The following is a 57671-nucleotide window of genomic DNA, read 5'->3' on the forward strand; positions in this document are numbered from 1 at the left end:
TCCCCACATTCGCTTTCACTCTTCCAGTCACTGACGACGGAGACTGCATCGCAGCTCGGGCACAGAACGTGATATCCCGGTTCGTCAGCATACCGTTCCTTGGCAATCCTGTAGTCTTTAAATAGGGGGACAGTGTGGCCACAGGAAACGCAGTCGAGCTCCTTGACCCAGAAGTTGTATACCACTTCAGATTCGTGGTTACCGTTCGGGCACGGCGTTTGATAGTACTGGAGAATTTCGCCGGCTACATCCTCTTTTACCTGTTCAAAGGCTGCTTCAAGTTCCGAGACACTAGTTTGTCCAGCTTCTAATTCTTTTTTAGTGACAAACCATGCTACTGGATTCAGATCCATCCCGACTGTTTCGACCCCAAAGCGTGAGGCTTCCACAAGCGACGTCCCACCACCCATGAAGGGATCCAGGATCTTCTTATTCTTCACCCGAACGTCTTTTGGGTAGAATTCCCAGAGCGATTCGGGATCTTCCATATCCACTTGCTCAATCTTCTTTCTAAGGTCCTCTCGGCTACTGCCGCTTCCGTTGAGTGTTTGGTTCTGCCCGGGTTCGTATACTTCGAAGTCCCCTCCATCCATATCCTCGTTTAAAAGTGAATAGAGTGAAATCGCACGGAAAAGACTCCCCGGGCGGCGCGCCCACCACTTATGCATCGTGTATATTGGTCGATACCACTGCTTCGCTCGACCTTCTTTCTCAGCGATTTCATTTACTCGTTCGATAGGGAATCCACGTTCAATGGGGAGTTCGGTTCGGTCGCCAGATTGGCGGCCTTCCTGTTCCTGAGACATCTTAGATGTATACCCGAAAACAAGAGAGGCACATAAAGGTACTCGAACTCACGTCCACTACACTCGGCTCTGGAGAGTCAGAACCGTATCAATTATGTATTCTGTCTCTCTTTTCTAATCTTAGTTACGTTAGCCTGAGATACGTCCAAAGCGGAACCTGGATGATCGGCTTCGAGCCGTCAGTATTGACCGTAACTCCTTCATCCAACGCTGACCGCGCATTTGTAAGCACAATCCCGAATGCTGGTTCGGCGTCGAACGCAGCCTTGCCGTCACCATTGAGCTCACCCCCGTACTCGTCTTGCTGTACGTATGCTCGCCTCTGCTTGGTGAACGTGTCCGTAACAGGACTGTACATCTGCTCATCGACTCGGTCTCGTTCGGTCTCGTAGGCATCGTTCTCGAGGAACTCCTGTAACGCATCGAAATCAGGTGTATCTCGACTCATCTGGAGTTCGTCGAGAGCTTGGTTGTGAGACCACAGTATCGGAACGGGACTACCGCGTATTTTGGGCACGAAGTCGACTGCACCCTTTGATCCCACCCAGAACTTGACTACTCCACGCTTCGGATCGTGTTGATGGTTGAGGGTGTTCGACAACCGGATCGTGTGATCGAACGCGACTGCCTTCGCTAACGCCTCGTCTAGGCCGGGCTCACGCCGGAGGACGTCATTGAGATCGTTCCGACAGAACGCGTTCGTGATTCCTGGATCCCGCAGGTAAAATCGGAGCTTCCGTGGTCGCTGATTGTCGTATTCCTGTGCTGCCGATAGCAGGTGGAGTCGTGAGAGGGCGCTGAGATACTTATCTCGGAGAGTCCGGCGGTCGACATCGAGCACCTCGGTCAGCTCATCGAAGCGCACGTCCCCGGTCGGGTGTTCGTGAGCAGCGAGGCCACAAAACCGCTCCAAGCCGAGCGCGTCCTTTACCCCTCCGAGGCTCGTCGCTGCATGGAGGAGATCGTCTCTGAAGTCGTCGAGTAGCTCCCGTTGGTGGGCTTCGAGGTCGACATCGTCACGTCCACGAAGCACGTCGACAAATCGCTCCTCGTCAATCGAGATGCCGTCACCGGCGACTCTGAGTGTCAGCATCCCCCCGCTCGTACAGTAATTCGCGATCTCCCGGCGGACCGTCGACGGGTCAGCAATTGCGTCGCTGTTCTGGGCTTCGATCTCGGCTACGAATCGGTCAGCGTCTCCCACATCGACAGCCTCCAGTAACGCCTTTCGAACCGCGCCCTCATCGAACCGCTCGGCCGCTGGTGCGAGTTCGATATCTCGGTATCGCATCTTGAGGAAATCGGCGAAGCCCATGGGATACAGCTCACGCGTCTCGCCGCGGATCCCTTCATTCACTTCTGCAAGGTCGGTCTCCTCAAATCGCTCCCGTACGGCACCTCTCGAAAGCGCCGTGAACACGATCCGGCGGTCATCGTGTTCGGCGATCAAGTCTGTAAGGAGGCGCTCCCAGCGACCGACATCTTGATTCCCGCGTTTGTTTGGTCGCTCAACCGTATGGAGATCATCTAACAGGATGTAGTGCGGGGATGACTGGGAGTGCCGCAAGACGTGCGTCTCGAAGTGATCCACGGCTGCTCGGAGCTGGGCTTCCGGCTGAAGTTGGAAGACCGGATCGTCTCGAAGGGGGATGTACAGCACGCTCGATGGGGATACGAGGTGCTCTTGAGCCTGCTCACGCCTGTCCGCATCTCGAACGAACTTCTCTACGAAATCCGGGTCAATATGCGCGGAGGCCAGTTGCTCGAGAAGGGCGGTTTTTCCAGTCCCGTCAGGGCCGGTTATGGGAATCAACCGCCGTTGCTGCTGATGCAGCTCGTCGTATGTTTGATAGAAGATGTCCTGGAGCGAGGAATAGTCGCCAGTTAGACTCGCCTCTTGACCGCGCTCCCACCACGGATTGTATTCCTCAAGCCGCTGAATGAGGGTGTGCCCAGAAGAGAATGACTCCGAGTCGAATGCCATGGGATCTGTCTCAATTCCACAATTAATCTACATAGGTATGTTTCTTTGTATCCCCCTAGCTCACGTTCTTCCATCTATACACGTTGTTTTATGGTAGCCCCCCGATATTTCCCAATTAATGAGTAGCGGGAAGCCGAGTTTCGAGAACTACGACCGCGAGGAGGCGGAGGAATTCAGCGGTATTATTCGAAATAATGCGACCTACGCCACCGATTTCATCAATCGCACCTCTGACCCGGATGCAGTTCGATATCTGGTAAACGAATTGGAGATCGACGGCCGGCGGTCCGGTAATCGGGAACAGGTCAAGCAGGCAGTCCTAACGTCCACCGTCACACCGTTCGAGGTCAAACAGACCGTCGCCCAACGGAATTACAATCTGGGCGAGACGCTCGTCCCAGACACAGTCAAGAAGAACGCCCTCACCGCCATCAAAGTCGGGAAGCCGATCGTTCTCTACGGGCCGACCGGCACCGGAAAGACCTATTTCGCAAAGCAGCTCGCACTGGAGGCGTGTATCGACTACTCGATCCATACCGCGACGCCAACATGGACACCTGCGGACATCACCGGTAGTATCCAGCCGGAGACGAAAGACGGCGAGATTGAGTATCATCGGCGAGCAGGCTGCGTCTCACAGGGCATCCAGAAGGCAAACGAGTATCAGGACAACTGGGGCGTCATTATCGACGAAATCACCCGGGCAGACATCTCTCAGGTATTCGGGCCACTATACACCGCTATCGAGGACGAAGACCAGGTTATCTTTCGCAATGACGACGGGGATCCGCTCACGCTCAACGACAACGTCAAGATCATCTGTACGATGAATATGTCGGACCGGACAGTGAACGAACTCGACAATGCGATCACTCGTCGCTTCGCGATGATAGAACTCAGTCGCTACGGTGATGAGGAGCGGGCCTCGCTGTTCGACCGCTGGATCGGAGAACTCGGCTCTGATGTAGATATCGACCGCGACAAGCTTCAGGAACTCCTCGAGAGCCACCACCAGGGGATCAACGAGGGGACAACTACCAGCGGTGAGGATGGAATAATGGAGTTCGGGCCGATGCACTACGAGGACGTCACCCAGTTCCTCAAGCACGCCTGTGGAGACGGCGGTCAGTACAGAGGTGAGGAAGATGTCGCAGTCGGGCAGGCCTTCGCCACGTACATTGCGCCTCGTATCCTGAACACAGCGGCACTGCCCCAAATCAATCGCCTCGCGAGTCACTACGAGACGCTCGACAATCAGTTCGAAGCGTTCGACCTTAGCCCCGCTATGGACCTCGCGAACCAGCAGGCGGAGGCTGAGGAACGTGAGATGGGCGTCAGCGCCTATGAGTAACGCAGTCCGCTACGACTACGGTACATCCCTCTGCTCCGTCCAGGAGAATCGAAAGCTCATCATCGAGGACTGCGATCCGGATACGATCAATAACGAACTTCGGGCGGCGAACTTCGTTCGAGAGGGGAGCAAATTTGTCAAGAAGCGACCCCGACTACGGACTCGATCCGGGCGAAATCCCGAGTCTGATGCGCTACAGGTCCTTTCAGTACGCCTCGTGGATGACACACTCCACGTCGAGCCCTCAGACGTCGTCGGCATTGTGAGGCTCGTCCCGGGGATGAGTGTTCAGGTCGAACCCAAGGTCGACTGGGAGCACGTCATCCAGATGCTCCTTACGGTCTACGACATCGACAGGACGCAGTCTCATTACGGAGTACCGCTCGACGAGCTGGTGTCAAGCGGCGTTGAATCCGCTCGCATTATCGCCATCCTGGCGATCAACTACGTTCATGGTGTCCGAACGATCCGCCGCAAGGGATTCATTCGGGATCTCAATATTCGTCGCCGGGACGGGTTCGAAGGACTAGGTTCAATCGACGTCGAGCAGACGCTGATGAATCACGCAACGGGGAACCTGGCTCCGACCTGGATTGAAACACAGGTCGAGTACGCTAACCCTGTGAATTCGGCAGTTCATATGGCTGGAAAGCTGCTCCTCAGGCTACTCCAGCAGGATCAGAACGGCCATCAGCACCCCCGCCAGGATGTGCTCCTCTCCATGGTTCATCAGGAGGTTGAACGAATGGAGGAGCTGGGTATCCAGAGTAGTCAGAAGGAAATCGGAGGATATCGTCGACTCTCTCTCCAGGATCTCCCCCGACAACGTCATTACTACCGTCGAGCGTTCCACACTAGTCAATCGATTCTCTCGTCGACATTGCTCGGACAGGCTGGGGGTGGCCCGGAGGAACTCCTCGTCGACTATGCGCTGAGCATGAATAAACTGTTTCAGGATTACTCCAATCGGGTCCTTAACCGGAAAGTGGAATCCCTACGCCAGATTGACTACCTGGAGCAGCTATCGGAGGTAAAATGTAAGCCTGAGCCGCCGATTTATCCTTTCGCTGGGAACTCTGAAGCTCGCCACCAACCTGATCACCTCCTCACAGACGGAGACCAAACGCTCGCGGTGCTTGACTCCAAGTACTATCAAGCGGGCAAGAATCCAGCTAACGAGTCTGCATCCCGGTCAAGGATGTTCGCGTACGCCTATCTCACGGAGACCGACCGGATGGCTTTCCTCTGCCCCCAGTATCGCAATGTTCGACTTCCCGTACAACACACTGGGGCAGAAATAGAGGTCGTCTCACCTGACGGGGACTTCACTTGCGAGGACTACGAGGAGGTCATCCGAAAGTACATTTTGGAGACGCTCGCGATTACCTATCCTGAACTCCACGTTTTCGAGGCGACTGCCGATGCACACCTCAGCCTCAGTGGTGTCTCAGAGGAAGCCCTCTCGGAGGTTCACGATACGAACGGTCCCTTCAGCATCAGTAATCCCGCTACGTTCGCTGACCGGGTCATCGCGGCGATTGCATTCGCGTCCTACGGACCAAACAAACCGGAACTAGAAAACCAGGGTCAGTGGACGAAGTCCCGAATTAAAGAGGCATGTACAAAGACGGATGAGGAAGACCATCCAAAATACCCACAACACGAGACGACGTGCATCCCAATATACGATCCCGAGGGAAATGACGACCATGGGACTGTGACCCTGCACTTCCTCAGATCGGACCAAGAGGGGACTTCGGTAAGCACGGAAGGGCCATTTCCCCTGATGTGAACCGCTGACGGGTGCTACACGCGAAACGGCGCAACGAGCCACCCTGAATCCCGCTTCTTGATTTTCCGGCCAAAGATTGGCTCCAAGGAGTGGAACTCATCATCGATTTCTACGTCGAACGAGTCACCGGCACCTTGGATATCACCATCGACGACAAACTGAATCGCTGGTAACGGTCGCTGGCTGTTGAGATAATCCATCTCTTGCCGCATCGCAGAAACCAGCTGGTCGCGGAGGTCCTCATCTTCGGTAAGGACTTCTTCGAGACCTGCTACGCAGATTTCGTCGGGGAGATCTCGATTCTCGAGCTTCGTCATGAACTCCTCCACGGGAACTCGATACTCGGCGGAATCTCGCTCACCACTCACGATGATGTTGTACATGCCCGCCACTGCGTCGATATCACTCATGTCATCACGAACGTCTCACAGGAGTGTGAAATACGTTAGTCCCTGAGGATCTGACGGAACGTCTCGTCCCCAGTGATGTCCGCAAGTTCAGATGCTACGTCCATCATTGCTCCTGTGATCTCCAGTTCACGGCTCTCTTCCCTGGGTTTGGTCTCCTCATCAGCAGCATACCGGAGGAGCTGCACCCGTTCAAGAGCAGAAAGTTCGTCGGGGGCTTTCGCTTGGAGGTAAGCCATCCGCTGCTCATCGTGCCACCGCAATAACGTGAAGCCATCTGTGGTGTCGAAAAACGCCCGTTCCTGGAGGTCCTTTGGGCTGACTCCAGTTCCACGACACAAACGGTTCACATCGTTAAACGTGGGCTCTCCCATCGACAGGAGGCTCAGATAGATTTCGTCGGGGGAGACACCATCATCACCAGCGATGATGTCGTACATCCCGGCGACAACGTCAGTCGCGGACATAACGGACCCCTCACGATGGACCTTGCCGTGGTGTTTGGAATATTCTCGGAAACACCGTCCGAGTTTGACGACGCTGATATCGCCTTCGGAGATGGTTTGTCCCTCCTGAATCTCCTCCTCCGTTCGCTGCGCGGTCCTGTACATCTGTCGTCGAAGCGCAGCCCAGCTGATCGGGTCGCGATCCGTCATCGGTCGTGCGACCACGATCACGCTGAAGGAGAGTTCGTCGCCCATTACGAACTCGCTGAGATTGGCTGAGATCGGATACGTCGCAGTCACGTCAAATCCTTCGTCGCACAGAGTCTCGAGGAGCGCCCCCCAGGACTCGATTCCACTGTGCCGATACGTGAACGTGAGTACGCCGTCGTCCTTCAGTACGTCCCGCATCCGGGAGAACGATTGCTTGAGCTCCCTCTCGAAGGTAGCTCCGTCTTTGTCGATAGCCGGGTTCGCGACGATGCTCTCTTCGCGAGGCGTCGTTTCGGGGGTAAAGCAGGAGTATTCATCCGAGAGAAGCAGCCGTTGCCAGACGTAGAAGAAGTCTGAGACCTCCGAATAGACGACGTTGTCGTAGTACGGGGGATCAGTGATGATGGCATCATACTCCGATTCAAGCTCAACGTCTCGGAAATCGCCCTGGTGGAGTGTGTATTCGCCACCGACCGGGTTCTCAAACGAATCCGTCTGTTTGAGTTCTCCATCTTCGAGGTACCGCTCCGTGGGCTGATGGGCGAACTCGACGCCGTTGACAATTTTCTCCCACGTATTCTTGAACGTGCCTCGCCCAGCTCTCGTTCCCCAGACGTTGTTTTCCGCATATTCGACCTGGGGTTGGTAGGAGTTCTGTCTGAAGATCCCCTCTATTTTCGTCCCGGAGATATTGTAGAGGGCGAAGTTATTCTGGAACATCAGAGAGTCGCTGAAAGCGAGGAGGAGATACTCCTTGACGGTCTGGTCTTCGACGTCATCGATGGCAGAGAGCAGCGTCGAAAGACAGTAGAGCTGGCGATCGTTGAACATGTCCGACCACGTCTCGTAGCCGTGGCGGAAGACATCGTTTCCATTGATGCCGGACGCTGCCGTGATCGCACCTTCAGGGATTTCACTCTGAGGGATATACGCATCTAACTCCTCTGCAGAGTGCCACTCCTCGCTAGCGCGATCGAACTGAGTACGATCTTTGTCAGTTGCCGCAGTGAAGCCCTTGAACGTCGCTCGATCCTTGCCTTCGTCCTCACACTCCGTACAGTAGTATTCGATCGCGTAGAGGTCCTCGGCGTATGACTGTCCGTCGGCGATCGCATCGACGATTGGATACTGCAGACCGCACGACGGGCATCCGTAGTTACCGCCTCGAGAGACTGGACCATTCGCCGGGATGTACTCGTAGCCACATTCCGTACAAACGGACTCGGTTTGGTAGTCGTCAGTTAGAAAGACGGATTCACAGTCCGGGCAGTAGACGTTGTATTTGTCATCGTCCTCGTAGCGACCGTTCGCGACGCGGTAATCTTTGAACAGTGGAACCGTCTCGCCACAGGAAGTGCAGTCTAGCTTCCGTACCCAGAGCGCATACACGACGTCAGCAACGTGGTTCTCGTCGTGAGGACAGGTAGTCTCATAGTGAGACTGGAGTTCGTCTGCGACGGTCGCTCGGACATCGTCGAAGGCCTGTTGCAGCTCGTCGGCATCGACCTCGTGAGCTTCAAGGCTCTTTTTTGAAATGAACCACGCGACAGGATTCAAGTCGACACCGGTTACGGCTGCCCCGAATCGGATGGCCTCCATGAGACTCGTTCCACCACCCATGAACGGGTCAAGGACGGTCTTCCCGTCAACGCGAACGTCTTTCGGATACAGCTCCCAGAGCGCGTCGGGCTCGGTGAGACTGACCGACTCGATGAGTTGAGCGAGGTCCTCAGTGGTGGTGTCTTCTGTATCGCCGTCGCCGAAATCGGAAAGGTTCAGATTTTCCTGGTCTGCATTATGGATTTCGACAGCGCTAGGATCGTCAACTAACGAGTACAGCGAGATCGCCCTGAACACGCTCCCGAGCCGTCTAGCCCACCACTTGTGCATCGTGGACAGCGGTCGGTAGTACATCTTAGCGCGGCCCTCGCGGTCAGCAAGGTCGTTCACCTGCTCGATGGGGAACCCCCGCTCGATAGGGAGCGTATCCCGCGAGTTCGCGTCCGGGTCAGACATGATAGCTGGTGGTTCCGTCTTCGTATTTGAAGCTGCGCGTCATTCGAACTGGATGGTGATGTCGATGCTTGTGGCAGACTCAGGGATATTCTCCAGAATGTCGGCGACGATCTCGTGAGATTGCCCGAGTTCGAGTTGCAGATCCGTGTGTGCCTGCTGGAACTCAGCGACCCCTTGGAGACCGCCAGGCACTGCGCCCTCACCATCGGTATTGAATGAAATCGAGCCGTACGAGACGGAGCCAGATTCGTGTGATTCGTTCCACTCCTGGCGCATCTCTGCCGGGCTGTCGCCTTGGTATTCGAAAGTCCAGCCCTCCTCCGGCGGGATGCGGAACCCAGCGCCGGGGAACCAGTCTGCAGGATCCTCTGAGCCAGTCGCGCCGACAACGTAGTGTGGGTCCTCCTTTCCGAGGTTTGCGAGCAGGAAGTGTTTGACCGCCGCCTCGGGCTGTCCCGCAGCGCATTCACTCTGAATCGACTGCACCTGGAAGGTGGCTTCCTCATCGAGGTCGCCAATATAGTTCAGAATCCGGTCGCCGATGTCCTCGGGAACCATCGGCGCGAGGACGACGGACGTGGGGTCACGATCACCGAGGGTGCTGACGTAGTCGCCTCCAGTTTTGAGCTTGTATCCATCCGCCAGGAGCGCACTTACCGCGCTTCGGAATGCAGACTCGGTATCGTCTTGTGGGAGGTAGACCTCAGCGTCATTCCGGATGGTCGTAAGAACCTGACTGGTATCGGCTTCGCCGGCGGCATCAACCGTCTCCTCGATACGGTCACGAATCTCGTTTGCGCCGAGCGTCTCAGCGTCCGAGACGTCTCGGAGCGTCGCGTCAGAGCGAACTTTGTCGAGGATTTCACTGCCGCTGACGAGGACGTAGTGATCCTCGTTTGCCAGCCGCCCGGCAGCCATCTTGACGGCGTCTTCCGGGTCTTGGTCGTGAATCCACACGTCGGTCCGCTGGCGAAGATCGAGTTCGAACGATCCCAGGTCGACTTCCTTCGTTCCGGCGCCGAAGCGCCCCCGAAGTTCGGATTCGACCTCCTCAGTCGACCACTTCTCGACGTCGCTCTCCAGAACGAGCACCGTGTCCTGATTCAGCCCGCGGAGTTCGTCCTTGAACCCGCTACCATCGTGGGCGAGGATCGGCTTGTCTCCGAGCCCGTCCTCGACGGCGTTGACGACCGCCTGCGCGCTCCCCGGGATGGGATACGTCGGGTCCATCAGGAACTGCTCGTAGATATCGTCGATGGTCGTCTCGGAGCGGTTGTCGAGGCGATCGCGGACGATGTCCCAGACGTGACGCTGGAGGTCGAAGGGATCTGCCTCCGCTGCTGCGGCGATGTTGCTGGCGTTCAGGACGGGTTCGGTGGCGACGAAGTTCTCCAGCGACATCTCGGCCGCGTAGTCGAACTCGTTAAGGAGATCGTCGCCGTCGATGATTTCCCCGTAGGCGCTCTCCAAGCGTTCGAGGAGGTCGTCTTCGTACTCATCGTGGAGCTTTGCGATCTCTTCACGAATCTCCTCTGCAAGGTTCTCGTCCGCCTTGCGGATCTCTGCGCCGATGACCTCCTTGGCCTTCCCGAGGAACTTCTCCTGCTGCGAGGTGGGCGAGATGGTCTTGCCGTTCTTGGGCTGGACGAACACGAGCGTGTTCCGCCACTGTCGACCGGCAGGCTGATTCTTGATGATCTCACCAACGCTGTCCGCACCCCAGGGGCCGTTTTTCACGACGGTTTTGATGTTCTGACTATCGGGGACGTTCTCGAGTTCTCCGTCGACGTTGAAGCCGACCGCGTGTGCACCCGAACCGAATAGCGTTTCGACGGTATCGCCGACGAGCTCGATCGCGTCTTCATCGTCGACGTCGCGAGCGGCGTTCTTCACGAGCGAGCGTGGGTTCTCGTCCTCACGGATGACATAGCGGTCGTCGGAACGCCAGAGGTGGTAGACTTCGCCTTGGAGACGTTCGAGGTCGACGATGATGTCGTTGATGCGGTCGCCGGCGTGGTAGGTCCCGATGACGATGTCGGAGGTGGTCGCGCCCTCAGCGAGCCCCGGCGTGAGCGAGTAGATGAGAACAGTGCTGAGGATGGGTCGGCCGTAGGTGATATCGGCGTCGGCGAGGCGTTCCCGGATGTCGTCGTAACACCGGTCAGGCCGGGAGTGTTCGACGTTGATGCGAGTGAGTTCGTCGTTGTACTCGACGGCGTCGACCTCGCCGTGCGTGAGAAGGTCAGTATCTTGGTACTGATCGACGAGTACCTTCGCGAAGAGATACAGCATCCCCCGAGTCGCCCCCGACTCGGTCTCCGCGAAGTAGCGGGTTTTCAGCGAGTCGATGAGGATCGGGTGGAACGGGTAGGTATCGTACATCTCCTCGCGGAGGCCATCCGGAAGGTCGACGTAATCAGTGTCCGCGTAGGCTTCGATGTACTGGTCGACGAGCGTGCGCATCGCCGAGCGGTCGTGGATAGAGTCGACGAGACGATGACGGAGAACGTCCCGAATGTCGACCTGGTTGGACATATTGACCTGCACGCGCTCGGGCTCGCGAGACAGGATATCGTGGACGTCAGACCCCTCACGAAGCACGGAGACGAATGCGAACAGTTCCGTGTTGGGACGGGACGTCGTCTCGAAGAGCGCTTGCAGGAACCCGCGGTTCGCGTCTTTCCGGCGACCGCTGAGCGAGCCGAACCAGTCCTCGAGTTCGTCCATAAAGAACGCGACGGTGCGGTCGCCGACCGCGTCCTGGATGACGTCGATGCTTGGGTAGCCACCTTCCTCGTCGTATTCTTCCTCATCCGGTTCGTAATCCAGCTGTTCGAACAGTGGCTCCCAGAGGTATTCATACTGCTCCTTCTGGAGGGAGACGACGACCGGGAGTGCGTCGTCAGGGAGCGCTTCCCCAAGCCCCTCGATACGGCCATCGGCCCAGTCGCCCACTACGTCGGGCGAGTTGAAGCAATGATACAGCGCGACCATCTGGTGGGACTTCCCGGTCCCGTACGGACCGTACATCTCGTGGAGACGGTTGTTGTCCTCGCCCCGACGGGTGTCTCGGAGTCGCTTCAGGGAGTCCTCCAGCCCACCGGTCAGCAGCGTCCGGTTGAAGAATCGCTCTGCGTCGGATTCCAGCGTATCGGCCTTGCTGTCGACATCGTAGAGGCGGATCTGGCCCTTGATGAGACTATCCCCCTCAGTGAGCTCCGGACTGAGCGTCAGCACGTCGTCGATTGTGGTATCGAGAGTTCCTTCCGCGCTCATGTATACCCGACACGATGGACGACCATCTTATTAAAGTATGTATCATAAAATTCTACTTGATTCTACTATCTCATATTAGGTGAGAAGAAATTGATTATGTAGTTATAAAGAACAAAGTAATGTTTTTTGCTCTACTAAGCCTGAGTATTGGACCTCGATCTAATGAAGCAGCTGACCAAGAAAGGAACTCTACAGAAGATCTATTCGTTGGTGAATTCGTCCCAGTTGGTGTTGTGGACACCAAGCATCTTCAGGTAAGTTTCGTCCCCCGTCGCCTCAGCGAGGCCTTCACAGAGTTCCTGAAGGTCGTCGGAGTTCCAGCGCTTCAGATACTCCTTGGTAGACTTGTCCTCTTCGTAACGATAGCGCAGGAAGTGAGCCTTGTCCAGAACGCTGAGTTCGCTGCTCGCCTCAGAGACCTTGCTTCGGACGTAGGCTTGTCGCTTTTCATCGTTCCAGTCTCCAAGGATAAAGTTGTCACCATCCATACGGAACAGGGCCTTGTCGCGCATCTCTTCCTCGGAAGCCTCACTCCTACGGAGGAGCTTATTGAAGTCGTTGTAGCTGGGCGACGTACTCCGACGGAGTGAGAGGAAGAGGTCCTGCTCGCCGAGCGCGTTGTCCTGGATGATGCCGTAGATCTCTTGCACGGCTTCTTTGGCGGTCATAATGTTGCCTCCGCGACGGACCTCGCCGTGATGCTTCGAATACTCGGAGAAGCAAGCGCCCATTTCGATCACACCGATGTCACCCTCGGCGAGATCACGGTTTTCTTCGAGCTCCGCTTGGATTTCATCTAGCCGGTTCATAATGTCGATACGGAGGCGCCGCCATGAGATTGGTGTCCGTTCTTCTGTCGGACGGGCGACGATGACGATATCGAACGAAACAGACTCACCACCGATAAACTTGTGAAGATCTGAATTTATCGGATAAGTTGCGGTCACCTCGAACTCGTTCTCACATAGCGATTCGAGCAGTTCTCCCCATGACTCTTCATCACTATGATGATAGGTGAAGACAAGCGTCCCGTTGTCTTTTAATGCTCTGTTGATAACCGCCAGAGCTTGCCCCATCTCGTGCTCGAAATCTTCTGCAGTCTTGCCAAGATATGGGTTTGTAACTATTGACTCAACCCTTGGTGTTTTTTCCTTGTCAAAACCAGAATATACATCACCTAGAAGGATTTTCTGCCAGACATAAAAGTAGTCTGCGACCTCTGAATAGATGATATTATCGTAGTATGGCGGATCAGTGATGACCGCATCATATTCATCTTCCTCGGAGAGTTCACGCATATCAGCCATTTGCACCTGCGAATTTGAGCCGATGTTTTGTGCAAATTGAGCGGTCTCCTTTGTTTTTCCATCTACAATATATCGTTCTGTTGGGGAATGAGCATACTCAACTCCCTTTTTGACCATATCCCACATCGCTTTGAAATTCCCGGCCCCGAACTCTGTCCCCCAAGGGTTGTTTTCTATCGGCCTTGCAGGGGGGTCGAACGAGTTTGATTTGAAAATATTAATCCCCTTATTAGTAGATGGCTGGTAGATACTCATCATATTTACATAGTTTAGGGTCTCTGAAAATGCCAACAAAAGATATTCCTTTGCGTCACCCGCTGGTACGTCATCTATCGCTTTCAGCAGGGTCGAAAGAGCGAGAAGTTGACGCTCGTTAAACATATCTGTCCAATTCCGAAGGCCATGCTGAAATACATCGTTCCCACTTATCGATGAAGCAGCAGTAATCGCCCCTTCAGGAATCTCCTCGTCAGGAACGTATTGGTGGAGGTCTGTCCGAGTGTTCCAATCTCGTTTTGCCTGTTCGAAGAGGTTCTTATCTGCTGCGGACGCTTTCTTGTATCCTTTATATTCACTCTTTTCACGCCCTTCTTGATCACAGGTACTACAGTAATATTCGACCGCACATAGACGCATCTCCGCTTTCCCCTGTTCTTTAATAGCGTCAGTAATCGACTCCTTTTGCCCACACTCAGGACAGCTGTAGTATCCACCACGAGTTACATTACCCTCTTTGGGGACGAAACTGTGACTACACTCCGTACACTGGCTTTCCTCCTGCCAGTCATCGACTAGGGTTACGGTTCCGCAATCTGGGCAGATGACGTTGTATTTATCATCGTTCTCGTAGCGTCCAGCAGCGATTCGGTAATCTTTGAACAGAGGGACAGTGAATCCACAGGAAACACAATCTAGCTCTTTCACCCAGAAATTGTACATCACGTCGGCATCGTGATTTCCATTGGGGCAAGGGGTCCGATAATATTCAAGAATCTCCTCAGAGACATCACTCTCTACTTTGGCGAATGCTTTCTCAAGCTCGCTGATATCGGCCTTCCCGGCCTCTAACTGTTTCTTTGTAACAAACCATGCAACAGGATTTAAATCTACACCCTTAGATTCAATTCCGAAACGAGAGGCCTCCACGAGCGAAGTTCCACCACCCATAAACGGGTCCAGGATTTTCTTATTTTTGACCCGGACATCTTTAGAATAGAAGTCCCAAAGTGGTTCGGGATCTTCCATTGAGACATCACTAATGGCGTTGATGAGATCGTTCTTGGTTAGACCGTTAGTACCGAGTGTTTGATTCTCCCCCGGCTCGTATATCTCAATATCGTCAACCTCTGTACTTCCGTCTAAAAGAGAATAGAGTGTGATAGCTCGAAAGAGGCAACCTGGACGCCGTGCCCACCACTTGTGCATCGTGTAAACTGGGCGGTAGTGCTGCTTCGCACGACCTTCTTTTTGCGCGATCTCGTTCACCCGCTCGATCGGGAAGCCACGCTCGATAGGGAGTTCGGAACGAGCCTTCGAGTCCTCGGAATGCTCCTGCTTAGACATTAGTCGACCTTACCGAGTCTTTTTGCAGGAGTCATATAAAAATACGCAACCACTGTCAGACCGTCTCATTCAGAGAATCGGCGTCAAGTATCAGTCCGATCAAGCGCCAGGATTGCTGCCACACACTTATTCCACGCCAGATTATTTACTGAGGTATAACAGATGCCCGGGAAGGAGCTCTCAAAACAGCAACTCCATAAATTACTCATCGAGTCGCTTGATGATGCTGTCAAGAAACACAGTAAGCCGGGTCAAGTTCCACTTGAGTTGCAATTAACGTCTCCACTCCCTTCGAAACTGCGTTTATATCTGTACAATGTATCATCTTTCCGTGAAGGGGATTGCAAAATTAATGTTCGTCTTCCGGATCACCGAGAGGGGAATAAATACGCACCTCCAGACCGTGGCGAGGATTTTTTAGTAGTTTTGGGGGGTTACGATGAGAAGTATGATGTCTTCGCGTTTTGGGACGATACTCTCTACGATGAATATCGGGAAGTCCAACTACTAACGCTGAAGGAGACGACCCTGAAAAGGGGGTCTGTAGAAGGAATTGCAACACAATTTCGGGACGGAGGAAAAGGTGGAGAGACGGTGATCGTGGCCGATAATTCGCATCTCTCAGAAGCGCTTCGAATGCGAGAACGGTTGGTTCAAATCCGAGAGCTACTCAATGACTTTCTTCCCCCAGAGTGGCGTGATAATTCGAAACAAGGACAAATAATAGAACACGTCGTGTATGCATTTCTTGAAAAAACCGATCCCGACCAACCCACGCACGAGCGTCGGGAGTCGGCACAAGAATTCATCGCTGCCGAACAGGCCGTTGAAATTCAGGCCATACAGGAAATGACTGGTAGTCAGTTGTGGAAAGAACCAGGGAAGGAAGGCTATCATCGGGAGTACTTCGATCCGGTCCTAAATGCAATCGAATCTGTCTGGAAAAGTGCAGGCGATCAACTCAAACCAACTCTTGACGACATTTTAGCGGAGACAACTGTCCCAGAATTACTCGATAATCTCGGCACCGACAGCCCAGAACGACGAACCACGGTACAAGACCAAATCCAACGAAATCAACAGCTCGTTGACGCACTCAAGGCGCTCTATGATCATCAATGTCAAGTTTGTAACCGGCGACTTCAACAGAGAAACGGAGACGGTTACTCAGAGGTTCACCACGTTCGACCACTCGGAGACCCGCACACCGGACCTGATAAACAATCAAATATGCTCGTCTTGTGTCCAAATCACCACGCCGATTTTGATAACGGGATGATAATTATTGAGCCAAGCACACACGAAATCACACATCTATATGATGAAAGGTATACTGGTAAACAATTAGAAACTACTGGATGGCACGAACTCGACAACGAGCACTTAGAGTACCACAACACCGAGATATGTGGATTTGGTTAATTCGAGCTGAGTATTAGTAGTTTGAGTATAGATAGACACGTCTACTACCACCATCGCCAAGACAAACAGTTCTCTCTTGACTTCGAACATCCAGACCCGGCTAAAATAGTTTCGTAGATCTTTGGATATGACGAAGACTTGGCAGATAAAGTCTATACGTGCGAAATTGGCGAAGAGTTCTATACATATGAGTCAATCGTGTGGCAGTCCTGCGAGGCACTGTTCAGATAAGATCGAAAAGTGAGGCGGTCGTAGTTCGTTGGTGCCTATGCAAGAACCAGACCTCCTCATCGGATGTAGCGACTTTCCGGAGTTAGAGTTTGTGGAGCGAGAGGCGACACCCGAGTTTGCGATGAAGCTGGGTATCCAACTCCATTTAGCGGGATTATCGCTGTCGGATACCGTCTCAGTCCTTGCAAGCCTGGGTGTCGAGCGATGTCGTTCCACCGTTCACAACTGGATTCAGAAGGCCGATCTACAGCCTACAGAGGGACAGAATCCGAATTACGTTGCGGTTGATGAGACCGTAATTCGAGTGAATATCCAGCGCTACTGGCTGTTTGCGACGGTCGATCCCGACACAAGTCGCCTGCTGCACGTGCGACTCTTCCCGACCAGAACCCAAGCGCTGACCGAGATGTTCCTCACGGAACTCCGCGAAAAACATCTCGTCGACGACGCGATCTTCCTGGTCGATGGCGCACCCTGGCTGCAGGCGGCCTGCCATCGTCACTCGCTCCGATTCCAACATGTCACCCACGGGAATCGGAATGCCGTCGAACGCGTGTTTAAGGAGCTAAAACGCCGAACTGAGGCGTTTGCAAATCACTTCAGACACGCTGATCCGAACATCGCAGAAACGTGGCTGCAAGCATTTGCCGTCTGCTTCAATCAGCTAATCTGAACAATGCCGTCCTGCGAGGGGAGAACTTGTAATAGACTGGTACTGAAATGAAGAGTATGAATCTCCCTCTAGATCCGACGCAAAACGACGCGTCACCACAAGAACTCATTCGAAATCTCCCCTCGCAGGCTGCCCGTCGTCGCGTCCTTCAAGCGGCTGATATCTCCCTCGATGTCGACGACAGGAGCTTCGCCGACACACTCAACGAACTTTCCCAGATCGAACTCCGACGGGCGGCGTCACAGCTCCGCTTTGCAGGAGACCGGACAGTCTACTACTACCAGGTCGACGGTCTGCGCCAGGTTTCACCCGACGGAGCGACCGGCCAAGTCGGAGACGTGGGTTCCCCGGGTGCGTACGGACCCGAAGTCCAGACAGCCATCAGAGACCACGACCGCATCTACGTCGTCTGCAACGTCCCCGACACCGGGTCACAGACGCAACTGACGATCTCGAAGGAAAATCGACCGACGACGATCGCGACGTTCAAACCGAGGACACAGCTCCTCGCCGTTCGAGCTTCTGACGACGGTACCGCAGACGCGTCACTACAGGCTGTGCTGAGTTATCTTGACCTGGATGACGCAACCCGGATTTCCTTCCTCGACACCGGATTCCGTGGACGGTTCGAAGACGTCTGTGTTGATGGATATTCGACGCTTCGGTTGAGAAATACGAACCCACGAGACAGCTCGCGAGAGATCGAGGTCCGGTCAAAGGACCCAGAAGCTGGGAACGTAGCCGACGTTCGTACCGACGCGATCGTCGAGGACCTACTCCGGCGTGGTGACACGGAACTCAACGCGGCAACGGGACTCGTCACCGTCCCGACTGACATCCGCTCGATGGAACACAGCGAACCGCTGCATCCGCGAGTAACAATTGGATTTCCGGATGGATGGGTGGCCTTCGAACAGTTTGTCCCTGAGCAGATCCTGATCGAGTTCGACGATTTGGTGCGAGATTCGCTCTGAGAGGATTCAAGATCAGATCCCTGCTATACACGATAGGACTCAAATTCGAGTCGAATCCCCTTAACGAAGCTCGAGTTAGAATCTCACCAAGTCTACTCCCTCGACACTGACTAAGCGGTGTCTCTCAAATCTGCACGGCAATACTCCAAACCGGCAAACCCTCAGTACCTCTGACTCGTAGCTCGCAGTATGCCCTACTGCCCGAATTGTGGGAGTCAAGTCAAGGCGGTTCACCACTACTGCGGATCCTTTGGCCAGGCACTGTCTGAGATTGCAGATTCGGAGAGCAACCCACCGATGGCTATCGAGATCAACCGGCGGATGCTCAATACGGCTCGGACAGCCCGCCAGTCACTATATACCGACGCCTACACCTACTACGATCGATACCGCCGGTTGTTGGCCGGGGCCTATGATGACGATGATATCTCCGAGTTGCTATCGGACACTCTCGTCGTCCCGGAGCGCTTGCCGCGGCTGTTCGAACTGTTCTGCATTTTCCGACTTCTCAGAGGGTTTAGCGACGAGGGATTCCGACTGCATCCGATTGAATCTGGGTCGAACCCGCTCGCGTCACTAGAGGGCGACCAGCACACGGTCGATGTGTACCACGACCGAAGCGGGGAACTCTCCTTCCACGTTCCACTCTTGGAACTGGATGGAGTCGAAGAGGACTACGTCGAACGCATCCGGCACATCCAGCACCGTCATGAAGAACTGGTAGATGCTTTTCTTGGGGACGATACGCGGCATTCGCTGTTCAGTGGACGCCCCGATATCGTTTTCGAGGTGTATGATTCCCCTCGGCGAGAGATACCGGTATCGGTCATCTTAGCCGAAATAAAATATAGTGACAGTCCACAGACGTTCAAGAGCGGTCTAGAGGAACTGCTGGAGTACATCGAGTTCGCCCAGCAGGATGGTTATCTTACCGATCAGGACATCGAGAGTCGGGGGCTACTCATCACCGACGGGGTTGAGTCGAACATGGTTGCCCCGCTTGATGGGCACATCACGCATCTCTCGGCTGCTGATCTACCAGCTGAGAGATTCTCAACGCACTGGATACCAGAGAGGCTTCGATAGGTCAATCGAGGTCCGCAGACCGTCCGTATTCGTGTTTGTGTTCGGCGCCATGACTGCTGGGAGCCTCGCGAGAATTGTGTTCTGCAAGCCATAACCACGCGATTGGAAATATTCTCGATGATTCTATGAGCAAGAGAATGCAGTTCAGGAGTGGGCCGTTCTGTTGTAGAGTGAGAGTGCGCCGTATTCGATTCCTCACTCCGGTGAGACAGTTCATCCTCATATAGATTTTATTTCACCCCCAATGGGTGAGGGGCTCGCCGTACTGGCGATTTCCTGAACACGGTGAGAACGATGGCAACCAGAAACATCTACGAGAACGGATTCGACGAAGACGTCCGAACGGAATCGAGTGCGAACCAGTGTCCCGAGTGCGACGGCCGGGTCACCACGAACGCGGTCGAAACGGTCTGCGAGGACTGTGGCCTGGTCATCGACGAACAGCGCATCGATCACGGGCCGGAGTGGCGGGCGTACGACGACGAGGAGTGCGAGCGAACGGGCGCCCAACTCACTGTGGCTCGCCACGATCGCGGCCTGTCGACGGAAATCGGTCGCGGCACCGACGCGAAGGGGAACGAGATCTCTGGGCAGAAACGACGGCGACTCGCGCGGATGCGTCGTGAGCAGACACGTGGTCGCTGGCGGTCGAAAGCGGAACGGAATCTGGCCCACGGATTGGGCGAAGTGCGTCGGTTGGCGAGTGCCCTCGAACTCTCCGATTCGGTCCGCGACCAGGCGTGTCAGCTCTTCCGGAGCGCCCAGAACGAGGATCTGCTTCGTGGCAGATCCATCGAGGCCATCGCCGCAGCCAGCGTCTACGGGGCCTGCCGGTGCAACGGTCTCTCGCGGTTAGTGGACGACATCAGCGAGATGGCCCGCGTCGCGGAGTCACGGGTCACGAACGCGTACAAAACGCTGAACGAAGAGCTGGGACTCCCCGCTGAGCCCGTTGCCCCCAGTATGTTCGTGCCGCGACTCGCCTCGGACCTCGAGTGTCCGGACAAGATCCGTCAACGGGCCCGAACGCTCGCGGAGCAGGCCGAGGAGCGCGGCGTCACGACGGGCGTCCATCCGGCCGGGTTCGCTGCGGCCTGTCTCTACAAAGCGGGGGAGGAACGGGGGTACTGGGTGACGCAAAGCGACGTCGCGGAGACAGGAAACGTCACGCCAACCACGGTTCGGACGCATCACGAGACGTTAGAGGAGCATATAGCCTGACAACGCACCTGTACAAATACTGCCGCTAGATATTTTTCTCAGGAAATTATTTGTTTCTCGACCGCGTAGCACCCAGTATGACCGAGACGTGGAAGGATATCAACGAACAGGTCAAGGCGGACTGGAAAGACGACACGACGCCGTTCGAGCGGGTGTACGAAATCGTCGAACAGACCCACGACGGACAGTCGGCCGCCGAGATCGCCGACCGAGCCCTCGTGAGCGAGCCGACGGCACGTCGCCACTGCAAGACGCTCGTGAATACGGGCTTCGCCGAGACGGAACAGGACGGCCAAACAACGCTGTATAAGCGAGATAGCGACCGGATCTTGATGTCCCGGATCCGTGAGCTGCGCGAGGAAGTCACTCGTCCGGAGTTGCTTGACAGCATCCAGGACATGAAGGCTGAAATCCGGGACTACGAGGACCGCTACGACGTGGTGTCACCGGAGGAACTCGCCCAGCAACTCGACGCCGACGAGACGAAGGGGTGGGATGACCTCACCGCGTGGCGCACGACGCGACAGAATCTCGCCGTCGCGCAAGCCGCACTCGCCTACGACGAGGCCAGCCACCAGCTCGCGGTATGAACGGGGACGACCGTGCCGGCGAGTTCGGTCCGATCTATCTCCCGGCACTCCAGCGGATTCGTGACCTCTGGCTCGACCTCGAACCGCTCGTCGACGAAACAGCGTACGACGATGTCGTCGCTCCCACAGAACTGCAGATCAGTCTCAGCGATGGGCTCGGCGACGCCGAGAGCGCGCGCCTCGATATCCAGTGGAGCGAACTGGGGATGTATTCGTTCCACTACGTCGATAGCGACGACATCAACTGGCGCTTCGATCGCCACCCGAATACACACTCGCCCGAGATCCACTTCCATCCTCCGCCCGAGGCCGCGACGACGGCCGCCGAGCCGTCCTGTATCGACGTGACCGAGGTCTCACTCGTGACGCGTGCCGTCTATGCGATGTGGCGGGCTGCGTACGAGGATGATACACTGGATCGGCTAAATAGTGCGTCAAACCCACCGTAAAAATGGACGTAACCGAGGACGCAGTTAGGGACATCTGCACGGACGCAGTCTTCGAACGGGGCGAACGATATCTTGCTGAGGGCCGTATCCGCGAGATTCACCGCGTCGACACCACCGTAACCGCCGTCCTGAGTGGCAGCCGTCAGTACGATGTTCGTGTTGAGCTCGCCACTGACGGGTTTGACCCGTGGTGCGAATGTCCGTACGACGGGCCGGGAGCGTGCAAGCACGTCGTCGCCGTGTTGCTTCGGTGTGTCGACGACCCACCGCCAGACGACGGCGATCGACTCGACGCCGCACTCGATAGCGCCGACGCCGACGAACTGCGCGCGTTCCTGCGTGACGAACTCGCGACCGATGTGGATCTCCGCGATCGGTTTCTCGCCCGCATCGGCGAGCCGACGAGACAGTCGGTCGACGAGTTTCGTACCTCGATCGACCGACGGTTCGAAGAGACGAACCCTGAGTACCACGTCGTCTTCGAGCCCATCGACTTCACGCAGTGGTTCGATCTCGCGAACGAGTATCATGAGCAGGGGCGGTACGCGTCGGCGGCGACCGTCTACCGGGCACTCACCGAGTCACTCGACGACAACATGGAGCGCGTTGACGGCGCGTACGACCATTTCTCGCGTGCATTCAGTCGGGCACTCGACGGGTATGTTGACTGTGTCGCGGCTACGGAACGCGACGCTGATGCGGTCACTGACGCCGTCGAATTCCTCACCGAGCGGGCGACATCGGGAACGCCGTTCCTCGCGGAACACTTCGAGAAGGCCGCAGTCGAACTCCAGCAAAAGGCGGATGAGCAGTCTTGCAAGTAGCTGTGTCGGCTACGTTCGGAATGCTCAACGACGACCGTAAGTGCGAAGATTACGAAAACTAGTTTGTGCCGCGGTCAGCCACGTTGATCCGCTGTTCGCGAGCGGCTTCGACGTCCGAGTAGAGCGCCAACGCGGGCTTGATGAGGCGACGGTCTTCCAGATTCTCCTCCCACCGCGTGATCACGTCACGACGTTCGTGAAGTTCGTCACTTGTGAGGTCGCCGTCGGGGAGCGACTGTTCGAGCTTCTCCCACGTCTCCACGTCGTAGGTCGCCTGCCATCCCTCGATTTCCTCGGTGATCGCGGCCAGTTCATTGCGAAGCTCCTCGCGCGTGTTTGCCTCGATGAGCGTCCGGATCTCCTCGAAGAGCAGGCGCGTGTAGTCCGGCTGGTAGCGCGTCGTCTCGCCGGCCTCGACGCGACGCAACTGGCCCTGATCGACGAGATCCTGGAGTTCCTCGTTGGTCGTACTCCAGGCAGCGTCAGCCTGCTCGCTGATCCAGTTGACGGACCGCGGTTCGCGAAGTGACTCGGCGACCGCCCGAATGCGGTCGCGGGCGCTCATCGACTCAGTCCACGATTGGGCCCCATCTCGCGAGGATTCGGACATGCTTGGCACCTCTTGCGACAGTGTTGGCACTAAACTCTCATATATAGTTGTACTCTCTCGTATAATCAAGAGTACGTTGCGAGCGAATGCGTCCGGATATTGAAATGCGATAACGGCAGAAGTTATGATTCAACTGATGCGCAACCGATGTTCTGACTTTGCGGAACTACGGCCGACCGGCGAGGCGTCCCACATTCCGGACACGAGGCTGGACGACGGGTGTGAGGGTGCCCCCCCGGCGGCAACGCGTCGCGACGAGCGCTGGTGGCTACCCCGATGCGCCGACGGTAACCGACGGCGAGTGCCGGTCCTGTGGGGCGTCAGTCCCAAACGGCCAGACGAAATGCCGGTTCTGTCTCACCAACCATCTCGGAAGTGACGCCACTAGCACGAACGAGATAGCGTCGACGACGGTCCTCGGCATCGTCCACCTGGTCGTCGAGTCGACCACGTTCTACGGCGCCGTCGCGAAGGGCGGCGCCGCTGCGAACCTCCTCTCCGCCAACGAGGCGGAACCGGCCGTCGACGACTACACGCTCATTTACGATCTCGACGAGGCGCCGGCGCGCCAGCTGGCCGAGCAATGGCCCGCACTCCCCGACGCGGTACAGGTGTCGTCAGCGGAGGAAGAGCGGCTTCTCAGTGCCGCCCGTGACCGGACTGGGTGGCACGGACAGGGAGCGTCGGAGCGGCAGGAGCAGGCCCCGACGCCGCTCTACGACCAGTGTGGGGACGGCATCCGCGACACGTCGCGTCTCGACGCGGTCCTCGACGACGCCGACGACGCGGTGTGGCTGGTTCCAGCGATGGCGCTGACCGAATCCGCTGACGAAGGTGCGGCTGATCGCCAGGTGTCGTCGGTACCGACGACGCAGGAACTCGACTGTCAAACCTGTGGACGGGCGACCGACCATCGGTTCGAGACCCACGAGTCGGTCCCGGATGCGGCGTGGACGGGGCAACCGATCTGGGAGTGCCGGGTGTGTGGCTCGGCTCGCTACGGCCCCACCAAGTCGGCACAGTCCCTGTCTTAACCAACAGCCCCATCTATTGTTCTCTGTAGGTTAAGTTTCGAACATCCACTCCGCGTTTCCGTCGTTTCGTTACCCGATGTAGGTCGATAGTCGGAAGAGTAAATGGCAACCTCGGATCACCCATCCCGTGTTTCCGTCGTTTCTCGATAACGATCTTATCAATAGTGACGATGGATTTTCAGTCGTAGCAAAAAATGCAGTTTGACTATAGGAGTTAACACCCCGTGTACGAAGTGAATTGGTGGAGGGCTTGGACCCGATTACCCAAATATCGTTGTCAGTTAAATGTAGTTGAGAGGAGATACACACACCTCGTCGAGAGTGAAAGCTGCCGGAAAATACAGAATTGAACCAGCAACGGGAAAATAAATTCTTCGTATTGATTGCTTCCGCTCCAACCACTCCACACCCCTCGTCACAAGTGAATTCGCTGATAAATTCTGAATTCATACACCCCGTGTTCGAAGTGTAAATACGCTCAATTGCGGCAACCTATCACTCTTACGTCGACTTTAGGGAACCGAATCACCGCTCCGATAGCTGTGATCAATTATTGAAAGGAGTATTCGAAAACAGATTGATATTCAATCAGAACAGCCACACAAGTTCATCTGAACTAAGCGGAAACTCTCCTTCGAATGAACTAACAAATACCGATGGAATGCCACCCCCCGTGTGAGAGATGAATCCACTCTTCTCCTAAGGGGACCCCGTGTGAGAGATGAATAGGCTGACAAACCAAGAGAGGGGACACCCCGTGTGCGAAATGAAATCTTGCGTACTGTTGTCAGACATATATCACCATCCTAACAACACTATCGCCGGAACCACCCCCCGTGTGCGATATGAATTCGGTGCCGGAGTCGGTGTCTCTTCGCGTTAATTCCCCTCGAAGAAATCGTCTATCTGTGCGTTGACAACTGATTTGACGAGATCCTCGTCGTGTTCAGCATCCTCGAGGCGGAAGTCAGTCTGGAGGGTCTCGGCGACCACTTCCGGATCGTCGACGAAGGTGTACTCCTTGTGGACACCACTGCCGTAGCCGCGTCCCCGCTTCTCCGACGTGACGAAATTGTATGTCTCAGCTTCGTTCATATATCGCAGATAGGAGTCGCGCGATTTTTCATCGGCATCCAAGAGGTCGGTAAGGTACTGGTACACCCGGTAGGCAACCGTACTGGGGACGGCGTTCAAATTTCGCTGAGAGTGGACTGGGACGATCGCGGTAGCGTATAGCGAGAGCTTCTTTTGCGTCGAAAGACCCTGCATCTGGGTCAGCGTCCGGTCCCGTTCAGCTTCTTTCTGAGCATCGCGAACGTGCTCTTCACTAACGGTGTCTTCTCCTTCCCGATCCGCGATTTCACCAGCCTTCCGGAACAGATCGATCGCCTTTCGGGCGTCGCCGTGATCCTGTGCCGCGAATGCAGCACTGAGCGGAATGATACCGTCTTCGAGGACATCATCCTGGTACGCGTCGCGGCGGCGTTCGAGAATCGCCTGCAGTTGATTCGCGTCGTAGTCGGGGAAGACGACGTCCTGTGGATTGAATGAACTCTCGGCCCGACCGTCAAGATCCTCCATAAATCGGGGATCGTTCGTGAGCGCAGCGACGGACACGTGGCCTTCGATGCGGCCGAGCTGTGACGCTCGCGACAGCTGGTAGAGAAGTTTCGAATACGCCGGCTCGTCGTTTGGATCTCGCTGTCGGCCTACCAGAAGGTCGACTTCGTCGAGGATGATGATGACCGAGTGGAAATTGTTGCTCAGAATTTCGTAGAACCGATTGAGCTTCTGGTCCGTCGAGATACCACTTTGAGGAATGCCGACATCGACACCGGCTTCATCAGCTGCATTCTTCGCCAAGCGATAGACAGCCCGGTCGTGGGACTTGATCGTTTGGCAGTTGATTTTGATGACGCCGAACCGATCTCCTTGCGAGTTCGCGAGTTCGAGAACCTGCTGGCAGACCGCATTGATGATGAGGGACTTCCCGGTCCCCGACGGGCCGTAGAGGAGCATATTGGGGGGACGATTCCCCTGCAGTGCCGGTCGTAGGTAGGTGATGATGTCGTCCAGCTGGTCATCGCGACCGACAATCCGGTCCTCGTCGATGACGGCATCCGGGTCGAGAAGCCCTTTATCTCGAAAGACAGAGTTCTGAACTCCCTCCTGAAGACGGCCTTTGATAGATTGTGAGAGGGATTGTTGATCGTCGCCGTCAGCCATATTTGCGCAGTTAGGTCGAAACTATAAATAGATATGGGTACCGCGTGCGAGGTTAAATCGCCCGTATTCAGTCGACAGAGACGATCTATGTAAGGGAGATAGGTAGAGAACGGTAACCGCGGGCGGAATCAATTGATCGTAGTGACCCCCCGTGTGCGATATGAAATGCGGGATAGTTCATCGGCAGCAACCGTTATTGAGGCGAGTCAGAAGAATCCGGTGAAGACACTCCCCGTGTGCAAGATGAAATATCGGACGTACTCTTAATCCAAATAGTACCAGAATATCTCTCGCCGATCCCGACAGAGATGGCATCTTGGCGGAAAGTCACCCCCATACCCCGTGTGCAATATGAATTCGGCGAGAGGGTAGACAGGGACGAACCATCCAAAGAACTCGGGATTCGGTGAGAGAGTCCACGAGAAGACGGAAACCCGACGAAGATACCCTGCCCACAAAGGAGCAAAACTACGGACGAGTTTTGTTATATCACGAAATATACTGTTTCTCTTCGACCGACTCTAGCACCAGTACGGATTTGGTTGACAGAGTACCTATGTAAAGGTTTCCTTTATTAGAGCTCACTTCGATATTGCTGTCTTCGAGACTTCTTCTCCGAGAAATCGTGTATTTCTGGTATTTCGTGGTCTCCCTCCCCGACCACCCCCTCCCGTCGTCTTCCCGATTTCATATCGCACACGGGGTGTGGGGGTTCGACCTCGTGGGGCTGTGATTAACCAACAAACTCACTGCGTGCGTCTCTTGTGTTGGTTAAGTATTCTCCGTGTTCGCGAACGCAGTTGACTCCGTGACCTGTGTCTCCGCGAGTTCTCGACGCAATTTCGAGCGGTCCCAGCCCATCGGCGACAGCAGACTTTCGACAGTTCTGGCGAGCTCCGTCTCATAGCACGACACATCGTACGACTCAATCTCCTCGTGGGCCAACGCGACCCGTTCTTGCGAGGTTTTCTCGTCATCGACGACCACGTACTCGATATCCTGTCCCGGGTGGACAGCGAAGATCCTGGCTCCCGAGCCCGCTTCAGTGACGCCACGTTCTGTGTGTTCTGCGTTTATCGCTCCAGCGGTTTGGAAACACGATTCTGTTCGACGAGTTGTTCACCCGATACCGTTCCAGCGTGGAGCGGATTGATGGCGTCCTAGAGAGTCGAGTAATGCGCCGGGGACAGGGTCGTATCGAACCGTTCGAGACACTTCTGCTGGACGGCTTCGATGTACGGTGGGGTCGAGCGTTGGCGGGCTTCGATCCCTCTAATCTTGAAGTCGTCTCCACCGGCGACCTTCCCGAAGGAATTCGTCAGGGCGCTGGCCTCACTCTTGCGCTGCGAGACGAACGCTACCCAGCCGTAATGGGCTTTGTGTTCGAGCCGTATCTCAATGGACCCCGTAATCTCCGTCGCGAACATTTCGAGGTCCTCGCGGTCATCGTCGTCGACGTCCGGATCCGGCGTCATCCAGATCGAATCGACGATCCCATGGACGACGCCCCAGTCGCCGGCTTCCAGCCGTGGCTTTGCCGTCAGCAGAATTTCGCGAGCGAAGACATTGATCGCTTCGTGGCACTCGATACGCCCGAAATTCACGTTGCTGAATCCCTGATACCCGAAGCAGGCGGCGAGAGACGTTTCGAGTACAGGTGCTGTTCGGGTACAACGAGAAGAAGTCGAGTTCATAAACGTTCTCGTGGAGCCGACCTCAGGGGCGAAGATGAAGCCACCCCGGTCGGCATCTTGGACCGTCTCCATCGGCTTGTAGAACTCGTGGCGCCAGGAGTTCCAAGGGGCGAGTCCGAACACGACGATGATCGTGAGAACGCCCGGTTCGCGGAAACTCGTCGTGGCGATGAGCAACGCGATGGCTACATTTCGCGCAGCAGTCGTCGTCACGAGGACTTCCCGTATGCGCTTCGCTGGGCCACCGAGGGCATACCCCAGTAGTATCGCATCGCCGACGACAACGACCGAGTTGAACAGCGTCCCCGTACCGACGAGCTGGCGCTTTTCCGCCGGCATAGACGATCGTCAAGAGGATAATCAGAAATTCGTAACCAATGTGTTCTCCAAAATCACAACAATTAAAAAAATTCGCTAATCAGTAGATGTGACAGCTACTACTAGAGACAACAGTCCCCCCGTACGGTTGGGTTCCGCGATCTCCTCTTGTTGAGCGTCGGGGGTATGATGGGTTCGTCGATATTCTTCTTTCCCTCATTCACCGGTCAATGGATCGGTCCTGGAGCAATACTTGCGTGGCTGGTCGCAGGTTTCGGGATGATTAGTATCGCACTTTGCTACACGGAACTCGCAACGGCCTTTCCGGAGTCGGGCGGCCCGGCCGTCTTTCCCGCGAAAACCCTCGGGCCAAACGCGGCAGTTCGTCGATTCGTTGCGTACTTGGAGGGGACGTCCTACGCGCTCGGGTGGGCGTTTGGCGTCGCCGTCTCGGCGTGGTACGTGGCGAACTATCTCGGGGCAATTCCAGAACTCGCGGGCGTCTGGAACTACACAGTCGCATTCGGCCTACTCGCGATTCTCGCCAGTCTCGCCATCACGCTCGCCGGTATCGATGTCACTAAACGGACGAACCTCGTCCTTACGGCATTCATCCTCGCCGTCCTCACAGTCGTCGCCGGCGTCGGCCTCGCGAACGGCGACCCGTCGAACGCTACCCCGTTCATCACGGGACGCGAAACACAGTTCTTCGCCGCCGTCGGCGTCGCTATCACGGGCTACGGCGCGTGGACGGTCGTCCCGGCTGCCGCAGGCGAGGTGAAGAAGCCGAATTGGACGATCCCGCGTGCCATCGTCGGCAGTCTCCTTCTGACGACGGCGTTCTACACTGTCATCGTCCTCGCGCTCCACTTTACAGTCGCGCCAAGTGCCTTCCAGCGTGGTAACCTCGTGATGGTCGCGCCTCTCTCTACCGTCGTCGTCGATGCTGGTCTCCCGTTGTTCGCGAACTATCTGCTTGCCGGTCGCCGCACTCGTCGCCATCTTCACCACGATGCTCGTCGGAATGACCAGTGCCTCACGCGTTCTCGCAGCCCTCGCCGAGCGCAACCTCTTCCCGAGTGCATTCGCCGCCACCAGCGACCAGACGAACGCTCCGTACGTCGCACTCTGTGCCGTCGCTGTCGCTGCTACCGCCGTCGTCGTCGGCAAACAGGTTACCGGGGGTATCGTCCTTGCAGCGCTCGTTGGAACGGTGCTCCCGTACGCCATCAATATCGCGTCATTTGTTGGCCTGCGCGTCCACCGTGGTGACATCTCCGCGCCGTTCCGTGCCCCCGGCGGCCTCGTCACTGCCGCCGTCGCTTTCGGGTTTCTCGTGCTACTCGCCGTGGGCCTCTCCATCGATTACCCTGTGGCAGCACTCCTCGCTATCTCTGCGCTGCTTTCAGGCTATGTCCTCCAATATACGCTCGGTGATGGACCGACCGTCGACCACACGACGTGAACAGTGGTCGCTTCAGAGGCCCTTGCCGGCGTATCTCACGTGTCCTTATTCTGCCGATGCCCTCTCGAAAACCAGGGAAGAAATACTGAAAAACACCGTCGAAATACATTAAAAGTCACTACAATCTACGTCGAAAGAGCGTAGAACGCCAGAAGACCCGGGTATGTATTATAATAGTGTTTAATTAGGAGCGGGATTGCTGAAAACGAGAGGCTGAGGACTTCGAAAGCCCCCGTGCTCTCGAGGTAGTGTTCAGATAAGCTGATTCTATGCGAAGGCAAAGGATCGAAGCCAATCGTCGGCGGTGTCTGCTTCGGCGTTGCTGAAACAGTTTGAGAAATGGTAGTTCTTCGTTTTATATCTCGAAAGACACGTTCGACGCTGTTCCGATTTCCATAGCGTTCATATCTAAAATCGAGGCTGTGGCGGCGACAGGCGTCTTTCAGTGAATGCGAGCCATCAATGAGAAACACGGCGTCGTCAACAGCGTGTTTCTCGCGGGGATCGGCAAAGAATGTGTGAGCAATTACCTTGTTTATCATCGGTTCAAGTGTTGTATGCAGTAATTCGTTTGTCTCAGGATCGACAGCAGTATACAGCCAGTACTGCCCATTATTGAGTCGGATCACGGTCTCATCCACCCCAACGTGATCCGGATTCCGACCAGATTCGGGCTGTAGATCTGCCTTGTGAACCCAGTTGTGAACGGTGGATCGAGCTCGACTGACACCGAATATTTCAAGAATAGAAATGGTATTCGAAAGTGATAGGCCAGCAAGATGGAGCTGAATACCGAGCTTCATCAGCAATCTCGGTGTCGGCTCTCGTTCCACAAACTCTAACTCGATCTCGTTCAAACAGCCGTCGAGGCGGTCGTTATCGGGCATAGCTCACTCAGAAAACGAACCGCCTCACTTTTCGACCTTATCTGAACAGTGCCACTACCGCGGGTCGTAACCGAACGCAGTTACGAACAACGCGCTCATCCGGGCGAAAGGTTGCCCTCAGCGCTGGATGGCCGAAACCTCGTAATCGACAACCAAGCGCTCGCACGGCGTCGCCGAGCGAGCGCTTGGCTGGTATCGACAGTTCCGTGAAATTGTCCTGCTGTTCGCCATCATCAACATAGAATCGTTGTGTGAGCCGTTATAACTACGACTCAGCATCTATTCAACAGAGCTGAGCAGTCAACACTGTGGCGAAGCTGGCACGAGCGGTTCACCGCTGACCTCAAGGAAACAGTCGAGACGGTGGCTCGAACAATCCTTATCAAAGCCCAGAATGCCGGTGTTGCGGTTCCCCGTGACCCAGAACGGAAGCTACAGTACCATAACGGCGAGTCTGGGGAGACCGGTCCGGACGGTCAGTCCGTTTTGGGAGAAGCAGCGAAGATCACGGACCACGTCAGCCGCATCGTTTTCCCGACGTTTTCGCTGGATCGTAGGGACGGCTGTGAGATATACAAGAACGCTTACTGGGATTTACAGACGTATCTCGGACTTCATGAGAGTCTCGCTGCAAATGAGGGGGCTCGCAGTTTCGTCGTTGAGTCAACCCGGGAGCGGACGCCGTTGGGTCACGCTCATCGGGAGCAGCTGCGCCACCTCTCTATCGAGCAGATCCGAGAGATGTACCGACAGGCTGTCCGTCAACTGCTGGACGAGGTCGCGGAGACAGAGGAAGTCTTCCGAGCGGGTATCGTCGCGATTGATATTACCGAAGCTACACCCTTCATTGGCGATAGAACGGGCTACGAAGATTTGATTATGGGGATAAAGGAAAAGACCAACGAGCACGCCTACCAGTGGGTAACAGTCCAGCTGGTCGGGAACGCCGTCCCAACCGTGCTGGACGCACGCTCGGTCCGAAAGGGTAGACTCGACTGGAAATAGTCAAGGATCTGCTTGACTCCGCTGAAAGCCTCGTACACGTCGATAACGTGCTGATGGACCGGGAGTTCGATAGTCACCACGTTCTGGAGATGGTCAGCCAGCGCGGACTGTCGTAAGTCGTGCCGAAGCGGATGATCACCCGCGTCCGACCCACAGCGACGAGCACCGCATCAGCTTCGTACTCTCTCGCCGCTGTCAGCGTCTCCAGTATGACCGAAACGCCTCGGTCTGTAGAGCGATACTCCGCGGCGAATTCGCCGTAGTTCGTTTCGATCGCGACCGCTGAAGCGGCTGACGAAACTGGAGCGACCCCGTCCGTCGGGAACGCGGTCATACGAAGGCGTTCGGTTTCATCCCGGCTGGATACCAGCTTCTGCGATACGTAGTCTGTCGTCTCGTATACCTTTACAGCAGACACTTGACTCGTGGCTCCATATTTCATTAGTTCGGAGCCGGTCACTGCACCGGCAACCTCGATTCCGACACTGCAAATCGGCTTTGAGGATGGGTGTTCGAAAAATCAGAACGGCTGTCGATGTCCCAGTCACCGGGAGGACGATCTCAGATAACAAATCTATATTTGTAATTTTGAAAACTGAGCCAGAGATCTCCGTGAGAATCGGTCTCATTCGGCCGTGCAGCTTCTGCACTGCGTTCTTATTTTTCGAACGGTGTGGCTAGTCTGCGTGCTGGGGCATATATAGTGGCGCTCACGGCCCATCTGGACCTATGCCGAAGCCTTATTTTGCTTCCAGCTAGTTACGGGTATATGGATGAAAACGCGACCTACAGTTCAGAGGTGAAAACAGCCGTGCGCGTGTTCGAAATAATAGAAACGATTCGGGAGAAGAATGAGGTCGGGGTCACGGAACTTGCCAACGAATTGGACATCGCGAAAAGTACCACGCATCGGTACCTGACGACGATGGAACAGGCAGAATACCTGATCAAGAAGGATGACAAGTACCAACTCAGTCTGAAGTATCTCGACCACGGAGTATACAAACGGAAACAAATCCTTCCCTGGCAGATCATCGGCCAGACGCTGAAGCAACTGTCGAGCGAGACGTCAGAAATCGCCTGGTTCACAGTCGAAGAACACGGGAAAGGGCGAGACATCTACAAGTCCGAGGGCGACCGCGCAATCACCGTCGAGACCTGGATCGGGCAAGCAAAGCCGCTGCACGCACTCGCTGCCGGAAAAGCAATTCTCGCGTTCACACCTCAGGACCGGGTTCGCGAAATCTTAGACACCCAGGAACTGGAGAAGATAACCGAACAGACGATTTCGACCCGGGACGCTCTGCTCGCCGAGCTCGAGGAGATTCGAGAGAAGGGGGTCGCGTTCAACGACGAAGAGTACACGAAAGGCATCCGTAGCGTTGCTGCACCCGTGTTTCACGACGACGACGTAGTTGGAGCAGTGAGTGTGTCGGGACCAGCGAACCGAATGAGAGGGGACCGGTACCGACAAGAATTACCCGAGTTGGTACTCGGCGCCGTGAACGAAGTCGAACTTAAGATGCAATCGACGTTCTAACGGTTCGAGACTGGAGACACCATACCGAATTGCTGCATATTCTTTCCTCGGCCTCCCTGTTGACGGACGCACGAACTGGTCCGTCGACAGTTGGCAAGGAGTCAGGTGGGGCGGCCTGCTGATCCACCGCCGATACTACTGTCTCGACCGGGCTGTCCCAGTGCGATTCTCTCGTCCCGTTATGCAGTACTTCTCTTATTGCGGTACTTCTGGGTGTCCGTCGCTCACGACTCCAGCGACGCTACCATCACCAGTTCGATTTCCGCCCCACCTGGAAGCGCCTCGACTTGGATGACGTCTCTCGCAGGAGGGGTGCTATCGAAGTATTCGGCGTAGGCGTCGTCCATCTCACCGAAGTCGTCGATGTCGGTGAAGTACGCCGTCGTCCGAACCACGTCTTCGAAGCCGGTTCCAGCCTCGGCGAGGATGGCCTCTAAGTTCGACATTATCTGATGCGTCTTTTCGGCGACTGTTCCATCGACGAGTGTTCCGTCGGGGGTCATTGGAACCTGGCCTGCTGTGAATACGAACCCCTGGGCTTCTACAGCGTGGGTGTATGCTTCCTGTTCTGTTGGTGCGTCTGGGCTAGAGTAGGCTTGGCGCATAGAGAGTACCAATCTCGAGAATATATAAAAGTATTTTGGGTGGGCAGGTGGGCACTGTTCAGATAAGGATGAAGGGTGAGGCGATGCGATTTGCTAGTGATCTATGCCAGAAATCGACCGCCTCAAGCGAAGTAACGGCTGCTTCGAGTTAGATTTTGTGGAACGAGAGACGACACCGGAATGGGCGATGAAGCTCGGTATTCGACTCCATTTAGCGGGACTCTCACTGTCGAATACCGTCGCAGAGCTTGAAAGGTTCGGTGTCGACCGTTGTCGCTCCACCGTTCACAACTGGGTGCAGAAGGCTGGCCTACAGCCCACCGAGGGGGAGAGCCCGGAGCGTGTTGCGGTTGACGAGACCGTGATCCAGATCGATGACCAGCGATACTGGCTGTACGCCGCGGTCGATCCCGACACGAACGAATTTCTCCACGTCAAGCTCGGAACAGCACAAAATCTCGGTATCTCCGAGATTTTCCTCGGTGAGTTACGCGAGAAACACGACGTCTCCGACGCCGTGTTTCTCGTCGATGGCGCTCAGTGGCTCCAAGAAGCCTGTCGCCGCCACGGACTCCGATTCCAACACGAAACACACGGGAATCGGAACGCCATCGAACGCTTGTATAAAGAACTCAAACGCGGAACCAACCAGTTCGCCACCCACTTCCGAAACGTCGAGCCAGCAACCGCCGAAACCTGGCTGCTCGCACAAGCTTTCTGTCAAAATCAGCTAATCTGAACAGTGCCTATAGTAGCGTTTGCAACTGATTGCTCATCAGATCGCACGACAGCGTGCGATCGTGTGAGTGAAGACTTGCAAACGCTACTATAGTTCGAATACACGTTCGAGCGAGAACGGACACACAGGTTCGGTTGCAGAAAGCTATTAGTCCCTGCCACGACTACAGCTATTAGATGTCGTACGAGGAGTTGCCCCTGTCGCAGGTGCACGAAGACGAAGGGGCAAACGTGACGAACGTAACAGGATGGCAAGTCCCGATCGAATTCAACTCGATCCGTCTCGAACACAACGAAGTCCGAAACAACGCGGGACGGTTCGACGTAAGCCACCTCTGTAAAATCCGGGTCTCTGGACCAGACGCGACCAGGCTCGTCGGCAGGGTGACGACGAATCGAGCGACCGATATCGCGCCGGGCGAGGTCCAGGCCAGTTGCATCCTCGCGGCAGACGGGACGATGCTTGACTACGTCACCGTCTACCGGGTGCCCGACTCGAGCGAACAGGCATTTCTCGTGGTCGGAGGGCCGGGAAGCGATGGGCTGGTTCACGACTGGATTCGGGCGCGTCGTGATGAACTGGGACTCCAGGCTTCGGTGGAGAACAGCACCCGCGAACTCGCGACGCTCGCCGTTCAGGGTCCCGATGCCGAACGGCACGTCTCACAAATCACCGGTCCGTCGGTGGGGAATCTCGACCGATTCGAGGCGACGTATACCGGTGTCGACGGCACGTCAGTGTTGGTATCTCGAACGGGCTACACAGGCGAGGACGGGTTCGAGCTATTCCTCCCGTGGACGGAAGCCCCTGACATCTGGAACGAACTTGATTGCCAGCCGTGCGGCATCGGAGCGCGCGATACCCTCCGGCTGGAGGCCGGGTTGATACAGGCTGGTAACGAATTCCACCACGAGAACAACGAGCGGACGCCGCTGGAAACTGGGCTAGAGAACATCGTCGATTTCCAGACGCCGTTCGTAGGGAAGGACGCGCTCGAGACCGAATCGGACGGGGACACACTCATCGGCCTCAAACTTCGCGGTCGGGGTGTGCCGAAACAGGGCTGCGCGATTCAGTACGATGGAACGCGTGTCGGGAGAGTAACGAGTGGTGTCTTGAGCCCAACGCTGAACGAAGCCATCGGACTCGGCTACGTCAGTTCAGAGACGGGAACCGAGGCGGCCGTCGTCGAAGTCGAGATTCGAAATCGGTGCGTCGATGCCCGTGTCGTAGACACGCGATTCTATACTGGAACGATGACCAATATATGAGCAAGCAACTCTTCAGTCCCAACGTCCCACGCGAGAACTTCGACTTCCGGTACGTTCCGGATACGAACCAGCACTTCGAGAACGCGCTGGCGAAGGCCCGTGACGGCGACCGCCTGACCGTCGACGATGCGGTCGAACTCCTCACGACGGGCACCGACTGCGACGGTATCGACCGCCAGCGCAAGGAGCAGGTGCTTGAAGCCGCCGACCGTCGCAGAGCCGAAGTGGTCGGCGAGGAGGTGACCTTCGTCGCGAATCTGAACAACAACGTCACGACCGCCTGCAACACCGGGTGTCAGTTCTGCAACTTCAAGGACCGCTCCGAGCAGTTCCGGACTGACCACAACGGCGACCACGGCGGCTTCACGAAGACGCCCGCCGAATCTCGCGCTGTCGTCGCCGATGCTCTCGAACGAGGCATATACGAGGTTACCTCGGTGTCCGGACTGCACCCGGCGTTCGCGCTGAATGCCGACCACCGTGAACTACTCGAACGCAGCGAGCGCGGCGACCTGAACTACCGGTCGCCGGAGGCGTACGATGTCGACCCTGGCACCTACTGCGAGCAACTCCGTGCGATGAGTGTCGATGACGTCCACCTCCACTCGATGACTCCCGAGGAGGCGTACCACGCGCGCAGAGGAACCGACTGGTCATACGAGGAGGTTTACGGACGCCTAGCCGACGCCGGGCTGGACTCAGTGCCTGGCACGGCCGCGGAAATCCTCGTCGACGAGGTACGTGAGGTCATCTGTCCGGCAAAGATAGACACCCGGGAGTGGCTCGACGCGATGGAGGCCGCCGCTGACGTCGGTCTCGACACCACTGCCACCATCATGTACGGTCACGTCGACAACGAAGCCCATCGTGCGATACACCTGAAACGGATACGCGACCTGCAGGACCGGACAGGCGCGATTACAGAGTTCGTTCCGCTCTCGTTCGTCCACCACGACACGCCGCTATTCGACCGCGGTATGGTCGATGGGGGCGCGAGCCGCCACGAGGACGAGCTTATGATAGCCGTCTCGCGACTTTTCCTGGACAACGTCGACCACATCCAGTCGTCGTGGGTCAAGTACGGCGACGCCCAGGGACTGAAGATGCTCACCTGTGGGGCCGATGACTTTATGGGGACCATCCTCAGCGAGGAGATAACGACGCGCGCGGGCGGGAAATACGGGGAGTGCCGGAGTTTCGAGGAGTACGTCGAGATGATATCTGCCATCGGCCGGGTCCCCGTCGAGCGGTCGACGGACTACCGACAGCGCCGCCGCATCGACCCCGATGATCGCCCCCACGGCCCACGACTCGGGCCCAAAGCCGACGGCACACCCCTTCTCGACTAGTGAGACGGCACTCACCGACATCCGTAGCACACAAGATATAATATCTTCGGGTAGAACGTAACAGTTGATGCAGTTCCAAGACGAGGTAGTCATCGAAGCAGACGCAGAGTCGACTTGGGAACTCGTTTCCGACCCCGAAGTCTTAGTCGGAGCAGTCCCCGGCGCAAAAGAAGTGACGCGGGTCTCCGACGACGAGTACGAGGGGACGATAGAGCGCGGCATCGCAGGTATTTCCGTGACGCTCGACGGACGAGTGGTTATGACTGAATTGAATGCACCGTCGCATCTCACCGCGGAAGCCAGCGGCGAAGACTCTAACACGGGGAGCAGGCTCGACGCCGACGCGGAGATGACGATGACTGACGAGGGTGATTCGACGACGATAGCCTACGATATCGACATAGAGTTCACGGGTCGACTGGCAACTGTCGGTTCGCGATTGCTCAAGCGTATGATCCGGAAAGACATCAACACGTACTGGGACAACATCAAAGAGACCGCCGATACCGACCAAACGGAAGCTGCGGCCGGGGAGTAAGCGGATGGCATTTACCGGGCCCCAGCGCGTCGCCTGGTTCTCGATGACCACCTCGAACTGACGCCCCTCCTCCGCGACAGAGCCGAAATCACGGGTGTACTGTTTACGTCACCGACCGTTGTGAGCGACGAACGTGTCGCTCACCAGAACGGTTAAACGGTTGCTGGTTGGACGTGTGTCACGATGATGCAAGAGGTACTGCGAACCCTGATAGAGCCGATACGTGGGCCCTCGACGATCGAGTCCGTTGGTGAACAACCGTCGCCGGAACGCCCTCCGAGCATTACTCCCGACGGTAGCACCGCCGTGGTTGACGACGACGCCAGTCGGCAATCGACTGCCTCAATCCACAATTATATGATCGTGTAGCCCACAGCACCAAACGTATGCAAGTAGCACTACTAGGTGGTACTGGCGATATCGGCGAAGGGCTGGCCCTCCGAATCGCGGCGGAGACGGACCACGAGGTCCTCGTCGGGTCACGTGAGGAGTCGAAGGCAGTCGACGCAGCGACAGACTACGAGGACGTGCTGGCCGAGCATGGTCACGACGTGGCTCTTTCGGGACACGCGAACGACGAGGCGACCGCACTGGGCGATGTGGTCGTTCTGGCAGTGCCTCCCTTCCACGTCACTGACACCGTCGACGCAGTCGCGGCGGAACTCGACGCAGGAACGGTGCTGGTCAGTCCTGCAGTCGGCATGGACAAATCTGCCGACGGGTTCAGCTACGACCCACCCGGAGTCGGGAGCGTGACGGAACTGGTCGCTGCGACTGCCCCCGACGAAGTTCCGGTCGTCGGGGCGTTTCACAACCTCCCCGCAAACCGTCTGGCACACCTCGACGACGACCTCGGCATCGACACGCTCGTCGTCGCCGACGACGACGACGCCAAGCGGACTGTAGTGGACCTTGCTGACGACGTCGGCGGGCTGCGACCGGTCGACGCCGGGCCGCTCGCGAACGCCCCGGAGATAGAGGGCATCACGCCGTTGCTCATCAACATCGCGATGAACAACGACGATATGCACGATGTCGGCGTGCGTTTCCTGTAAACCGAACTGTCGACACGACCTCGACACGGTGGGCGCGGACGGAACACCGTCGCCACCGACGGCCCATCTACGGTGAAAAGAGACGACGAAACTGACGCTGAGGTCAGTCCCGGAGCGATTCGGTCGCTTCCCAATCGATTTCGAGGTCCTCGGTCACGACGACGCCGTAGTCTTCTCTGGCGCTTTCTCTGGAGACGTATTCGTCGATCACGTCCTCCAGCACGCGCTCGGGATCACGTTCGTAGGGGTCGCCGTATCCACCGCCTCCAGCGGACCGGTTCGATAGCGATTCGCCGGGCTGGAACGTTTTCCGCATCATACCGGTGCTGAGTTCTTGTTCGGTATCGGGGTAGAGGACGACTGCGTTCTTCGAGTTTGCTTCGCCACCTTCGAGCCCCCAGCCGGCGGTTTCGGTCTTCTGGATAATCGAGAGCGCACCGATTTCGTGCGTGAACCGGAAGTCCCGTCGGATGCCGAGGCCGCCTCTGTTCCGACCAGGGCCACCCGAGTCCTGTCGGAGTTCCAGCCGGTCGATGACCACGGGCGCCTTGTTTTCCAGCACCTCGATAGGGATGTTCTGGACCATCGTCTCGCTGATGTGCATCAGCGCCGACCCGCCGTCGTGGTCCTGGGTCGCACCCCAGCCGACGCCCTGGTTGGTCGCCTCGACGATTTGTTTTCCAGTCTTGGGGTTTTCACCGAAGACCGTAATCGAGAGGATGTCGCCGCCCGAGCTAGCGGGGATACGGTCGGGCATACCCTGTGCAAGTGCTTTGTAGATGACGTCGACGGCCAGCATAGCTGGCCAGACTGCGAACGTCGGCGCGGGGTATGATGGGTTGTAGAGGTTGTCTTCGGGGACTTCGACGTTGAGGGGGGCGTAGTGGCCCGCGTTGGATTCCTCGTCGGGCGTCGTTATTGTCTTCAGACAGAGTCTGGCGACCGTCTGGGTCATCCCGATGGGGACGTTGAACGGCGCCTCTACCTGGTCGGACGACCCCGAGAAATCGACCGTCATTTCGTCGCCGTCGATGGTGACGGTGGTTTCGATGCGAAGGAGGTCGTCGTCGTCGATGGCGCCGTCTGCGTAGTCGACAGCGTTCCAGGTACCGTCGGGCAACTCTTCGACGGCATTGTGGGCGTTTTCCTCGCCGTAAGAGAGGATGCGGTCGATGCTCGCTTCGACGGTGTCGGCGCCGTACTTCTCGTAGAGGTCCACGAAGCGCTCCTTGCCGGTTCTGAGCGCCGCAATCTGAGCGTTGATGTCGCCGATGACCTTGTCGGGGACGCGAGTGTTGAACCGTAGCAGGTCGCGTATCTCCTCGTCGAGTTCGCCCGCCTTGTATAGCTTCGTCCCAGGAAACAGCAGTCCCTCCTGGTGGACGTCGGTCGAGTCCAAGACGTATCCTGGGTCTTTCTGTCCGATGTCGAGCAGATGAGCGCGGCTGACCGCATATCCCCTGAGCTCGTCCGCGACGAAGATGGGCATAATGACACACACGTCGAGTGTGTGCCCCGAACTCCAGTAGGGATAGTTCATAATGACGACGTCACCATCCTCGAAGTTCTCCTCACCGATGTGTTCGACACCTTTCTTCAGGCTGTAGTCGTTCGCGCCGAGAAAGAGGGTCAGTCCCGGGGAGTCGGCGACGAGGTTGAGGTCGCTGTCGTACAGCGACAGCCCGAAATCCTTGATTTCGTAGACGATAGTATTGTACGCGGTTCTTATGAGCGTCCGCTGCATCTCACTAGCCGCCGACGTGAGATAGTTACGAATCACTTCGACGGTCGCAGGATCGACGTCGCTGTTTTTCATTGTCGGGCACCTCGGTTACTGATGATGATGTTACCGTAGCCGTCTAGTTCGGCTGTCTGATCGGAGTGGAAGACAGTGGTCGTCGTCGGTTCCTCGATGACCGCGGGACCGGGAACGGTCTGGCCGCGTGCGAGATGCGACCGCTCGTAGACGTCGAACTGGACCATATCGTCCTCGGCGAAACAGTATGCCTGGCGCTGGGCGACCGGCGACGCTTCGCCATCGGTTTCCTCGGCGTGCTCGAACGTCGGTTTGTCGTTTTCCCCGATGCCACGGACGCGCAGACTGACGACTTCGGGAGGGTCGTCCATCGTGTGGCCGTACCGGTCGCGGTGGACCTGCTCGAAACGGTCGCTCAGTTCGTCCGTCCCCGAGACGTCGTCGGCCGGCACGTCGACGGTGTGTTCCTGCCCGAAGTAGCGCATCTCGAGCGTCCGTTCGAGGTGTGCCTCCGAGCGGTGGAATCCTTCCGCCTCGATGGCGTCGAGGGCCTGGGTCTCTAGGGCTTCGAACTCCGATTCGAGAGCGTCCTCGTCCAGGTCGTCGACGATCTCGATGTGCATCTCCGAGAAGTCGTAGACGACGTCGGCCATCAGCATACCCCACGCTGAGAACACGGAGGGGGCGCGCGGAACCATCATCTCGGGGATGTCGAGTTCGCGGGCGAACAGCGACCCGAGCAACGGCCCCGCACCGCCGAACGGTGCGAGCGTGAAGTCTCGGGGGTCGAGCCCGCGTTCGACGGTTATCTCCTGAATCGCGCCGACCGCCTTCGCGGCCGTAACGTCGAGGACACCCTTCGCGGCGTCGCGAACCGACGTATCAAGCGGGTCGGCGAGTTTCGCCTCGAGGCCGTCCATCGCGCTCTGTTTGTCGAGTTTCATCTCGCCGCCCAGAAGTCCTTCCGGATTGATGTAGCCCAGCGAGAGCGCGGCGTCGGTGACGGTCGGTTGTTCCCCGCCGCGTCCGTAGCAGATGGGACCGGGATCCGCACCGGCGGACTTCGGTCCGACCTTCAACAGTCCGCTGTCGACCCAGGCGATGGAACCACCACCGGCGCCGATGGTACGGATGTCGTAGACCGGAATCATCATCGGCAGGTGCTCCAGATTGGACTCATATTGGATGGCTGGCGACCCGTCCTCGATGACACAGGCGTCGGTACTGGTCCCGCCGATGTCGACGGTGATAACGTCCGATCGACCGGTCATATCGCCGACGGCCGAAGCCCCGATTATGCCGCCAGCAGGTCCGGAGAGAATCGTCTGTACCGGCGTCTGCTTGGCGTTGGCCGCCGAGAGCGTTCCCCCTCCCGAGCGGGTGATGTAGAACGCGTTGTCGAAACCTGCCTCGCGTAACTGCCCGTCTAGTTCGTCGACGTACGTCTCGAAGGTGGGCTTGATGTAGGCATCGAAGACGGCAGTGCTCGTACGCTCGTATTCGCGGTACTCCGAGGCGATTTCGCTCGATATCGATATCGACACGTCAGGACACGCTTCGCGAACGAGTTCGGCCGCTTGCCGCTCGTGGGACTGGTTTTGATACGCGTGGAGGAAACACACGGCGATGGATTCGACGTCGTATTCCTCGACGAGTTCGATCGCCGCGTCGGCGACTGCCTGCTCATCGAGCGGTTCGACGACGTTACCGTCGACGTCGATGCGGCCCGGGACGCCCTTGCGTCGTCGCCGTGGAACCAGCAACTCCGGTTTCTGGTAGTCGAGGTCGTACATAGACTCGGGTTCGAGATTCGTCCGGGCGATCTCGTACACGTCGCGGAATCCCTCGTTCGTAATGATGCCCGTGGTTGCACCTTCCCGTTCGAGGAACGCGTTCAGACCGAGAGTCGTCCCGTGGACGAATGCTTCGACCGTTTCGAGGTCGAGTTCGAGACCCTCAATGGAGTCCAGTACGCCTTCCGTTGGGTTACTCGGCGTTGTGGACGTCTTGTCGATGGCGAGTTCGCCCGACTCCCGATCGAACGTTATCGCATCGACGAATGTCCCGCCGATATCGACTGCTAATCGCTTCATTGGCAGTTTGAAAATCCAACAGCAACCACTAATACTTTGCCCAGTCTATCCAGAGAGCCCCGGCGTCCCGATCGTCGACGCGCGCGAGGGACCCGGTGCGGTCCGTCCGGTGATACAGCTATTTGTAGGAGGGCCCACATCGCTAGGCAGAACGTATGGTAGACACGCTCGTAACCAACGGAACAGTCGTCACTCAGAACGACGCACGCGAGGTACTCCAAGACGGGACAGTCGCCATCCACGATGGCGAAATCGTCGCGGTCGGACCCACCGCCGAGGTGACAGACCGGTACGACGCCGACGAGGTCGTCGACGCGAGCGACCACCTGGTGTTGCCGGGACTCATCAACGCACACACGCACGTCTCGGACATCCTCTTTCGGGGGTGCTGGGGTGACGACCGAACACTGTTCGACTGGCTATACAACGTGAAACGACCTGGCGTCGCGGCGATGGACGCAGACGACCACCGCGTCGCGGCGGAGCTGTACTGTCTTGAAGCCATCAAATCCGGTATGACGACGTTCGTCGAGAACGACGCCGAGATGACCTGGGAGGAGTGGGACGAAATCGAGACCAAACTCGACACGTACGACCGCTCCGGTATCCGGAGCGTGTATGCGCGCGGGTTTATGGACCAGCCAGTCGACGACGGGTACAGGTCGATGGTCGCGGAGTTCACGACGAAAGAGCCCGGCGTCGAGCATCCGGACCCGGAAAACTACGTCGTCGAGACCGAGGCAGGCCTCGACGAGGTTGCCTCGCTCATCGAGCAGTACCACGGCACTGCCGAGGGCCGCCGTGAGATATGGATTGCGCCGGTCGTCGTCGAGGGAATGACGAAGGAGGGTCTCCAGAAATCGTACGCGCTGGCGGAACGCCACGACGTAATGACGACGACGCACGTCTCGGAGTCTCAACTCCAAGAGCAGGGTCGAGCGCTCTCGAGCGTCGAGTATCTCTCGAACATCGACTACCTCGGCGAACACGCGCTGCTGGCCCACTGCATCCACATCAGCGAGCGCGACGCCCGCATCCTCGCGGCGACGGACACGCGCGTTTCGCACAACCTCATTGCGAACCTCTTCCTGGGGTCGGGCCTCGCGCCGCTTGACGCGCTCCGGAACCACGGCGTCACGACCTGCGTGAGCACCGACAACGCGAGCTGTTCAGATACCGTGAACCTCCTCAAGGACGCTCAGTACGCGACGCTCACACACCGTGGCGCGAACGCCGATTCCGGCGTCGTGTCTACGCAGGCGGCCCTCGATATGGTAACGCGAGACGCAGCACGGGCGATGCGCAAAGGCGACGCGCTCGGATCGCTCGAGACCGGTAAGCGCGCCGACGTGATCCTGCTTGATGCCGACAGACCCCATATGACGCCGGTGCGCGACGCGGTATCCGCCGTGATCCACCAGGCGCAGGGCCACGAGGTCGATACTGTCATCTGCGACGGGGACATCGTGATGCGCGACGGAGTGGTAACGACCCTCGACGAATCGAGCATCCTCCAGCGTGCCCGAGAGACTGCTACGGCGGTTATCGAACGATCCGGCCTCGACTCGCTTGCCGACCACGACCGCTGACTGTCAACGACGTAGTGAGACAGATGGACGCGGAACCGACCTGCCGAAGGTACTTTTTTAACCCCTCACGGTTAGTTTGGAGCTATGGGTAGAGTTGGCGTGACACAGCCAGAAGACACGTCCGAGAGTACGCCGCTCATTGAGTTCGACGGGATTCACAAGGAGTTTCCAGGTGTCGTCGCGAACGACCAAGTCTCCTTCTCCGTGGAACGTGGTGAGGTACACGGGCTGCTCGGCGAGAATGGTGCGGGGAAGTCGACGCTGATGAAGACGATGTATGGGCTCTACCACCAGGACGAGGGCCAAATCAAACTCGACGGAGAACCCGTCGAGATAGATTCCCCCCAGGACGCCATCGAACACGGAATTGGGATGGTGCATCAGCACTTCAAACTGGTACAGAGTCTCACGGTGGCTGAGAACATCATCCTGGGGCTGCGGGAGTCCTACGAGCGGTTCGACGGCTCCGGGCCACTGAGCGTGCTGAACCGTCTCGGTCGTATATTCACTATCGACCGAACCCGGTCACAGAAGCGCACCGAAGAAATCGCCGATCGATACGGCATCGAAATCGATCCGACCGACGAGGTGTGGCAACTCGACGTCGGTGAACAGCAGCGAGTTGAACTGCTGAAGGCCCTGTACCGCGACATCGACCTCCTCATCCTGGACGAGCCGACGGCGGTTTTGACGCCCACACAGGTCGACCGGCTGTTCGAGACCGTCGAATCGCTGACCGAACAGGGGATGACCATCATCTTCATCACGCACAAACTGGAGGAGGCCAAATCGATTACCGACCGCGTGACGGTGCTGCGCGACGGGTCGGTCGTTGGAACCGTCGAGACGGCCGACGTCACGACCGACGAGATGGCCGAAATGATGGTCGGTCGGGAGGTGCTGTTCGAACTCGACCGAAAACCCGCCCGGCCCGGCGACCCTGTCTGTACGGCGCAGGGGTTACGGGCGACGAACGCGCGGGACGTCGAGGCACTCAGTGGACTCGACCTTACCGTCCGGAGTGGTGAAATCGTCGGCGTCGCTGGCGTGAGCGGGAACGGCCAGCTGGAACTCAGCGAGTGTCTGGCGGGCGTGCGTGAACCGGAGGAAGGAACGATAACAGTCGCGGGAACCGAACTCACCGGCGAGTCGACGAAGACCTTCATCGAAAACGGCGTAGCCTACGTCCCCGAGGACCGCCTCAAGCACGGGTGCGCTCCGGAGCAGACACTCACCTACAACGGCATCCTGAAGGTGTACGACACCGACGACTTCGACGACAGTATCGGTCTCGGTATGGATTACGGGAAGGCCCGTGCCTACGCCGAAGATATCGTCGACCGGTTCGACGTCCGCGTGCCGAACGTCGACACGAAGCTGAAGGACCTATCGGGGGGGAACCTCCAGAAGTTCATCCTCGGTCGTGAGCTGACCCGGGAGCCGAACCTCATCGTGGCGAACCAGCCGACCCGGGGGGTCGACGTCGGTGCCATCGAGTTCATCCACGAGATTATGTTCGACCAGCGCGACGACGGCGCAGGTATCGTCTACGTCTCCGAGGACCTCGACGAGTTGATCAACGTCAGCGACAGGCTGGTCGTGATGTACGAAGGCGAAATCGTCCACTCGACGCCCAACGAGAACGTCGACCCGGAGGAACTTGGGTACTATATGACCGGCGCGACGGCAGACGAGTAATGCCGCGGCACATCATCCATCTTTAGTTAGAAGACGAATCGCTGTACGGCGGTCGCTCATCGGGTCTTCTTTTCGAGAGGAATGAGGAAGTCGAGTCTGTGTAAACCAGATGTACCGTGAGTTGAAGTCGCGGTACGTACTGGAGGAGTTCGACACGAGCACGTGGTGAAGATCTTGCTGTATGCAGTGATACTGTCGCGGCTTGTGCGCCGTTATCTGTTGGATCTGGTCACTGCGCAGGCGGCTGATGCGATCCTGTTTCCACCGGAGCGCTGGACAGCGACCATTCGGTCGCCCGCCAGCCCTTAGTCCACGAACTCGGTGAGCACCTTGGCTACTTACCTCCGCCACTACTCGAACGGCTGATCGAAGACGCGCAGAAGATCCATAAGCAGCGACCGATCTCCCAAGAGACGCTCGCTACTGCTACGCAACCGAGCTGTAATCTTCAAGTGAAGATTAGTGGCCGCGGTACATATTTTCGTCGCGTGAAACCCCGAATCGGTACCGTGGGTTGAATACCCCTCCGTGCCTACCGCCGCCCGCATGGAGGCAGTAGCTAGCCGTCCCCGCAGTGGACGGTACGGCACGACCGACAGGTATCGATGGCAACCGGACCCCGGTCAGCGGAGGGACAGATGCTAGTCGGGGTCCCAACCGAGACGGACCCCGGCGAACGACGGGTCGCACTTGTCCCATCGGTGGCCACAGAACTAATCGAACGTGGACACGAAGTTGTCGTCCAGAGCGGTGCTGGGGAGAGAGTCGATCACAGCGACGACGCCTACGAGGCGGTTGGCTGCGAGATGGTCCCCGACCGCGAGACGGTCTTCGCACGCGCGGACATAATCACCCAAGTCAACGGACTGGCTGCCAGCGACGAGCCGGACCCGACAGCGTACCGCGAAGGCCAAACCGTCGTCGGGCTGTTGGGTCCCTACGAGATCGAAGAGGCGTCACTCTCGACGCTGGCCGACCGGAACGTCAGCGCGTTCTCGCTGGAATTGATGCCCCGCATCAGCCGCGCCCAGAGTATGGACGCCCTCTCGTCGATGGCCAGCCTCGGCGGCTACAAGGCGTGTCTGATGGCCGCCGAACAGTTGCCCAAGATGTTCCCTATGGAGATGACTGCCGCGGGCACCATCCAACCCGCGGAGGTGTTCGTCATCGGCGCCGGCGTCGCAGGCCTGAAGGCCATCGCGACCGCCGAACGCCTCGGCGCGTCCGTCCGCGCGTACGATATCCGTTTGGAGGTTAAACGGGAGGTAGAGAGTCTGGGTGCGGACTTCGTCGAACTGGACCTCGAAACGGAGGAGTCGGGCGACGATGAGGGCTACGCTCGCGAGATGGACGAAGAGTTCTATCGCGCCCAGCGCGAGGCGATGCGGGAAGTGGTTCCCGACTCGGACGTCCTCATCACCACGGCCGCCATCCCCGGCGCGCCAGCGCCCGAACTCGTGACCGCCGAGATGGTGGCCGATATGGACGCCGGGTCGGTCGTCGTCGATATGTCCGCCGACAGCGGGGGCAACTGCGAACCCACTCGCGCCGGCGAGACCATCGAACACGAGGGTGTGACGGTATTCGGTCCGACTGACCTTCCCTCACGGGTGGCACACACCGCCAGCGAACAGTACGCCAACAACATAGCGAACTTTCTGGACGCGATACTCGACGACGACGAACTCCACTTCGATTTCGAGGACGAAATCGTCGACTCGACGCTGCTGACTCACGATGGAACGATACGCAATCCACACCGCGACGACGAGACTGAACCGGATACCGACGAGGAAGGCTCGAACCCGGACCCAGACGAGGAATCCGATTCCACCGCGACCGATGGAGGGGCGACTGATGGCCAGTGAGTCACTGGAGGTGCAACGATGACCTTCGTCGGGAACCTCACACTGTTCGTCCTCTCGGGGTTCGTCGGTTACGAGATTATCACGAAGATACCGACCAACCTCCACACGCCGCTGATGTCCGGCGCCAACGCCATCTCGGGCATCACGCTCCTGGGATCGGTCGTGGTCGCGGGCTCCGGATCGACCACGCTGGCGACGGTGCTGGGCTTCCTCGCGGTCGTTATGGCGACTATCAACGTCGTCGGCGGCTATATGGTGAGCCACTTTATGCTCGATCAGTTCAGCAACGGGGGTCGATGACCTATGGCTGGCGTGCTCGCGGGACTGCCTGAGTCGGTCCTGCAACTGGCCTATCTCGTCGCCGGCGTGTTGTTCATCCAGGGGTTGCGGGATATGACTCACCCGCGGACAGCCACGCGCGGTAACGCCATCTCGTCCGGTGGGATGTTCCTGGCGGTGGCGATTACCGTGCTGTGGTTCGAGATCCTGTCGCCGGTGGTGCTGGCGGCGGGGCTGCTGGTCGGCGGTGCGGTCGGCGCGTATCTGGCGGTCACCGTCGAGACGACCGAGATGCCCCAGCTCGTCGGCCTGTTCAACGGTTTCGGCGGCGGCGCGTCGGCAGTCGTCGCCGGCGCGGAACTGGTCGACGTGCTGGCAGCGGGCGGGTCGCTGTCAGTCGGGCTGACGTCGACGGCAGCTATCGCCGGCATCATCGGGTCGGTCACATTCTGGGGCAGCCTGGTCGCCGCCGGCAAACTCCACGGGCTGGTGGGCGATTCGCCGCTGGGCGACACTGCCGGCCACGCCATCAAGGTCGTCTTCCTGACGGCGGCGGTCGTCGCCGGTCTGTTCCTGGTGGTTCGACCGGACTTGGGCACCCAACCGCCGCTGGCGTCGTGGGTGCCGTCCTACTGGGTCGTCGTCGCCGCGGCCTCGGTGCTGGGCGTGTTCCTCGTGGTTCCTATCGGCGGCGCGGATATGCCCGTCGTCATCGCGCTGTTGAACTCCTACTCCGGGCTGGCGGCCGCCACCACGGGCTTCGTGCTGAACAACACCGTCCTCATCATCGCCGGGACGCTGGTCGGTGCCTCCGGGCTTATCCTGACGGTCATTATGTGCGAGTCGATGAACCGGTCGCTGACGAACGTCCTCTTCGGCGGCCTCGACAGCGATGACGGCGACAGCGAGGATATGGAGGACATCTACGAGGGACAAATAACCGAGACCTCCCCCGAAGAGGTCGTGATGTTGCTGGAGACAGCCAGCCGTGTGGTCGTCGTCCCGGGCTACGGGATGGCGGTCGCACAGGCCCAACACGCCGTCGCCGAACTGGTCGAGTTGCTCGACGAGAACGGCGTCGACGTCGAGTTCGGCATCCACCCCGTCGCCGGCCGGATGCCCGGCCATATGAACGCGCTACTGGCGGAGGCGGACGTCCCCTACGAGAAGATGCGCGAACTGGAGGAGGTCAACCCCTCCTTCTCGAGGACCGACGTCGTCATCGTCACCGGAGCCAACGACGTCGTCAACCCGAAGGCCAACACCGACGACTCCAGTCCCATCGCGGGGATGCCCGTACTGAACGTCTCAGAGGCGCAGTCGGTCGTCGTCAACAAGCGGAGCCTCAGTCCAGGCTTCTCGGGAATTCCCAATCCGCTGTTCGCGAAGGACAACACGAGTATGTTATTCGGTGACGCCAAAGCGTCGATGCAGGCGCTGGTCAACGAATACAAGGAAAGCATTAATTAGCAACCGACGTCGGTTTTCACCGTCGCGAGTGCCGAAACATCCTTGATCGAAGCCGGACTGTGCGCTCCGGACGGGTCCGGCGCCTGCTCGCGTGCCGTTGAGGCGGAGACAAATTTAAATAGTTGACTATTAACAGTGCTACCGTATGCCACAGAAACGGCGGCAGTTCATTCGGGCAGCGGGCACAGTCGGTGCCATCGGCCTCGCCGGATGTACGCAAGGCGGCAGCGGTGACCAGACAACCGATAACGACACGACGACCAGCAGTGGTAGCGACGATTCGGACTCAGATACGGTCAGGGCGGCGTACGTGTACAACGGGCCTATCGGCGACCAGGGCTGGGTCGCGTCACACGAAACGGCACGCAAGGAACTGGAAGAGAAGTACGACTGGTACCAGACCGAGACGGTGACTGAGCTCCCGGCGTCCGAAGCCAGTTCGGTGTTCCAAGACTACGGCGAACGCGGCTTCGATATCGTCGAGGGCTGTACCTTCGACTACGGTCCCGTCCAAAAGCAGGTCGCAGGAGATTATCCGGACACGTACTACGAGTCATCGCGTGTCACGACTGTCGAGGACGATATGTCGAACGTCGGATACTACTACGGAAAGCTCCACGAGGCGCGCTACCTGACCGGCGTCGCCAGCGCTATGTTGTCGGAGTCGAACAAACTCGGCTACGTGCTGGCGTTCCCCATTTCGTTGCTCATCAATGACCTCAACGCGATGACGCTGGGCGCCCGGTCGGTCAACCCCGACATCACGATGATCCCGACGTACACGAACACATGGTACGACCCGCCGAAGGAGCAGGACGCGGCGCGGTCGCTCGTCGACCAGGGCGCCGACGTCTTGGCGTACCACGAGAGTTCGCCCTCCGTGCTGAAAACGGCGCAAGAGGCGGGCGTGTGGGGTATCGGATACGCGGACGAGGTCGGGCAGTTCGCGGGCGACTCCTACCTGACCTCCTGTATGTGGAACTGGACACCCATCCTCGAGGCGACGGCAAAGGCCGCGAAAAACGGCGAGAGCCAACCGGAAATGAAGTTCTTCGGTCTCGAGAACAACGGCGTGAAACTCGACGATTGGGGGCCAGAAGTGCCCCAGGACGTCAAGGACGAGGTCGCTTCCATCCGGGAAGAACTCATCAACGGCGATCGCAGCATCTGGTCCGGGTCGAAGTTCGAGGGCAAATCCGACCTCGAAATCGCCCGGACCGCCAACGAGTACGTCGAAGGCGTCGAAGGTTCGGTGCCCGAGTCGTAACGCGGCGCGCCGCTCTGCGTCCGGGACGAACCGCAGTGCAATTCTTTTGGTCGTCTCTCGACGAGCGACCGCTCTGACCGAAGACCGTGCCGTCGGTTGGGGAATACCTATATCGGTCGTCGTCGTAGGGAGCAGTATGTCGTTGCGACCTCCGACGGCGGAGGATATCCGTCGCCTTGGTGAACAGCTTCATCTCGACCTCGACGACGAGGAGATAGCCGACTTCCAGTCACTCGTCACCGAGGGGCTGGACGCGTACGAAACCGTCAGACAGTACCCCCACCCGTCGACGCGAACGCCGCTCGGCGATCGCGACACCGGCTGTCGAGTTCCACGCAACGAGGACCCCAACAACGCCTGGATAACTGCCTGTGAGGTCGTCGGGGCGTCCGAAGGACCTCTGGCAGGCTGGGACGTCGCACTCAAAGACAACGTGGCCGTCGCCGGCGTCGAGATGACCTGCGGGTCGCAGGTTATGGAGGGTTACGTTCCGAACCGCGACGCCACCATCGTCTCGCGGTTGCTGGATGCGGGCGCGACGGTGGTCGGGAAGACGAATATGGACGATTTCGCGTTCACCGGCAACGGGCATTCGAGCGCGTTCGGTCCGACGCTGAACCCACACGACGACGACCGCCTCGCGGGCGGGTCCTCCGGTGGCAGCGCTATCGCTGTCGCGGAGGGCGAGGTCGACCTCGGTATCGGTGGCGACCAGGGCGGTAGCGTCCGCGTGCCTGCGGCCTGGACCGGCGTCGTCGGTCACAAACCGACCCACGGGCTGGTCCCGTACACGGGCATCGTCGGCATCGAAAACACCATTGACCACACCGGGCCGATCGCTCCAAACGTCGAGACAGCCGCCCGGGCACTGACCGTGCTGGCGGGCCGCGACCCCGACGACCCACGCCAACCCGACGAGGTGCCGACACAGGAGTACGAGGCGACACTCGACGGCGATGTCGACGACCTCGCTATCGGCGTCGTTCGGGAGGGGTTTGAGCGGCCGGAGTGTGACGAAGCAGTCAACGATAGCGTGCGCGACGGTCTCGCGACCCTAGAGTCGGCGGGCGCAACCGTCGACGAAATATCGATTCCTATCCACCACGACGCGGTCGACATCTACACCGTTGCACTCAACGAGGGGACCGTCGCCGCGTTCCGTGGGGAGGGCGTGGGACGCAACTGGTGGGGCTGGTACGACACTTCCTGGGTGGAGTCGTTCGGGAAGTTCCGTCGCGCACAGGGTGGTGACCTGGCTCCGAGCGTCAAGTACACTCTGTTGATCGGGGCGTACGCGTCCGAGGAGTATCACTCGAAGTACTACGCTGAGGCGATGAACCTGCGGCGGACCGTGCGGGACGTATACGACGACCACCTCGCGGAGTATGATCTCCTGGCGACGCCGACGACACCACAGTTGCCACACGTGTACGTTCCCGATCAGAACCGGTTCGAATTCATCGACGACGCTTGGGGGAGTCTGGCGAACACATGTCAGTTCAACGCCACGGGCCACCCGGCAGTGAGTGTTCCGGTCGCGCCCGTCGATGGACTCCCGGTCGGGCTGCAACTCGTGGGGTCACACTTCGACGACGCGACGGTTCTGAACGCGGCGTACGCGCTCGAATCCGCGACCGACGGAGACGCATCGGAGTGACCGACGGGGACGCGTAGCTGTCCGTCGATGCGAGTACGGCGAAACGAAGAACCAAAAAACGGAACCTTCCGCGAAGGCGGACGACGGACGCGTCCGGCCGTCGGCGCTATATTTCTCGCAGCCCAGCGTCGTCGAGCGCCGGAAGGACGTAGTGTGGGGCCAGTGGCAACTCAGTGAACCGGATGCCGGTGGCGTCGTAGACGGCGTTGGCTACCGCCGCGGACGTCGGGACGAGCGGGCACTCGCCGACGCCCTTCTGGCCGTGAGAGGTGGTCGGATCGGGGTTTTCGAGTTCCTCGATCTTGGTGACCAGCGGCACGTCCGCGGCCGTCGGGAGATGGTAGTCTATCATCGACCCGTTCATCAGGTTCCCGTTGTTGTCGTAGGCGTACTCCTCGTAGAGCGTCTCGCCGAGCCCCTGGACGATGGCACCCTGCACCTGTCCTTCGACGAGTTTCGGGTTGATGACGTTGCCGACGTCCTCGCAGATGGCGACGTCGACAACGTCTATCTCACCCGTTCCGGGGTCGACGTCGACGACGATCGCCAGCGCGCCGAGGGTGTAACTGTGCGCGACGTTCCCGCGCCCGGTGTCGGGGTCGACAAACTCGACTTCCTGACTCTGGTACTTGCCGCGACCGACGAGAGAGATGCCGTTCTGAAGTATCTCCGGACGCTCGGACTCTGGACCGAGGGTCTCGGGGTTGCCGAGCATCGCAGTGTTCGCCAGTTCCTCGATTTCGATTCCAGTGCCGGGATCTGTGGCATCGTAAGCTCGTCCGTCTCCGAGACGAACGTCCTCGGGATCCACGTCGAGCATATGCGCGGCGACCGCCTTCAGCGTCTCCGCGAGGTCCTCGGCTGCGCGTGCGGCCGCGCTGCCACCGATAATCGTCCCGCGGTCCGCCCACACACCGAGGCCTTCGGGCGTGGCGTCGGTGTCACCGCGCACCGCGTCGACGCGGTCGATAGGGATTCCGAGGGTGTCCGCGACCATCTGGTTGATACCGGTCTCGGTTCCCTGGCCGATGCTCGCGATGGCGGTCAACACGGTGACGTCACCATTCCGGTTCATCTTCACCACCGCCTCGTCGAAGTCACCACCGGAGGCAGACTTGTTGCCGCCCCGTTTCATAATGGTACCCATCCCGACGCCGCGGAGCTTCCCGTCTCGCGTCTTGCTGCCGCCGCGGTGTTCGTCCCAGTTTATCATCTCGCGGGTCTTTTTGAGACAGGTGACCTGGTCGGCGTTGCGCCAGATGTGGCCCGCGTCCGACCGCATCGGCATATCCTCTTGACGCGGCGTGTTCTTCAGGCGGAGTTCGATGGCATCCATACCGATTTCTTCGGCTGCCATCTCGATGAGTTGCTCGCGCATAAACGTGACCTGCGGGTCGCCGAACCCACGGACTGCGGTCGTGGGCATCTCGTTGGTGTAGACGACCTTCGTCCGCCAGTGCTGGTTCGGAATCAGGTACGGCCCCTGGCCGCAGTTGGCCGAGGAGTAGGCGACTGCGACGCCGTATGCGGCGGCCGCTCCCGTGTTCTGTAGCAGATCGACGTCTATACCGACGATGTCGCCGTCCTCGGTAACGCCGAGCCGACCATCGAGCTCTTCCGGCGAGCGACCGCGACCTGCGGTGAACTCTTCGAGTCGGTCGAGAACGTGCTTGACCGGGCGCTGTGTTGCCTTCGACAGCAGTATCGAACAGATCTCGAAGGGATATGGGTCCAGCTTGATGCCGAAACCGCCCCCAACGTCGGGAAGCCGACAGGTGATGTCCCGCTGTTCGAAGTTCTTCAGGACCTCCGAAATCTCCACGGACAGCAGGTGTGGCATCTGCGTCGAGGAGACAAGTTCGACCGACCCCGTCGCGGGGTCGTAGTCGGCGATGCAGCCGTGAGGTTCCATCGGGGCAGGCGTAGTCTTGTTCGTCTGGAAGGTGTCCTCAACCACGACGTCGGCGTCGGCCAGTGGGTCTTCGTAGTTGCCGACTTCGACTTGGCCGGACCAAGCCACGTTCCCATCGGTATCGTTCTCGGGGTCGGCGTCGAGGTCTGGATGTACGAGCGGCGCATCGTCCGCCAGCGCATCCTCGACTTTGGTGATGGTATCGAGTCGCTCGTACTCGATGTCGACGAGGTCCGCAGCCTCTTGAGCGACGTCCCGCTCGTTCGCCACCACGACGGCCACCTCCTGACCGGCGTACGTGACGCGGTCGGACGCGAGCACTTCTTCGTCGTGCAGCATATAACCGAACGGTTCCTCGACCTTGTCAGCGATGTCGTCGTGAGTCCAGACGAGTTCGACTCCAGGGTGGGCCTCCGCTTCGCTGGTGTCGACGTCCAAGACCTTCGCGTGGCTGTACTGGCTCCGCACGAAGTAGGCGTGGAGCATATCCGGCCGCTGGATGTCGTCGACGTAGCGACCGTGGCCGGAGACAAACCGGCTCCCATCGTAGCTGTTGACGCGCTCGCCGACCCACTCGGTCTCGGATTCCTCGCTTTTGGTCTCCTCGTCCTGGTCTTCGGTCACCTCACGCTGTTTCTGCTTGCTCATGGTGCATCACCGTCCATCCGGTCGCCGGCCTCCTGGACGCTCTCGATGATTTTCGTGTAGCCCGTACACCGGCAGATGTTCCCTGCCAGGTGGTCCTGTATCTCGTCGACGCTCGGGTCAGGGTTGTCTTCGAGCAGCGCCACAGCGTTCGTCACGAACCCGGGCGTACAGTAGCCACACTGACTTCCGTGGCAATCCCAGAAAGCCTGCTGGACGGGGTGAAGTTCTTCACCGTCGGCGAGACCCTCGACGGTCGTGATGCTGCTCCCGTCGACCTGCGCGGCGAGTAGGTTGCACGATTTCACCGGTTCGCCGTCGACCAGGACCGTACAGGCGCCACACTTGGCCGTCTCGCAACCGCGATGCGTCCCCGTGAGGTATTCGTGGTTTCGGAGGAACGCCGACAACAGCGTCCCGGCCGGAACAGTCTGTTCCACTTCGGTACCGTTGAGCGTCGTCTCGATAGTGACGTTGGCGCTCGGTTCGGTTTCGGTGCTCATCATCAATGCTGGGCGCGGTCGCGCGCCGTCTTGAGTGCGTCTTTCGCGAGTTTCTTGCTGATGGCCGTCTTGAACTCGGCCGATCCCTCGAAGTCGTCGACCGGCATTGTGTCGTCGCCGAGCCGCTCGGCCGCCTCCGTCAGGGCCTCGTCCGTCGGTTGCCTGGCTTCGAGGAGGGATGCAGCGTCTTCCATCGGCGTCGGTCCGGCTTCGAGTGCACCGGTCGCGAGGCGTGCCTCCGTGACCTGTCCGTCGTCGGACAGCGAGAGGTATGCCCCGACCGTCGCGACGGGGTAGGCTCCTTCCGTCGGTTCGTACTTCTCGTATCCCGCCCCCTCGTTCGCAGACAGGGCGGGGAACCGGACTTCAGTCACGAGTTCGTCCTTCGACAGTCCGGTCTCGTAGAAGTCGTGGAAGAACGAGTCGCCTGACAAGGTCCGCGTGTCGTTGGCACTGCGGGCGACGATGGTCGCGTCGAGGAGAGTGGCGATCACCGGCGGGTCGCCGGACGGGTCTGCGTGGGCGACAGCTCCGCAGAACGTCCCGCGGTTGCGTACTTGAACGTCGCCGATCTGGGCAGCGACCTCCGCCAGTACCGGACAGTGACGCTCGACGGCCTCGGCGGTTGCGACGTCACGGTGTCTACTCAGACAGCCGATTCGCACTTCGCCGTCGGTCACGTCGATGTAATCCTGGTCGGGCAGGTCGTTGATGTCGATGACCTTGTCGTAGGAGCCGACGCGCTGACGGAGCATCGGCAGTAGCGACTGTCCACCCGACAGGATGGCCGCGTCCTCCTTGTGTTCGTGCAGTAACGAACACGCCTCTTCGACCGTCTCTGGGTTCGCATATTTTATCTCTGGCACATCGAGTTACCCTTGTACTGCGACCAGTATATAATTATTGCGTGCGAGCGGGCGCCTCGGGTGACAGAGCTACCGGGACTTCGGCGGTCCTCCTGACTGGCAATGACACCCACATCTATAAGAGAGTGTACGGATATGTGGCGATTAGATGGTTAGAGTGTACCTATCCTCGCGAACGTCCGTTCCGAGGTGGCTCTCGGTCACCACTCAGATAGCGACGGTCGTCGCGGCCCTGGCGGTCGGCGGTATCGCGCTGGCATTTACGGGTGTCGACCCTTTCCAGGCGTACTCCATACTGTTCATCGACACGCTGACGACACCGTACACGATCACGAACACGATCGTTCGGGCGGTCCCGCTGGTCCTTGCGGGTTACGCTGTCTTTCTGCCCTTGAAGGCGGGACTTGAGAACATCGGTGCAGAGGGACAGATATACCTCGGTGGCATCCTCGGTACCTGGGTCGGATTGAATCTCGGTCTACCGTCACCGATTTTGTTACCGGTAATGGTCCTCAGCGGTCTCCTCGGCGGTGCGCTGTGGGCGCTCGTGCCGGCGTTTCTCCGCGCTAAGTGGAACGTCAACGAGATCCTGACGACGCTGATGAGCGTCTTCATCGCCATCCAGGTCAACGAGTACCTGATAAACGGACCGATGCAGGGTGGCGCCGGCGCGTTCCCCCGGTCGGAGTCGTTACCGACTGGGGCCCTGCTCCCGACGATACCCGGAACGGGTTTCCACGTTGGAGTCCTGTTCCTCGTGGTTGTTCCCGTCCTGTTGCACTTACTGTTGAACCGGACGCGCTTGGGATACGAAATAACGATGACCGGGTCGAATCCCGAGGCGGCCGGACAGGCGGGAATGTCGAAGTTCAAGATTTACGTGATAGTCCTGACGCTCGGTGCCGCATTCGCTGGACTCGCCGGTATGGTCGAGATAGCCGCCAATCAGCAACGGCTGACCTCCCAGTGGAGCCCGGGATACGGCTGGACGGCGATTCCGATCGCCTTGCTCGGCCGACGCGGCGCGTTCCAGACGGCCCTAGCCGGGTTCTTTTTCGCCATCCTCATCGTGGGGAGTCTGCAGATGCAATCGGCCCTCAGCGT

At 58.2% G+C, this 57671-nt stretch carries 40 protein-coding genes and 7 pseudogenes (1 of these 47 running past the window's edge); 30 read left to right on the forward strand and 17 right to left on the reverse strand.

Annotation, left to right across the window (positions count from 1 at the left end):
* Both RJT48_RS16110 and RJT48_RS16115 read right to left on the reverse strand, forming a co-directional pair.
* Window positions 1–806 (reverse strand): DUF1156 domain-containing protein (locus tag RJT48_RS16110; RefSeq protein WP_311173364.1); only part of this gene is annotated, 806 nt, incomplete at its 3' end.
* A gap of 124 nt (window positions 807–930) precedes the next feature.
* On the reverse strand, window positions 931–2790 hold the full coding sequence (locus RJT48_RS16115; protein WP_311173365.1) for a DUF4143 domain-containing protein: 1860 nt from the start codon (window positions 2788–2790) through the stop codon (window positions 931–933).
* Between the two features lie 118 nt (window positions 2791–2908).
* Here RJT48_RS16115 and RJT48_RS16120 point away from each other — a divergent pair, with 118 nt between their 5' ends.
* On the forward strand, window positions 2909–4141 hold the full coding sequence (locus tag RJT48_RS16120; RefSeq protein ID WP_311173366.1) for an AAA family ATPase: 1233 nt from the start codon (window positions 2909–2911) through the stop codon (window positions 4139–4141).
* Entirely contained in the window at window positions 4134–5933 is a 1800-nt protein-coding gene (locus tag RJT48_RS16125; RefSeq protein WP_311173367.1) for a hypothetical protein, read from the forward strand. The genes RJT48_RS16120 and RJT48_RS16125 overlap by 8 nt, the downstream gene beginning before the upstream one ends.
* Window positions 5934–5947: 14 nt before the next feature.
* Here the strand turns inward: RJT48_RS16125 and RJT48_RS16130 are convergent, their stop codons facing one another.
* The 4 genes from RJT48_RS16130 to RJT48_RS16145 form a co-directional block, all read right to left on the reverse strand.
* Window positions 5948–6343, reverse strand: a complete 396-nt coding sequence (locus tag RJT48_RS16130) for a DUF8076 family protein (RefSeq protein ID WP_311173369.1) — start codon at window positions 6341–6343, stop codon at window positions 5948–5950.
* 35 nt (window positions 6344–6378) lie between these two features.
* A complete protein-coding gene (locus RJT48_RS16135; RefSeq protein WP_311173370.1) occupies window positions 6379–9012 on the reverse strand; it encodes a DUF1156 domain-containing protein in 2634 nt (877 codons plus the stop codon).
* A 39-nt stretch (window positions 9013–9051) separates the two neighbouring features.
* Window positions 9052–12288, reverse strand: coding sequence for a DUF499 family protein (locus RJT48_RS16140; protein ID WP_311173371.1), 3237 nt, complete (start codon window positions 12286–12288; stop codon window positions 9052–9054).
* Between the two features lie 200 nt (window positions 12289–12488).
* The gene (locus RJT48_RS16145) at window positions 12489–15158 is read right to left on the reverse strand and encodes a DUF1156 domain-containing protein (protein ID WP_311173373.1); all 2670 of its coding nucleotides are present in this window, start codon (window positions 15156–15158) and stop codon (window positions 12489–12491) included.
* A gap of 162 nt (window positions 15159–15320) precedes the next feature.
* Here RJT48_RS16145 and RJT48_RS16150 point away from each other — a divergent pair, with 162 nt between their 5' ends.
* From RJT48_RS16150 to RJT48_RS16185, 8 genes are all read left to right on the forward strand, one after another.
* Window positions 15321–16580 carry an HNH endonuclease gene (locus RJT48_RS16150; protein WP_311173374.1) on the forward strand — a complete coding sequence of 420 codons (1260 nt, stop codon included), beginning with the start codon at window positions 15321–15323 and terminating at the stop codon, window positions 16578–16580.
* A 268-nt stretch (window positions 16581–16848) separates the two neighbouring features.
* The gene (locus RJT48_RS16155; RefSeq protein ID WP_311173375.1) at window positions 16849–17484 is read left to right on the forward strand and encodes an IS6 family transposase; all 636 of its coding nucleotides are present in this window, start codon (window positions 16849–16851) and stop codon (window positions 17482–17484) included.
* A gap of 56 nt (window positions 17485–17540) precedes the next feature.
* A complete protein-coding gene (locus RJT48_RS16160; protein WP_311173376.1) occupies window positions 17541–18458 on the forward strand; it encodes a hypothetical protein in 918 nt (305 codons plus the stop codon).
* Between the two features lie 189 nt (window positions 18459–18647).
* Window positions 18648–19544: a hypothetical protein gene (locus RJT48_RS16165; protein WP_311173378.1), complete on the forward strand. Its 897-nt coding sequence runs from the start codon at window positions 18648–18650 to the stop codon at window positions 19542–19544.
* Window positions 19545–19838: 294 nt separating this feature from the next.
* On the forward strand, window positions 19839–20765 hold the full coding sequence (locus RJT48_RS16170) for a transcription initiation factor IIB (RefSeq protein ID WP_311173379.1): 927 nt from the start codon (window positions 19839–19841) through the stop codon (window positions 20763–20765).
* A 77-nt stretch (window positions 20766–20842) separates the two neighbouring features.
* Window positions 20843–21355, forward strand: coding sequence for a winged helix-turn-helix domain-containing protein (locus tag RJT48_RS16175; protein WP_311173380.1), 513 nt, complete (start codon window positions 20843–20845; stop codon window positions 21353–21355).
* Window positions 21352–21804 (forward strand): toxin-antitoxin system TumE family protein, encoded by a 453-nt coding sequence (locus tag RJT48_RS16180; protein WP_311173381.1) that lies wholly within the window; start codon window positions 21352–21354, stop codon window positions 21802–21804. The genes RJT48_RS16175 and RJT48_RS16180 overlap by 4 nt, the downstream gene beginning before the upstream one ends.
* A 2-nt stretch (window positions 21805–21806) precedes the next feature.
* A complete protein-coding gene (locus tag RJT48_RS16185) occupies window positions 21807–22628 on the forward strand; it encodes an SWIM zinc finger family protein (protein ID WP_311173382.1) in 822 nt (273 codons plus the stop codon).
* A 58-nt stretch (window positions 22629–22686) separates the two neighbouring features.
* On the opposite strand, the gene RJT48_RS16190 is transcribed toward RJT48_RS16185, so the two are convergent.
* Window positions 22687–23238 carry a DUF7342 family protein gene (locus RJT48_RS16190; RefSeq protein WP_311173383.1) on the reverse strand — a complete coding sequence of 184 codons (552 nt, stop codon included), beginning with the start codon at window positions 23236–23238 and terminating at the stop codon, window positions 22687–22689.
* A gap of 136 nt (window positions 23239–23374) precedes the next feature.
* Between RJT48_RS16190 and RJT48_RS16195 the strand changes: the two are divergent.
* Window positions 23375–24272, forward strand: a pseudogene (locus tag RJT48_RS16195) (biosurfactant protein 1).
* 879 nt (window positions 24273–25151) lie between these two features.
* On the opposite strand, the gene RJT48_RS16200 reads toward RJT48_RS16195, so the two are convergent.
* The gene (locus tag RJT48_RS16200; RefSeq protein WP_311173384.1) at window positions 25152–26498 is read right to left on the reverse strand and encodes a Cdc6/Cdc18 family protein; all 1347 of its coding nucleotides are present in this window, start codon (window positions 26496–26498) and stop codon (window positions 25152–25154) included.
* A 771-nt stretch (window positions 26499–27269) separates the two neighbouring features.
* Window positions 27270–28306 (reverse strand): annotated as a pseudogene (locus RJT48_RS16205) (hypothetical protein); the annotation flags it as partial.
* A gap of 393 nt (window positions 28307–28699) precedes the next feature.
* On the opposite strand from RJT48_RS16205, the pseudogene RJT48_RS16210 reads away from it, so the two are divergent.
* A pseudogene (locus RJT48_RS16210) lies at window positions 28700–29428 on the forward strand (APC family permease); the annotation flags it as partial.
* 106 nt (window positions 29429–29534) lie between these two features.
* The gene (locus tag RJT48_RS16215; RefSeq protein ID WP_311173385.1) at window positions 29535–29975 is read left to right on the forward strand and encodes an APC family permease; all 441 of its coding nucleotides are present in this window, start codon (window positions 29535–29537) and stop codon (window positions 29973–29975) included.
* A gap of 267 nt (window positions 29976–30242) precedes the next feature.
* On the opposite strand, the pseudogene RJT48_RS16220 reads toward RJT48_RS16215, so the two are convergent.
* Window positions 30243–30862, reverse strand: a pseudogene (locus RJT48_RS16220) (IS6 family transposase).
* Between the two features lie 52 nt (window positions 30863–30914).
* Between RJT48_RS16220 and RJT48_RS16225 the strand changes: the two are divergent.
* Window positions 30915–31127: pseudogene (locus tag RJT48_RS16225) on the forward strand (IS5/IS1182 family transposase); the annotation flags it as partial.
* 29 nt (window positions 31128–31156) lie between these two features.
* Window positions 31157–31980: pseudogene (locus RJT48_RS16230) on the forward strand (transposase); the annotation flags it as partial.
* Here the strand turns inward: RJT48_RS16230 and RJT48_RS16235 are convergent.
* On the reverse strand, window positions 31941–32327 hold the full coding sequence (locus RJT48_RS16235) for a hypothetical protein (protein ID WP_311173386.1): 387 nt from the start codon (window positions 32325–32327) through the stop codon (window positions 31941–31943). The pseudogene RJT48_RS16230 and the gene RJT48_RS16235 overlap by 40 nt on opposite strands.
* 243 nt (window positions 32328–32570) lie before the next feature.
* On the opposite strand from RJT48_RS16235, the gene RJT48_RS16240 reads away from it, so the two are divergent.
* A complete protein-coding gene (locus tag RJT48_RS16240; protein ID WP_311173387.1) occupies window positions 32571–33407 on the forward strand; it encodes an IclR family transcriptional regulator in 837 nt (278 codons plus the stop codon).
* 224 nt (window positions 33408–33631) lie between these two features.
* On the opposite strand, the gene RJT48_RS16245 is transcribed toward RJT48_RS16240, so the two are convergent.
* The gene (locus RJT48_RS16245) at window positions 33632–34012 is read right to left on the reverse strand and encodes a Rid family detoxifying hydrolase (RefSeq protein WP_311173388.1); all 381 of its coding nucleotides are present in this window, start codon (window positions 34010–34012) and stop codon (window positions 33632–33634) included.
* 103 nt (window positions 34013–34115) lie between these two features.
* Between RJT48_RS16245 and RJT48_RS16250 the strand changes: the two genes are divergently transcribed.
* From RJT48_RS16250 to npdG, 5 genes are all read left to right on the forward strand, one after another.
* Window positions 34116–34751, forward strand: coding sequence for an IS6 family transposase (locus RJT48_RS16250; RefSeq protein WP_311173389.1), 636 nt, complete (start codon window positions 34116–34118; stop codon window positions 34749–34751).
* Window positions 34752–34927: 176 nt separating this feature from the next.
* Window positions 34928–36022, forward strand: coding sequence for a glycine cleavage system aminomethyltransferase GcvT (gene gcvT, locus RJT48_RS16255; protein WP_311173391.1), 1095 nt, complete (start codon window positions 34928–34930; stop codon window positions 36020–36022).
* On the forward strand, window positions 36019–37371 hold the full coding sequence (cofH, locus tag RJT48_RS16260; RefSeq protein ID WP_311173392.1) for a 7,8-didemethyl-8-hydroxy-5-deazariboflavin synthase subunit CofH: 1353 nt from the start codon (window positions 36019–36021) through the stop codon (window positions 37369–37371). The genes gcvT and cofH overlap by 4 nt, the downstream gene beginning before the upstream one ends.
* A 67-nt stretch (window positions 37372–37438) precedes the next feature.
* The gene (locus RJT48_RS16265) at window positions 37439–37909 is read left to right on the forward strand and encodes an SRPBCC family protein (RefSeq protein WP_311173393.1); all 471 of its coding nucleotides are present in this window, start codon (window positions 37439–37441) and stop codon (window positions 37907–37909) included.
* A gap of 386 nt (window positions 37910–38295) precedes the next feature.
* The gene (gene npdG, locus RJT48_RS16270) at window positions 38296–38964 is read left to right on the forward strand and encodes an NADPH-dependent F420 reductase (protein ID WP_311173394.1); all 669 of its coding nucleotides are present in this window, start codon (window positions 38296–38298) and stop codon (window positions 38962–38964) included.
* 103 nt (window positions 38965–39067) lie between these two features.
* On the opposite strand, the gene RJT48_RS16275 is transcribed toward npdG, so the two are convergent.
* On the reverse strand, window positions 39068–40780 hold the full coding sequence (locus RJT48_RS16275; RefSeq protein ID WP_311173395.1) for a hydantoinase B/oxoprolinase family protein: 1713 nt from the start codon (window positions 40778–40780) through the stop codon (window positions 39068–39070).
* Window positions 40777–42813 (reverse strand): hydantoinase/oxoprolinase family protein, encoded by a 2037-nt coding sequence (locus tag RJT48_RS16280; RefSeq protein ID WP_311173396.1) that lies wholly within the window; start codon window positions 42811–42813, stop codon window positions 40777–40779. Before RJT48_RS16280 ends, RJT48_RS16275 begins: the two co-directional genes overlap by 4 nt.
* Before the next feature lie 155 nt (window positions 42814–42968).
* Here RJT48_RS16280 and RJT48_RS16285 point away from each other — a divergent pair, with 155 nt between their 5' ends.
* The 8 genes and pseudogenes from RJT48_RS16285 to RJT48_RS16320 all read left to right on the forward strand — a co-directional run bounded on the left by RJT48_RS16285 (window position 42969) and on the right by RJT48_RS16320 (window position 52641).
* Complete coding sequence (locus RJT48_RS16285) at window positions 42969–44402, forward strand: amidohydrolase family protein (RefSeq protein WP_311173397.1); 1434 nt, start codon at window positions 42969–42971, stop codon at window positions 44400–44402.
* A gap of 84 nt (window positions 44403–44486) precedes the next feature.
* A complete protein-coding gene (locus RJT48_RS16290; RefSeq protein ID WP_311173398.1) occupies window positions 44487–46100 on the forward strand; it encodes an ABC transporter ATP-binding protein in 1614 nt (537 codons plus the stop codon).
* A gap of 100 nt (window positions 46101–46200) precedes the next feature.
* Window positions 46201–46543: pseudogene (locus tag RJT48_RS16295) on the forward strand (IS4 family transposase); the annotation flags it as partial.
* 162 nt (window positions 46544–46705) lie between these two features.
* The gene (locus tag RJT48_RS16300) at window positions 46706–47968 is read left to right on the forward strand and encodes a Re/Si-specific NAD(P)(+) transhydrogenase subunit alpha (protein WP_311173399.1); all 1263 of its coding nucleotides are present in this window, start codon (window positions 46706–46708) and stop codon (window positions 47966–47968) included.
* Window positions 47969–47986: 18 nt separating this feature from the next.
* Window positions 47987–48268 (forward strand): NAD(P) transhydrogenase subunit alpha part 2, encoded by a 282-nt coding sequence (locus RJT48_RS16305; protein ID WP_311173400.1) that lies wholly within the window; start codon window positions 47987–47989, stop codon window positions 48266–48268.
* Between the two features lie 3 nt (window positions 48269–48271).
* On the forward strand, window positions 48272–49717 hold the full coding sequence (locus RJT48_RS16310) for an NAD(P)(+) transhydrogenase (Re/Si-specific) subunit beta (protein WP_311173401.1): 1446 nt from the start codon (window positions 48272–48274) through the stop codon (window positions 49715–49717).
* A gap of 145 nt (window positions 49718–49862) precedes the next feature.
* Window positions 49863–50984, forward strand: coding sequence for a BMP family ABC transporter substrate-binding protein (locus RJT48_RS16315; protein WP_311173402.1), 1122 nt, complete (start codon window positions 49863–49865; stop codon window positions 50982–50984).
* A gap of 136 nt (window positions 50985–51120) precedes the next feature.
* Window positions 51121–52641 carry an amidase gene (locus tag RJT48_RS16320; protein WP_311173403.1) on the forward strand — a complete coding sequence of 507 codons (1521 nt, stop codon included), beginning with the start codon at window positions 51121–51123 and terminating at the stop codon, window positions 52639–52641.
* 106 nt (window positions 52642–52747) lie between these two features.
* Here RJT48_RS16320 and RJT48_RS16325 read toward each other — a convergent pair whose 3' ends face one another.
* The 3 genes from RJT48_RS16325 to RJT48_RS16335 are packed head-to-tail and all read right to left on the reverse strand — an operon-like array spanning window position 52748 to window position 56567.
* Window positions 52748–55201 (reverse strand): xanthine dehydrogenase family protein molybdopterin-binding subunit, encoded by a 2454-nt coding sequence (locus RJT48_RS16325; protein WP_311173404.1) that lies wholly within the window; start codon window positions 55199–55201, stop codon window positions 52748–52750.
* Window positions 55198–55701, reverse strand: coding sequence for a (2Fe-2S)-binding protein (locus RJT48_RS16330; protein ID WP_311173405.1), 504 nt, complete (start codon window positions 55699–55701; stop codon window positions 55198–55200). Before RJT48_RS16330 ends, RJT48_RS16325 begins: the two co-directional genes overlap by 4 nt.
* A 2-nt stretch (window positions 55702–55703) precedes the next feature.
* Window positions 55704–56567: an FAD binding domain-containing protein gene (locus tag RJT48_RS16335; protein ID WP_311173407.1), complete on the reverse strand. Its 864-nt coding sequence runs from the start codon at window positions 56565–56567 to the stop codon at window positions 55704–55706.
* 148 nt (window positions 56568–56715) lie between these two features.
* Between RJT48_RS16335 and RJT48_RS16340 the strand changes: the two genes are divergently transcribed.
* Window positions 56716–57671 carry the 5' portion of an ABC transporter permease gene (locus RJT48_RS16340; RefSeq protein ID WP_311173408.1) on the forward strand. Its footprint extends 151 nt past the window's final position, so only the first 956 of its 1107 coding nucleotides appear in the window; its start codon is at window positions 56716–56718; its stop codon lies beyond the right edge, outside the window.

This window comes from Halobellus ordinarius, assembly GCF_031823395.1.
Classification (GTDB): Archaea; Halobacteriota; Halobacteria; order Halobacteriales; family Haloferacaceae; genus Haloquadratum; species Haloquadratum ordinarius.

Coding starts and splice junctions, on each gene's coding strand:
- RJT48_RS16155 (WP_311173375.1), top strand. CDS start 16,849: ATGCAAGAACCAGACCTCCTCATCGGATGTAGCGACTTTCCGGAGTTA.
- RJT48_RS16325 (WP_311173404.1), bottom strand. CDS start 55,201: ATGAGCAAGCAGAAACAGCGTGAGGTGACCGAAGACCAGGACGAGGAG.
- RJT48_RS16320 (WP_311173403.1), top strand. CDS start 51,121: ATGTCGTTGCGACCTCCGACGGCGGAGGATATCCGTCGCCTTGGTGAA.
- RJT48_RS16280 (WP_311173396.1), bottom strand. CDS start 42,813: ATGAAGCGATTAGCAGTCGATATCGGCGGGACATTCGTCGATGCGATA.
- RJT48_RS16190 (WP_311173383.1), bottom strand. CDS start 23,238: ATGTCCGAATCCTCGCGAGATGGGGCCCAATCGTGGACTGAGTCGATG.
- RJT48_RS16265 (WP_311173393.1), top strand. CDS start 37,439: ATGCAGTTCCAAGACGAGGTAGTCATCGAAGCAGACGCAGAGTCGACT.
- RJT48_RS16150 (WP_311173374.1), top strand. CDS start 15,321: ATGCCCGGGAAGGAGCTCTCAAAACAGCAACTCCATAAATTACTCATC.
- RJT48_RS16180 (WP_311173381.1), top strand. CDS start 21,352: ATGAACGGGGACGACCGTGCCGGCGAGTTCGGTCCGATCTATCTCCCG.
- RJT48_RS16300 (WP_311173399.1), top strand. CDS start 46,706: ATGGCAACCGGACCCCGGTCAGCGGAGGGACAGATGCTAGTCGGGGTC.
- RJT48_RS16245 (WP_311173388.1), bottom strand. CDS start 34,012: ATGCGCCAAGCCTACTCTAGCCCAGACGCACCAACAGAACAGGAAGCA.
- RJT48_RS16170 (WP_311173379.1), top strand. CDS start 19,839: ATGGCAACCAGAAACATCTACGAGAACGGATTCGACGAAGACGTCCGA.
- RJT48_RS16175 (WP_311173380.1), top strand. CDS start 20,843: ATGACCGAGACGTGGAAGGATATCAACGAACAGGTCAAGGCGGACTGG.
- RJT48_RS16130 (WP_311173369.1), bottom strand. CDS start 6,343: ATGAGTGATATCGACGCAGTGGCGGGCATGTACAACATCATCGTGAGT.
- npdG (WP_311173394.1), top strand. CDS start 38,296: ATGCAAGTAGCACTACTAGGTGGTACTGGCGATATCGGCGAAGGGCTG.
- RJT48_RS16165 (WP_311173378.1), top strand. CDS start 18,648: ATGCCCTACTGCCCGAATTGTGGGAGTCAAGTCAAGGCGGTTCACCAC.
- RJT48_RS16285 (WP_311173397.1), top strand. CDS start 42,969: ATGGTAGACACGCTCGTAACCAACGGAACAGTCGTCACTCAGAACGAC.
- RJT48_RS16145 (WP_311173373.1), bottom strand. CDS start 15,158: ATGTCTAAGCAGGAGCATTCCGAGGACTCGAAGGCTCGTTCCGAACTC.
- RJT48_RS16135 (WP_311173370.1), bottom strand. CDS start 9,012: ATGTCTGACCCGGACGCGAACTCGCGGGATACGCTCCCTATCGAGCGG.
- RJT48_RS16310 (WP_311173401.1), top strand. CDS start 48,272: ATGGCTGGCGTGCTCGCGGGACTGCCTGAGTCGGTCCTGCAACTGGCC.
- RJT48_RS16290 (WP_311173398.1), top strand. CDS start 44,487: ATGGGTAGAGTTGGCGTGACACAGCCAGAAGACACGTCCGAGAGTACG.
- gcvT (WP_311173391.1), top strand. CDS start 34,928: ATGTCGTACGAGGAGTTGCCCCTGTCGCAGGTGCACGAAGACGAAGGG.
- RJT48_RS16120 (WP_311173366.1), top strand. CDS start 2,909: ATGAGTAGCGGGAAGCCGAGTTTCGAGAACTACGACCGCGAGGAGGCG.
- RJT48_RS16200 (WP_311173384.1), bottom strand. CDS start 26,498: ATGGCTGACGGCGACGATCAACAATCCCTCTCACAATCTATCAAAGGC.
- RJT48_RS16160 (WP_311173376.1), top strand. CDS start 17,541: ATGAATCTCCCTCTAGATCCGACGCAAAACGACGCGTCACCACAAGAA.
- RJT48_RS16215 (WP_311173385.1), top strand. CDS start 29,535: ATGACCAGTGCCTCACGCGTTCTCGCAGCCCTCGCCGAGCGCAACCTC.
- RJT48_RS16115 (WP_311173365.1), bottom strand. CDS start 2,790: ATGGCATTCGACTCGGAGTCATTCTCTTCTGGGCACACCCTCATTCAG.
- RJT48_RS16305 (WP_311173400.1), top strand. CDS start 47,987: ATGACCTTCGTCGGGAACCTCACACTGTTCGTCCTCTCGGGGTTCGTC.
- RJT48_RS16140 (WP_311173371.1), bottom strand. CDS start 12,288: ATGAGCGCGGAAGGAACTCTCGATACCACAATCGACGACGTGCTGACG.
- RJT48_RS16250 (WP_311173389.1), top strand. CDS start 34,116: ATGCCAGAAATCGACCGCCTCAAGCGAAGTAACGGCTGCTTCGAGTTA.
- RJT48_RS16275 (WP_311173395.1), bottom strand. CDS start 40,780: ATGAAAAACAGCGACGTCGATCCTGCGACCGTCGAAGTGATTCGTAAC.
- RJT48_RS16185 (WP_311173382.1), top strand. CDS start 21,807: ATGGACGTAACCGAGGACGCAGTTAGGGACATCTGCACGGACGCAGTC.
- cofH (WP_311173392.1), top strand. CDS start 36,019: ATGAGCAAGCAACTCTTCAGTCCCAACGTCCCACGCGAGAACTTCGAC.
- RJT48_RS16330 (WP_311173405.1), bottom strand. CDS start 55,701: ATGAGCACCGAAACCGAACCGAGCGCCAACGTCACTATCGAGACGACG.
- RJT48_RS16315 (WP_311173402.1), top strand. CDS start 49,863: ATGCCACAGAAACGGCGGCAGTTCATTCGGGCAGCGGGCACAGTCGGT.
- RJT48_RS16125 (WP_311173367.1), top strand. CDS start 4,134: ATGAGTAACGCAGTCCGCTACGACTACGGTACATCCCTCTGCTCCGTC.